The organism is Streptomyces sp. BBFR51 (genome assembly GCF_044591655.1).
Taxonomy (GTDB): Bacteria; Actinomycetota; Actinomycetes; order Streptomycetales; family Streptomycetaceae; genus Streptomyces.
Genome location: NZ_CP172448.1, coordinates 7,728,827 through 7,783,674 on the forward strand (window position 1 = coordinate 7,728,827; position 54,848 = coordinate 7,783,674).

55 protein-coding genes and 3 pseudogenes (2 of these 58 running past the window's edge) are annotated in these 54,848 nt (G+C 70.6%); 36 read left to right on the forward strand and 22 right to left on the reverse strand.

Annotation, left to right across the window (positions count from 1 at the left end):
• The 3 genes from ACGH7X_RS35030 to ACGH7X_RS35040 form a co-directional block, all read right to left on the reverse strand.
• Positions 1-1,292: the 5' portion of an MMPL family transporter gene (locus tag ACGH7X_RS35030; protein WP_399893247.1), read on the reverse strand. 847 nt of this gene lie to the left of the window's left edge; only the first 1,292 of its 2,139 coding nucleotides appear in the window; the start codon lies at positions 1,290-1,292; its stop codon lies off the left edge, out of view.
• 209 nt (positions 1,293-1,501) lie between these two features.
• On the reverse strand, positions 1,502-1,816 hold the full coding sequence (locus ACGH7X_RS35035; RefSeq protein ID WP_399893250.1) for a hypothetical protein: 315 nt from the start codon (positions 1,814-1,816) through the stop codon (positions 1,502-1,504).
• Positions 1,813-2,184: an ArsR/SmtB family transcription factor gene (locus tag ACGH7X_RS35040; RefSeq protein WP_399893253.1), complete on the reverse strand. Its 372-nt coding sequence runs from the start codon at positions 2,182-2,184 to the stop codon at positions 1,813-1,815. Before ACGH7X_RS35040 ends, ACGH7X_RS35035 begins: the two co-directional genes overlap by 4 nt.
• Before the next feature lie 217 nt (positions 2,185-2,401).
• Between ACGH7X_RS35040 and ACGH7X_RS35045 the strand changes: the two genes are divergently transcribed.
• Together ACGH7X_RS35045 and ACGH7X_RS35050 are read left to right on the forward strand one after the other, a co-directional pair.
• The gene (locus ACGH7X_RS35045; RefSeq protein ID WP_399893255.1) at positions 2,402-2,830 is read left to right on the forward strand and encodes a VOC family protein; all 429 of its coding nucleotides are present in this window, start codon (positions 2,402-2,404) and stop codon (positions 2,828-2,830) included.
• Positions 2,831-2,914: 84 nt separating this feature from the next.
• Complete coding sequence (locus ACGH7X_RS35050) at positions 2,915-3,997, forward strand: hypothetical protein (protein ID WP_399893258.1); 1,083 nt, start codon at positions 2,915-2,917, stop codon at positions 3,995-3,997.
• 10 nt (positions 3,998-4,007) lie between these two features.
• Here the strand turns inward: ACGH7X_RS35050 and ACGH7X_RS35055 are convergent, their stop codons facing one another.
• Entirely contained in the window at positions 4,008-5,306 is a 1,299-nt protein-coding gene (locus ACGH7X_RS35055) for an MFS transporter (protein ID WP_399893261.1), read from the reverse strand.
• A 103-nt stretch (positions 5,307-5,409) separates the two neighbouring features.
• On the reverse strand, positions 5,410-6,288 hold the full coding sequence (locus ACGH7X_RS35060) for an alpha/beta fold hydrolase (protein ID WP_399893264.1): 879 nt from the start codon (positions 6,286-6,288) through the stop codon (positions 5,410-5,412).
• Between the two features lie 146 nt (positions 6,289-6,434).
• Between ACGH7X_RS35060 and ACGH7X_RS35065 the strand changes: the two genes are divergently transcribed.
• The 6 genes from ACGH7X_RS35065 (at position 6,435) to ACGH7X_RS35090 (ending at position 12,392) form a co-directional block, all read left to right on the forward strand.
• Entirely contained in the window at positions 6,435-8,405 is a 1,971-nt protein-coding gene (locus ACGH7X_RS35065) for a BTAD domain-containing putative transcriptional regulator (protein WP_399893267.1), read from the forward strand.
• A gap of 394 nt (positions 8,406-8,799) precedes the next feature.
• The gene (locus ACGH7X_RS35070) at positions 8,800-9,234 is read left to right on the forward strand and encodes a PPC domain-containing DNA-binding protein (protein WP_399893270.1); all 435 of its coding nucleotides are present in this window, start codon (positions 8,800-8,802) and stop codon (positions 9,232-9,234) included.
• Between the two features lie 87 nt (positions 9,235-9,321).
• Positions 9,322-9,747 (forward strand): CBS domain-containing protein, encoded by a 426-nt coding sequence (locus tag ACGH7X_RS35075; protein WP_399893273.1) that lies wholly within the window; start codon positions 9,322-9,324, stop codon positions 9,745-9,747.
• A gap of 15 nt (positions 9,748-9,762) precedes the next feature.
• The gene (locus tag ACGH7X_RS35080) at positions 9,763-10,131 is read left to right on the forward strand and encodes a DUF6343 family protein (protein ID WP_399893276.1); all 369 of its coding nucleotides are present in this window, start codon (positions 9,763-9,765) and stop codon (positions 10,129-10,131) included.
• 64 nt (positions 10,132-10,195) lie between these two features.
• Positions 10,196-11,215 carry an RNA polymerase sigma factor RpoD/SigA gene (locus ACGH7X_RS35085; RefSeq protein WP_399893279.1) on the forward strand — a complete coding sequence of 340 codons (1,020 nt, stop codon included), beginning with the start codon at positions 10,196-10,198 and terminating at the stop codon, positions 11,213-11,215.
• Between the two features lie 226 nt (positions 11,216-11,441).
• Positions 11,442-12,392: a TerC/Alx family metal homeostasis membrane protein gene (locus tag ACGH7X_RS35090; RefSeq protein ID WP_399893282.1), complete on the forward strand. Its 951-nt coding sequence runs from the start codon at positions 11,442-11,444 to the stop codon at positions 12,390-12,392.
• A gap of 39 nt (positions 12,393-12,431) precedes the next feature.
• Here the strand turns inward: ACGH7X_RS35090 and ACGH7X_RS35095 are convergent, their stop codons facing one another.
• The gene (locus ACGH7X_RS35095) at positions 12,432-13,271 is read right to left on the reverse strand and encodes a helix-turn-helix transcriptional regulator (protein ID WP_399893285.1); all 840 of its coding nucleotides are present in this window, start codon (positions 13,269-13,271) and stop codon (positions 12,432-12,434) included.
• Positions 13,272-13,373: 102 nt separating this feature from the next.
• On the opposite strand from ACGH7X_RS35095, the gene ACGH7X_RS35100 reads away from it, so the two are divergent.
• Positions 13,374-14,081, forward strand: coding sequence for an SDR family NAD(P)-dependent oxidoreductase (locus tag ACGH7X_RS35100; RefSeq protein WP_399893288.1), 708 nt, complete (start codon positions 13,374-13,376; stop codon positions 14,079-14,081).
• Positions 14,082-14,104: 23 nt separating this feature from the next.
• Here ACGH7X_RS35100 and ACGH7X_RS35105 read toward each other — a convergent pair whose 3' ends face one another.
• Positions 14,105-14,308 (reverse strand): hypothetical protein, encoded by a 204-nt coding sequence (locus ACGH7X_RS35105; protein WP_016325524.1) that lies wholly within the window; start codon positions 14,306-14,308, stop codon positions 14,105-14,107.
• A 141-nt stretch (positions 14,309-14,449) separates the two neighbouring features.
• Here ACGH7X_RS35105 and ACGH7X_RS35110 point away from each other — a divergent pair, with 141 nt between their 5' ends.
• A complete protein-coding gene (locus ACGH7X_RS35110; RefSeq protein WP_399893292.1) occupies positions 14,450-15,355 on the forward strand; it encodes a LysR family transcriptional regulator in 906 nt (301 codons plus the stop codon).
• A gap of 60 nt (positions 15,356-15,415) precedes the next feature.
• Here the strand turns inward: ACGH7X_RS35110 and ACGH7X_RS35115 are convergent, their stop codons facing one another.
• Positions 15,416-15,979 carry an NAD(P)H-dependent oxidoreductase gene (locus ACGH7X_RS35115; protein ID WP_399893295.1) on the reverse strand — a complete coding sequence of 188 codons (564 nt, stop codon included), beginning with the start codon at positions 15,977-15,979 and terminating at the stop codon, positions 15,416-15,418.
• Positions 15,980-16,163: 184 nt separating this feature from the next.
• On the opposite strand from ACGH7X_RS35115, the gene ACGH7X_RS35120 reads away from it, so the two are divergent.
• Positions 16,164-16,853: a TetR/AcrR family transcriptional regulator gene (locus ACGH7X_RS35120; protein ID WP_399893298.1), complete on the forward strand. Its 690-nt coding sequence runs from the start codon at positions 16,164-16,166 to the stop codon at positions 16,851-16,853.
• A gap of 68 nt (positions 16,854-16,921) precedes the next feature.
• A complete protein-coding gene (locus tag ACGH7X_RS35125; RefSeq protein WP_399893301.1) occupies positions 16,922-17,956 on the forward strand; it encodes a LacI family DNA-binding transcriptional regulator in 1,035 nt (344 codons plus the stop codon).
• A 19-nt stretch (positions 17,957-17,975) separates the two neighbouring features.
• Here ACGH7X_RS35125 and trxA read toward each other — a convergent pair whose 3' ends face one another.
• Positions 17,976-18,371: a thioredoxin gene (gene trxA / locus ACGH7X_RS35130; protein ID WP_399893304.1), complete on the reverse strand. Its 396-nt coding sequence runs from the start codon at positions 18,369-18,371 to the stop codon at positions 17,976-17,978.
• A gap of 121 nt (positions 18,372-18,492) precedes the next feature.
• On the opposite strand from trxA, the gene ACGH7X_RS35135 reads away from it, so the two are divergent.
• The gene (locus tag ACGH7X_RS35135) at positions 18,493-19,926 is read left to right on the forward strand and encodes a dihydrolipoyl dehydrogenase family protein (protein WP_399893307.1); all 1,434 of its coding nucleotides are present in this window, start codon (positions 18,493-18,495) and stop codon (positions 19,924-19,926) included.
• A gap of 47 nt (positions 19,927-19,973) precedes the next feature.
• Here the strand turns inward: ACGH7X_RS35135 and ACGH7X_RS35140 are convergent, their stop codons facing one another.
• On the reverse strand, positions 19,974-20,630 hold the full coding sequence (locus ACGH7X_RS35140; RefSeq protein ID WP_399893310.1) for a peptide deformylase: 657 nt from the start codon (positions 20,628-20,630) through the stop codon (positions 19,974-19,976).
• Between the two features lie 139 nt (positions 20,631-20,769).
• Between ACGH7X_RS35140 and ACGH7X_RS35145 the strand changes: the two genes are divergently transcribed.
• Positions 20,770-22,203 carry a PepSY-associated TM helix domain-containing protein gene (locus ACGH7X_RS35145; protein WP_399893313.1) on the forward strand — a complete coding sequence of 478 codons (1,434 nt, stop codon included), beginning with the start codon at positions 20,770-20,772 and terminating at the stop codon, positions 22,201-22,203.
• 84 nt (positions 22,204-22,287) lie between these two features.
• Here the strand turns inward: ACGH7X_RS35145 and ACGH7X_RS35150 are convergent, their stop codons facing one another.
• Entirely contained in the window at positions 22,288-22,635 is a 348-nt protein-coding gene (locus ACGH7X_RS35150; protein WP_399893316.1) for a tetratricopeptide repeat protein, read from the reverse strand.
• 140 nt (positions 22,636-22,775) lie between these two features.
• Between ACGH7X_RS35150 and ACGH7X_RS35155 the strand changes: the two genes are divergently transcribed.
• The 3 genes and pseudogenes from ACGH7X_RS35155 to ACGH7X_RS35165 all read left to right on the forward strand — a co-directional run.
• Positions 22,776-23,741, forward strand: coding sequence for a pirin family protein (locus ACGH7X_RS35155; protein WP_399893319.1), 966 nt, complete (start codon positions 22,776-22,778; stop codon positions 23,739-23,741).
• Between the two features lie 427 nt (positions 23,742-24,168).
• Positions 24,169-24,879: pseudogene (locus ACGH7X_RS35160) on the forward strand (transposase); the annotation flags it as partial.
• 52 nt (positions 24,880-24,931) lie between these two features.
• Positions 24,932-26,569, forward strand: a pseudogene (locus ACGH7X_RS35165) (ISAzo13 family transposase); the annotation flags it as partial.
• 97 nt (positions 26,570-26,666) lie between these two features.
• Here the strand turns inward: ACGH7X_RS35165 and ACGH7X_RS35170 are convergent.
• A complete protein-coding gene (locus ACGH7X_RS35170) occupies positions 26,667-27,056 on the reverse strand; it encodes a hypothetical protein (RefSeq protein WP_399897785.1) in 390 nt (129 codons plus the stop codon).
• Between ACGH7X_RS35170 and ACGH7X_RS35175 the strand changes: the two are divergent.
• Positions 27,028-27,318, forward strand: a pseudogene (locus tag ACGH7X_RS35175) (transposase); the annotation flags it as partial. The gene ACGH7X_RS35170 and the pseudogene ACGH7X_RS35175 sit on opposite strands and share 29 nt — an antisense overlap.
• A 448-nt stretch (positions 27,319-27,766) precedes the next feature.
• On the opposite strand, the gene ACGH7X_RS35180 reads toward ACGH7X_RS35175, so the two are convergent.
• The gene (locus ACGH7X_RS35180) at positions 27,767-28,675 is read right to left on the reverse strand and encodes a LysR family transcriptional regulator (RefSeq protein ID WP_399893322.1); all 909 of its coding nucleotides are present in this window, start codon (positions 28,673-28,675) and stop codon (positions 27,767-27,769) included.
• Positions 28,676-28,973: 298 nt separating this feature from the next.
• Here ACGH7X_RS35180 and ACGH7X_RS35185 point away from each other — a divergent pair, with 298 nt between their 5' ends.
• From ACGH7X_RS35185 to pntB, 6 genes are all read left to right on the forward strand, one after another.
• Positions 28,974-29,603, forward strand: coding sequence for an NADPH-dependent F420 reductase (locus ACGH7X_RS35185; protein WP_399893325.1), 630 nt, complete (start codon positions 28,974-28,976; stop codon positions 29,601-29,603).
• An 88-nt stretch (positions 29,604-29,691) separates the two neighbouring features.
• Complete coding sequence (locus ACGH7X_RS35190; protein ID WP_399893328.1) at positions 29,692-30,630, forward strand: SDR family oxidoreductase; 939 nt, start codon at positions 29,692-29,694, stop codon at positions 30,628-30,630.
• 45 nt (positions 30,631-30,675) lie between these two features.
• On the forward strand, positions 30,676-31,101 hold the full coding sequence (locus tag ACGH7X_RS35195) for a nuclear transport factor 2 family protein (RefSeq protein WP_399893331.1): 426 nt from the start codon (positions 30,676-30,678) through the stop codon (positions 31,099-31,101).
• A 385-nt stretch (positions 31,102-31,486) separates the two neighbouring features.
• On the forward strand, positions 31,487-32,221 hold the full coding sequence (locus ACGH7X_RS35200; protein ID WP_399893334.1) for an SDR family NAD(P)-dependent oxidoreductase: 735 nt from the start codon (positions 31,487-31,489) through the stop codon (positions 32,219-32,221).
• A gap of 131 nt (positions 32,222-32,352) precedes the next feature.
• Complete coding sequence (locus ACGH7X_RS35205; protein ID WP_399893336.1) at positions 32,353-33,888, forward strand: Re/Si-specific NAD(P)(+) transhydrogenase subunit alpha; 1,536 nt, start codon at positions 32,353-32,355, stop codon at positions 33,886-33,888.
• Position 33,889: 1 nt separating this feature from the next.
• Entirely contained in the window at positions 33,890-35,377 is a 1,488-nt protein-coding gene (gene pntB / locus ACGH7X_RS35210; protein ID WP_399893339.1) for a Re/Si-specific NAD(P)(+) transhydrogenase subunit beta, read from the forward strand.
• A 194-nt stretch (positions 35,378-35,571) separates the two neighbouring features.
• Here the strand turns inward: pntB and ACGH7X_RS35215 are convergent, their stop codons facing one another.
• Positions 35,572-36,141, reverse strand: a complete 570-nt coding sequence (locus tag ACGH7X_RS35215) for a VOC family protein (RefSeq protein ID WP_399893342.1) — start codon at positions 36,139-36,141, stop codon at positions 35,572-35,574.
• Between the two features lie 380 nt (positions 36,142-36,521).
• On the opposite strand from ACGH7X_RS35215, the gene ACGH7X_RS35220 reads away from it, so the two are divergent.
• Positions 36,522-37,850 carry a hypothetical protein gene (locus ACGH7X_RS35220; protein WP_399893345.1) on the forward strand — a complete coding sequence of 443 codons (1,329 nt, stop codon included), beginning with the start codon at positions 36,522-36,524 and terminating at the stop codon, positions 37,848-37,850.
• Positions 37,851-37,904: 54 nt separating this feature from the next.
• Here the strand turns inward: ACGH7X_RS35220 and ACGH7X_RS35225 are convergent, their stop codons facing one another.
• Positions 37,905-38,540 carry a TetR/AcrR family transcriptional regulator gene (locus ACGH7X_RS35225; RefSeq protein ID WP_399893348.1) on the reverse strand — a complete coding sequence of 212 codons (636 nt, stop codon included), beginning with the start codon at positions 38,538-38,540 and terminating at the stop codon, positions 37,905-37,907.
• Between the two features lie 211 nt (positions 38,541-38,751).
• Here ACGH7X_RS35225 and ACGH7X_RS35230 point away from each other — a divergent pair, with 211 nt between their 5' ends.
• From ACGH7X_RS35230 to ACGH7X_RS35260, 7 genes are all read left to right on the forward strand, one after another.
• A complete protein-coding gene (locus ACGH7X_RS35230; RefSeq protein WP_399893351.1) occupies positions 38,752-39,486 on the forward strand; it encodes an SDR family NAD(P)-dependent oxidoreductase in 735 nt (244 codons plus the stop codon).
• Between the two features lie 93 nt (positions 39,487-39,579).
• Complete coding sequence (locus tag ACGH7X_RS35235; RefSeq protein ID WP_399893354.1) at positions 39,580-39,975, forward strand: nuclear transport factor 2 family protein; 396 nt, start codon at positions 39,580-39,582, stop codon at positions 39,973-39,975.
• A gap of 50 nt (positions 39,976-40,025) precedes the next feature.
• Positions 40,026-40,451 (forward strand): hypothetical protein, encoded by a 426-nt coding sequence (locus ACGH7X_RS35240; protein ID WP_399893357.1) that lies wholly within the window; start codon positions 40,026-40,028, stop codon positions 40,449-40,451.
• A gap of 71 nt (positions 40,452-40,522) precedes the next feature.
• Positions 40,523-41,422, forward strand: a complete 900-nt coding sequence (locus ACGH7X_RS35245) for an SMP-30/gluconolactonase/LRE family protein (protein WP_399893359.1) — start codon at positions 40,523-40,525, stop codon at positions 41,420-41,422.
• Between the two features lie 64 nt (positions 41,423-41,486).
• On the forward strand, positions 41,487-42,260 hold the full coding sequence (locus ACGH7X_RS35250) for an SDR family NAD(P)-dependent oxidoreductase (protein ID WP_399893362.1): 774 nt from the start codon (positions 41,487-41,489) through the stop codon (positions 42,258-42,260).
• 65 nt (positions 42,261-42,325) lie between these two features.
• Complete coding sequence (locus tag ACGH7X_RS35255; RefSeq protein WP_399893365.1) at positions 42,326-42,970, forward strand: NADPH-dependent F420 reductase; 645 nt, start codon at positions 42,326-42,328, stop codon at positions 42,968-42,970.
• A gap of 232 nt (positions 42,971-43,202) precedes the next feature.
• The gene (locus ACGH7X_RS35260; protein WP_399893368.1) at positions 43,203-44,336 is read left to right on the forward strand and encodes an epoxide hydrolase family protein; all 1,134 of its coding nucleotides are present in this window, start codon (positions 43,203-43,205) and stop codon (positions 44,334-44,336) included.
• A 114-nt stretch (positions 44,337-44,450) separates the two neighbouring features.
• Here the strand turns inward: ACGH7X_RS35260 and ACGH7X_RS35265 are convergent, their stop codons facing one another.
• A complete protein-coding gene (locus tag ACGH7X_RS35265; protein ID WP_399893371.1) occupies positions 44,451-46,214 on the reverse strand; it encodes a thiamine pyrophosphate-binding protein in 1,764 nt (587 codons plus the stop codon).
• 104 nt (positions 46,215-46,318) lie between these two features.
• On the opposite strand from ACGH7X_RS35265, the gene ACGH7X_RS35270 reads away from it, so the two are divergent.
• Positions 46,319-47,101, forward strand: coding sequence for an IclR family transcriptional regulator (locus ACGH7X_RS35270; RefSeq protein ID WP_399893374.1), 783 nt, complete (start codon positions 46,319-46,321; stop codon positions 47,099-47,101).
• Positions 47,102-47,127: 26 nt separating this feature from the next.
• Here ACGH7X_RS35270 and ACGH7X_RS35275 read toward each other — a convergent pair whose 3' ends face one another.
• A complete protein-coding gene (locus ACGH7X_RS35275; RefSeq protein WP_399893376.1) occupies positions 47,128-48,156 on the reverse strand; it encodes an alcohol dehydrogenase catalytic domain-containing protein in 1,029 nt (342 codons plus the stop codon).
• Between the two features lie 133 nt (positions 48,157-48,289).
• Between ACGH7X_RS35275 and ACGH7X_RS35280 the strand changes: the two genes are divergently transcribed.
• Entirely contained in the window at positions 48,290-48,841 is a 552-nt protein-coding gene (locus tag ACGH7X_RS35280) for a cupin domain-containing protein (protein ID WP_399893379.1), read from the forward strand.
• 10 nt (positions 48,842-48,851) lie between these two features.
• On the forward strand, positions 48,852-49,250 hold the full coding sequence (locus tag ACGH7X_RS35285) for a YciI family protein (protein ID WP_399893382.1): 399 nt from the start codon (positions 48,852-48,854) through the stop codon (positions 49,248-49,250).
• A 66-nt stretch (positions 49,251-49,316) separates the two neighbouring features.
• On the opposite strand, the gene ACGH7X_RS35290 is transcribed toward ACGH7X_RS35285, so the two are convergent.
• From ACGH7X_RS35290 to ACGH7X_RS35310, 5 genes are all read right to left on the reverse strand, one after another.
• A complete protein-coding gene (locus ACGH7X_RS35290) occupies positions 49,317-49,979 on the reverse strand; it encodes a TetR/AcrR family transcriptional regulator (RefSeq protein WP_399893384.1) in 663 nt (220 codons plus the stop codon).
• A gap of 71 nt (positions 49,980-50,050) precedes the next feature.
• Positions 50,051-50,638, reverse strand: coding sequence for a 3-isopropylmalate dehydratase small subunit (gene leuD / locus ACGH7X_RS35295; RefSeq protein ID WP_399893387.1), 588 nt, complete (start codon positions 50,636-50,638; stop codon positions 50,051-50,053).
• A 6-nt stretch (positions 50,639-50,644) separates the two neighbouring features.
• Positions 50,645-52,063, reverse strand: coding sequence for a 3-isopropylmalate dehydratase large subunit (gene leuC, locus ACGH7X_RS35300; RefSeq protein ID WP_399893389.1), 1,419 nt, complete (start codon positions 52,061-52,063; stop codon positions 50,645-50,647).
• Positions 52,064-52,317: 254 nt separating this feature from the next.
• Positions 52,318-53,358 carry a 3-isopropylmalate dehydrogenase gene (locus tag ACGH7X_RS35305; protein WP_399893392.1) on the reverse strand — a complete coding sequence of 347 codons (1,041 nt, stop codon included), beginning with the start codon at positions 53,356-53,358 and terminating at the stop codon, positions 52,318-52,320.
• Between the two features lie 143 nt (positions 53,359-53,501).
• A complete protein-coding gene (locus ACGH7X_RS35310) occupies positions 53,502-54,218 on the reverse strand; it encodes an IclR family transcriptional regulator (RefSeq protein ID WP_399893395.1) in 717 nt (238 codons plus the stop codon).
• 99 nt (positions 54,219-54,317) lie between these two features.
• Here ACGH7X_RS35310 and ACGH7X_RS35315 point away from each other — a divergent pair, with 99 nt between their 5' ends.
• Positions 54,318-54,848, forward strand: the 5' portion of a protein-coding gene (locus ACGH7X_RS35315) for an acetaldehyde dehydrogenase (acetylating) (protein ID WP_399893398.1). Its footprint extends 384 nt past the window's final position; only the first 531 of its 915 coding nucleotides appear in the window; it begins with the start codon at positions 54,318-54,320; the stop codon falls past the right edge of the window.

Sequence of the window (54,848 nt, forward strand, 5' to 3'; positions counted from 1 at the left end):
CGCCGCACCGCGCCGGCGTGGTCGGTGGTGGTGACGATCTTCGCCGGGTCGGAGGCGCCCGAGGGGTAGTGGGCCGAGATCCGCTCCTGGGCGACGACGGAGTCCGGCTTGTCCTGGAACAGCTCCGCCTGGGTCAGCCCCATGGAGATGCCTGCCGCGCTGAGCGCGAGAACACCGGTGACGCCCACCGACATCAGCCACGACCAGCGGGGCCGCCGGGCGACCGCGGCACCGATACGCGACCACACGGTGCGCGACTTGCGGGCGGGCGTACCGGCCCTCGGCACGAAGGGCCAGAACACCCAGCGGCCGGTGATGACGAGGAGCGCCGGGAGCACGGTGACCATCGCCAGGAAGGCGCAGACCACACCCACGGCACCCACCAGCCCCAGCGAGCGCGAGGAGTTGATGTCGGCGAAGCCCAGACAGGCCAGGCCCGCCGCGATGGTGCCGGCCGACGCCAGCACCGCCGGGCCCGAGCGGGCCAGCGCGATCCGCATCGCCTCGTGCCGGTCGGTGCGGCGGTGCAGTTCCTCGCGGTAGCGCGCGATGAGGAGCAGCGCGTAGTCGGTGCCGACACCGAAGACGAGCACCATCAGCACGCCCGAACTCTGCGGGTCCACCGGCAGCGCGGCGTACCTGGCCAGCAGGTAGGTGCCGACCTGGGTGAGCACGGCCGCGAAGCCGACCGAGAGCAGCGGCAGCAGCCACAGGACGGGACTGCGGTAGGTGATCAGCAGCAGGACCGCCACGACGAGACCGGTGGCGAGCATCAGGGTGGCGTCCAGGCTGTCGAAGACGGCGACCTGGTCGGTGAGCGAACCCGCCGGTCCGCCGACGACGACGTCCACGCCCGGCGGCGCGTTCGCGCCCACGGACTTCCGCAGCTCGTCGATCGTGCCGGTGATGTCGTCCTCGCTGTCCAGCGGCACCACCGTCATCAGCGCCGTGCCGTCCTCGGACGGAATCGGCGGCGACACCTCCTCGCCCGCGGCGGCGTACCGGGCGAGCACGGAGCGGTCGGCGACCGCCTGGGCCTTCGCCCCCGCACCCGTGTGGACGACGACGGCGGGCATCAGCGTGTCCGTACGGAACTTCTCCAGCTCCGTGTTGACCCGCGCGGACTCCGCGCCACGCGGCAGGAAGGCGTTGGCGCTCGAGTCCTCGACGTCGCCCAGCCGGCCGGCCAGCGGGCCCAGGGCGACGGCCACGATCAGCCAGGCCGCCAGGACGAACCACTTGCCGCGCCGCCCGCCGGGCGCACGGGCCACACGCCGCAACAGCGCACGCATGAGTAATCTCCTTCATGGGGAACGCGCCCGCCGGTCGCCGACCGGCGCGGGGGCGCACGGAACCCGCACCGCGGCGCTGAGGTGTGTCGACCTGCCGCGGCGTAGGGGACGGATGTGTGTCTCGGGTGTGACATCGGGCGATGTCAGGTGTGTTCCGCCGTGGTACGGCCGGGAGTTGCAGCTCCCGGCCGTACGTCTGCGGCGGGCGTCTACTCGATCTCGCGCATCATCTTCTCCATCGAACCGACCGAGAGCCGGGTCTGGGTCAGCTCGTCGAGGGTCTGCCGCTGTTCCTCCGCCGTGCGGCGCTGCAACTCCACGGTGTCCTCCAGGAGTCGCGCGTACCGCGTGGCGAGTTCCTTGTACTGCTCCTCGCGCGCCGCCAGCATCCGGGCCCGCCAGGTCGCGGCGACCTGCCAGACGATCACGATCATCAGACCGAAGAACCCGGCCGCGCCCACGGCGCCGACCAGGACCCCCAGTTCCTCGGCTCCTGCGGCGAGACTCACCACGTCCTCGTTCACTTGGCTTCCTCTTTCGCGGTCCGGCCGGTGGTCCGGCCGGTCTCGGTGGTGTCGGTGATCGTCGCGGCCGCCTGCGCGACGACCCGCGGGGTGAGTTCGTAGAAGAACGGCGTGACGTCGTAGTACTTCATCGACTTGCCGTCCTCCCCGACCTCGAGCGTGCCGACGACCAGGCCCGCGGCCTCCAGCCGCTGCAGGTGCATGTGCAGCAACGGGCGGCCCATGCCGATCAGGCGGGCCAGCGCGCTGACGTAGTTGCGGCTCTCCACGAGCGCCGCGACGATCCGCATGCGGTGCGGATTGCCGAGCGCGGAGAGCACCTTGAGCAGCTCGTCGCCGGTCGGTGCCGGAGGCCGGACCTCGGGCATCGCGGCCCCTTTCCGTCGTACCTGTCAGAGAAGGCTGACAGGAGCCGCGGTGACCTGTCAAAGATTCCTGACACATCTCAGGGGCGGGTGGGGGACGCATCGGGGACGGATCAGGGGCGGGTCGGGGGCGTATGATCTCCGGCGCGGCATCGCGTGTCGGTCACCGTCCGGGTGAGGCATGGAGGCGCCGCGAAGATGCCCGTGGAGGCATTGACCCGTGTCTGTCGAGTTCAACCACACCATCGTTCTCTCCCGCGACCGGGAGAAGTCCGCCCGTTTCCTCGCGGCGATCCTGGGGCTCGAGGTCGGAGAGCCGGCCGGAATGTTCCTGCCCGTGACGACCGCCAACCGCGTCACCCTCGATTTCGCCACCGTCGACATCGACTTCCCCATGCAGCACTACGCGTTCCTCGTCTCCGAGGACGAGTTCGACGGGATCCTCGCCCGTCTCGTCGAGGGCGGGATCCCCATCCAGGCCGACCCGCACGGTCGCCACCCGCGCCGGATCAACCGCAACGACGGCGGTCGGGGCGTGTACTTCACCGACCCGTCCGGGCACGGCATGGAGGCCTTCACCCGCCCCTACGGCAGTGACCCGTCCTCGCCGTTGAACGGCGTCACGGAGGACGTGCCCGGGGCCCGCTGACCGGCGCCGCGGGACCGTTGTCAGACCCCCTCCGCATACTGGTGGCCTCGAAGAGCCGGATGCAGCGGATACGAGGGGGATGCCGTGCGAACGGTGTACAGGGGTGAACTGCCGGTCGCCCACGGGCGGTTCCACGTGGACAGCCGCCGGGAACCGCGCCATCCGGGGCCGTCGGAGGCCTGCGCCGGGCAGACCAACGGCCTGTGCGGCGCGGCCGTCCCGGGCTGCCTCTTCCTGGTTACGGGCCTGAGCAGCGGCAGGGTCGGACTGACCGTCGAGGTGCACCGGGCCGCGCCGCCGCTCGACGACGGCTGGGAGGACGTGGTGGAGGCCTCCTTCCGGCCGGTCTCCACCACGACGGCCGTCCTGCCCTGCGGCCGCGGCGCGCTGTGCGAGGTGGCCCTGCCGCCCGCCGACCACCGGGTGCGCTACTGCGGACGCGGCCTGGACGGCGGTGCGGGGACCGAGTCCGCCACGGCCCGGGGTGCCGGGCCGGTCGGCCAGTATCTGCTGCAGTTCTGGCCGGCCCCGCCCGCCGTGGACCTGGTCGTCCGGCAGACCTCACGCAGCGCCGCCCGCAGGCACCGGTACGCGCGCGCCCTGCGGCCGCCCGTAACCGGGGAACGGACGGAGCGGGAGCGCGCCGAGATCCGCTCCTGGGGCGGCCGGCTGCCCAGCAGACGCGTCCGGGAGGCCGGCGCCGAGGCACGCGGGCTGGTGCCGCTGGACCGGGAGCTGCTCGACGCCGTCGACGCGGCGTGCCCGGCGACGCAGCGCGCCCTCGCCCGGTGGGCCGCCCGCCGCGCCTTCACCGCGACGGGACTGGACGGCATCGACTGGATCGCGCCCGCCCTGGCCGCGCTGGATCGCGGGGAGCCGCTGCCGGCCCCGTTCGACGACCCCCGGCGGGCCTGGGACAGCTTCTTCACCGACGACCGCATCGCCCTCACCGCGCCGGACGTGCCCGACGGATGCCACGGCGATCCGCTCCGCCGGGCGCTTGCCCTGCCCGCACTGCGTGCCGCGGCCGAAGCGGATCCGCTGCGCGCGGCGCTCGGCGCCCTCTTCGCCGCCGCGGTAGCGCACGGCACCGACTACCCGGACCTGTTCGCCGAGGCCCGCCGGCACTTCCCCGACCTGCGCCGGGGCACGTCGCCGTCGCCGTAGCCCTCACCGGTCACCGGCGGGCTCCGCCCGGCTCCCCGGCGGGCGCCGCCGGGGCGGGGGCGGACGCGTGGCCGTGTCGCGGCAGCAGCAGCGGGGTCGCCAGGATGAGCGCGCCCGCGAGCGCGACCGCCGTACGCGTCCCCGTCAGGCCCGCCAGCAGGCCCCACACCGCGGTCAGGCCCGCGGTGGTCAGCTTCCCGCTGATCGTCCACGCGGACAGGGTGCGCGCGACCCGGTCCGCCGGCGTCAGTTCCAGCCGGCGGGTGGCGTACACCGGGTTGAACACCCCCACGGAGGTGATCAGCCCGAACTCGACGACCATCACCAGGACCAGTCCCGGGACACCGGGACCGACGAACGTCAGCCCGACGGGCCAGCACACCCGAAGCACCCCGCTGGTGACCAGCACCCGGTGCTCCCCGAAGCGCGCCACGAGCGGGCGGGCCAGCCGCGAGCCGATCAGCCCGCCCACGCACGGCACCGCGAACGCGAGACCGTACTGCCAGGGTGCGAAGCCCAGATCACCCAGCATGAGCACGGCGAGCAGGGGTGCCGTCGCCATGATCAGACCGTTGACCAGGACCGTGTTGAGGAACAGCGGACGCAGATCCGGCGACGCGAGCACGTACCGCCAGCCGTCCAGCAGGTCGCCCGTCCGCAGCCCGGGCGCGTCCGCGCGCCGCGGGCGCGGCTCCTTACCGCCGATCGCACGGATCCCCAGCGCCGAAAGGAGATAGCTCACCGCGTCGACCGCCACTGTCACCACCGGCCCGAAGAGTCCGATCGCCGCCCCGCCGACCGGGGGCCCGAGCATGGTCGCGGTCCAGGTCGTCGCCTCGAAGCGGCCGTTCGCGGCCAGCAGGTCCTGCGACCGCACCAGCGACTTGAGACAGGAACCGGCGGCGGCCCTGAACGTGATGTCGGCCGCGGCGACCACGACCGACACGACCAGCAGTTGGACGAAGCCGAGCCGGCCGAACGCGTACGCGAGCGGCACACTCAGCAGCACTGCGCACCGGACCAGGTCCGTCGCGACCATGACCGGCCGCTTGCGCCGGAACTCCACCCACGGCCCCAGCGGCACCGCCACCACCGCGCCCACCGCGAGACCGGCCGCCGCGAGCGCCGACACCCGTGCCGGACCGGCGTCCAGCACCATGACCGCGATCAACGGAAAGGCGTCGAAGGCGAGTCGCGTGCCGAACGTGCTGACGGCGTACGCGCCCCACAGCCATCCGAACCGCCGCCCCAGCGACCCGCCGCCCACCACGCCCGACTCCACCGCACCCGTCTCCGTCACGCCCGCCATCCAAGCGAGCCGGGGCCCCGCGGATCAAACAACCGCCCGCGCCATACGAACAACCAGCCGTTGTACGCCGGTCCACCAGTGTGCCCGTACAGCCGCGCCCGGCCTAGCGCGTCAGCAGCTTCCGCAGCGCCCCGGCGACCTCGCCCGGCGCCTCCTCCGCCATGAAGTGCCCGCAGTCGACCGTCTCGTGCCGCAGGTCCGGGGCCCAGGCCCGCCACAGCGCGGCGGCGTCGTAACCGAGGGCGGTGCCCCAGTCCTGCTGCAGGACGGTCACCGGCATCCGCAGCCGGTTGCCGCCGTCCCGGTCCGCCCGGTCGTGGTCGACGTCGACGCCGGCCGAGGCCCGGTAGTCGGCCACGATGGACGGCACCGCCTCGCGGGACGCCTTCAGATAGGCGGCGCGGACGCCGGCGGGCAGGGCCTGCGGGTCCCGGGTCCAGATGTCGAGGAAGTGACCGAAGAAGGCGTCCGGCGCGGCGCCGATCAGCTGCTCCGGCAGCCCCGGCGGCTGCGCCATCAGATACAGGTGGAAGCCCACCGCCGCCGTCGTGCCGTGCAGGACGTCCCACATGTCCAGGGTCGGCAGCACGTCCAGCGCGGCCAGGTGCGTCACCGCCTCCGGGTGGTCGAGCCCGGCGCGCACCGCGACGAGCGCGCCCCGGTCGTGCCCGGCGAGCGCGAACCGCTCGTGTCCCAGCTCCCGGGCCAGGGCGACCACGTCGGCGGCCATGGCCCGCTTGGCGTACGCGGTGCCGTCCGGGTCGGCGGGCTTGTCGCTGGCGCCGTAGCCGCGCAGGTCGGGGCAGATGACCGTGTGCTCGGCCGCGAGGTCGGCGGCGACGTGCCGCCACATCAGATGGGTCTGCGGGAAGCCGTGCAACAGCACGAGGGGGCTGCCGGTGCCGCCGACGGCCACGTGCAGGGCGATGCCGTCGGCGACCGTGACGCGGTCGTGGGTGAAGCCCGGGATGGTCGGTTCCATGGCTGTTCAGTGCCTTTCTGCTCACATCGGGTGCTCACGCGGGGACGTCTTCGAGCCTGCCGCGCGCGAATCAGCAACCGATCAGTGGACGGCCGGCCCGCGTACCGTTGGGCGCACGAGCGGTGGCGGATCGGAGCGGACGGAACATGGAAGCGGTCACGTTCGGTGTGCTCGGCGCGGTCACCGCCGCGCGCGACGCCCACGTGCTCGCCCTCAAGGGCCCCCGGCACCGCGCCGTGCTCGCCCGGCTCGTCCTGGCCCGGCGCCGGGTCGTCCCCCTCACCCGCATGGTCGAGGACCTGTGGGACACCCCGCCGCCGCGTGCCGTGGGAGCGGTGCGCACCTTCGTCGGGGACCTGCGCCGCGCCCTGGAACCCGACCGTCCGCCGCGCGCCCCGGCCCGGCTGCTGGTCACCGAGGGCCCGGGATACGCCCTGCGCGCGGCCCCGGACGCCGTGGACGCCTGGCGCTTCGAGGCGGCGGTCGCCGAGGCCGACCGGCTGCCGGCCGCACAGGCACCGGACCGGCTCCGGGCGGCCCTGGGGGAGTGGCGGGGCCCCGCCTACGCCGAGTTCGGCGGGGCGGACTGGGCCCGGGGCGAGCGCTCCCGGCTCACCGAACTGCGGCTGCGCGCCGTCGAACGCCGGGCGGAACTGCTCGTGGACCTCGGCCGCGCCGCCGAGGCGGTCCCCGACCTGGACGCACACCTCACCGAGCACCCCTGGCGCGAGGAGTCCTGGCGCCTGCTCGCCCTCGCCCTGTACCGGACCGGACGGCAGGCGGACGCCCTCGCCGTGCTGCGCCGGGCCCGCGCCCTGCTGGCCGGACACCTGGGCATCGACCCGGGGCCACGGCTGCGGCGCCTGGAGGCCGGCATCCTCGCCCAGGACCCGGACCTGGACCCGTCCGGCGAGCCCGCGGAAGCGGCGGCCCGGCTGTGGGCCCGGGCGACCGAGGCGTACGACCGCACGGTCGCCGCCGGTGCCCACGCCCGCCTGGAATCCACCGTCGGCCTGCTGCGGAGCCTCGCGGTCACCGGCGGCGGCGGTCTGGAGGCGGCCAGGGAGCACCGGATGACGGCGGTCGCGGCGGCGGAGGAGACGGGCGACGCGGAACTGACGGCGCGGGTCATCGGCGCCTACGACGTCCCCGCCAACTGGACCCGCAGCGACGATCCCGAACTGGCCCGGCGGATCGTCGCGGCGGCCGAACGCACCCTCGCCGCCCTGCCCGAGGACCCCACCACCGCCGCGGCCCGCTGCCGCCTGCTGGCCACCGTCGCCCTGGAGTCCCGGGGCGTGCGGTCCCCGCGCGGGCCGCGCGCGGCGGCCGAGGCCGAGCGGACCGCCCGCCGCCTGGACGACCCCGCGCTGCTCGCGTTCGCCCTCAACGGTGTCTTCATGCAGTCCTGCACCAGTGCCGGGCTGGCCCCGCGCCGGGACGCGATCGGCGCCGAACTCGTCGCGCTCGGCACCCGGCACGGCCTGGTCAACTACGCGGTGCTCGGCCATCTGATCCGGCTCCAGGCCCGCTCGGCCCTCGCCGACCTCACCGCAGCCGACGAGCACGCCACGGCCGTGGACCGCCTCGCCGAACGGCACGAACGGCCGCTCGTGGCCGTCTTCACCCAGTGGTACCGGGCGCTGCGCCAGGCCGCCGCGGGCAGCCCCCACGACAGCGTCGAGGCCGCCTACCGGTCGGCGGCCGCACGGCTCGACGGCGCGGGCATGCCCGGCTTGGAACGCGGACTCCTGCCCCTCGCCCTGCTCGGCCTGCGCCTGGCCCACGGCCGGCCGGCCGACGTGGACCCGGACGAGGAGTGGGGCCCGTACCGGCCCTGGGCCGAGCCGTTCGCCCTGCTGGCCGAGGGCCGTGACACCGAGGCCAGGGCCGCCCTGCGCGCCCTGCCCGAACCGCCGCCCGACCTCCTCTACGAGGCCCTGTGCTGCGCCGAGGCCGCGCTCGCCCTCGAACTCGGCGACACCCAGGCCCTTGAGCGCACGTACACACGGCTGCTGCCCGCCTCCGGTGAACTCGCGGGCGCGGGCAGCGGGTTGCTCACCTTCGGCCCGGTCGACGGCTGGCTCGCCGCGATCCGCGGGACGCTGGAGGCGTGAGCGGGGGCTCCTCGTCGGGGGCCGGCGCGGTGGGGCCGTACACCCAGTCGGTGATGCCGTAGTCGTAGTGCTGCCGGGACCGAGCCGGAGCGCGTGGGCCGCAGTGGCTTCGCCGTGAACCAGGAGCGGCTCCGAGCGGGGGCTGGTGGCGGTGGGCGTTGCCCTGCCCCTGCGCGACGAGTACGGCCGGGCGGTGGCCGGCCCTGTCGGTGTCGATGCCGCGCGTGCGCTGCGACCCGCACCGCCTGCCCTCCCTGGCCGCGACGCTCGACGCGGCGGCACGAGCAGTGGAGGCGGGACCTGGAGGCGGGACCTGGAGGCGGACCTCGCGGCGGGTTCCGCGGCGGCACGCCGACCGGGGTTGCCGCGGCCCGCGCCGGGTACCCGCCGGCCCATGAAGTGGCAGCAGGTTCAGGAGGGTCCGTCCGCGGTGTACGTGGTGGTGCTCGACCGTGGCGAGGACCCGGTCGCCGAACTCACGGCCTTCGCCCGTGACCGGTCGCTCGGAGCCTCCCAGGTGACCGCCGTGGGCGCCTTCTCCGAGGCGGTCGTCGGCTGGTTCGACCGGCAGGCCGGGGACTACCGGCACATCCCGGTTCAGGAGCAGTGCGAGGTGCTGTCCCTCATCGGGGACATCGCCGTCGCCGACGACGGACCGACCCCGCACCTGCACGCCGTACTGGGCCTGTCCGACGGCTCCACCCGCGGCGGCCACCTGCTGTCCGGCCGGGTCTGGCCGACGCTGGAGGTCGTCGTGCGGGACAGCCCGGCCGAGCTGGCCAAGACCCACCGTCCCGACATCGGCCTGGCGCTGATCGACCTGGGCTGAGCCGCTCGTCGCGGAACGGTTTACCGACCCGGGTGCGGGCTACGCGGCCCGCACGCGACCCGTACCGACAATCCGGGAGGCGCGACCATGACACGGTCTGTCCGAGACGTGATGTCACCGGCCGCGGTGGCCGTCGAGCCCATGACGACGGTGACGCGGGCGGCCCGGCTGATGCGCGAGGAGAACGTCGGCGACGTCCTGGTGACCTACGACTGCGACCTGTTCGGTGTCCTCACCGACCGCGACATCGTGCTCCGCGGCGTCGCCGACGGCCGGGACCCCGACGCCACCACGGTCGGCGCGGTGTGCACGCCCCCGCCCGTCGTCACCCTGCAACCCGACGACACCACCGAGCGCGCCGCCGAGCTGATGCGACGCCACGCCGTGCGCCGGCTCCCGGTCGTCGAGCACGGCGGCGTCCCGGTCGGCGTGGTCACCCTCGGCGACCTCGCCACCACCGACGACCCGCACTCCGCGCTCGCGGACATCAGCCGGGCCTCACCCGACCACTGAGCGGGGAGGAACCGCATGAGCGATCGACACCGCCCGCACTGGGCCACGCAACCCGCCCCGCGTGCGCGATCCGGCGCGGTCGGCCGCCGCTCCCCGCGCACCGGCACCGAACCGGTCCGCGCGCAGAGCGCGCTGCGGATGCGGCTGCTGCTCTCGGCCGTCTTCCTGCCGGTGTTCGTCGCGGGGGCCGTGTTCTTCGGCTTCTGGGCCGCCGGCACCGGCTCCGGCGAAAGCCCGGGCCGCGGCATGCTCGTGGTCGTGGCCGTCGTGTGCGCGGCGCTCGCCCTGCTGGCCGCGGCCGACCTGCTGGTGGTCGTCCGAAGGCTGCGCGCCGAACGCGGCAGCGCCGACCCGCACCCCCGCGAGCACCCCGGAACCCGATGACGCAACGACGCCCAGGAGGGGGACCGGAACCCGATCACCCGAAGAAGGGGACGGAGGAAGCGACATGGCTCCCCCGGCACGAACGCCCGCGGCGGACTCCCGGGAGGACCGCCGCGCCACCACCCGCACCGCGCGTCTGCGCAGCCGGATCCCCGAACCCGACGAGGAACCCGACCTGCTCGGCCAGTACCTGACCCAGATCGGGGCCACGCCCCTGCTGACCGCCGAGGACGAGGTGCGGCTGGCCACCCGCATCGAGGCCGGGGTCCGGGCCAGGGAGGAACTGGAGACGGCAGACACCGGTGAACCCGCCCCGGCACCCGGCCGGCGTCGCGCGCTGGAGGAGACCGTCCACGACGGCCGGGAGGCCAAGGACCACATGGTGCGGGCCAACCTGCGGCTCGTGGTGTCGATGGCGAAACGCCACGCCCACCGCGGGCTGCCTCTCCTCGACGTCATCCAGGAAGGCAACCTCGGGCTGATCCGGGCCGTGGAGAAGTTCGACCACACCAAGGGCTTCAAGTTCTCCACGTACGCCACCTGGTGGATCCGCCAGGCCATCGAACGCGGCCTGGCCACCCACGCGCGTACGGTACGGCTGCCGATCCACGTCGTCGAACAGCTCCAGAAGCTTGCCAAGGTCGAACGAAAACTCCGCGCGAGCCTCGACCGCGAGCCGACCACCGAGGAGGTCGCCGCCGAGAGCGGCATCGACGGGGACAAGGTCGTCTGGCTGCGGAGGGTCGGACGGGACGCGGTCAGCCTGGACACCCCGGTGGACGAGACCGGCGAGACCGTCGTCGGCGACCTCATCCCCGACACCGAGGTGCTGCGTGCTCCGGAGGTCGCCGAGTTCCAGGCGCTCGCGGCGGAACTGCGCGAGGCCGTCGGCACCCTCGCACCCCGCGAGGCCCTGATCCTCAGCCTGCGCTACGGCCTGCACGACGGCCGCCCGCGCACCCTGCACCAGGTCGCCCAGCACGTGGGCCTCACCCGCGAACGCGTCCGCCAGCTGGAGAAGGCCTCCCTCGCCCATCTGCGCGCCCCCGAGAACCGGGAACGCCTGCTGGACTGGGCGAGCTGAGCCCGGCCCGGGAGCTCGGCCCGATTCCGTGCGCAGCCGGGCCCCTGCCGCAGCAGTTCACTGGACCAGCCGCCAGGGCAGACCGCGCGGTCCGCGCCCGTGCCGGACGGTCAGCGCGCGCACCCCGGCGGCCCCGGGCCGGGTTGCCGTCGCCGTTCCCCGCAAACACCCTGACCGAGAACCCGTACGTGGTCCCGTTCCCCACGCCCGCACCCGAGGAGCACCGGTGGACGTCTCTCTCAGCACCTGGCTGCTGACCGTCGCGGGCCTGTGCGTCCTCGTCGCCGCCGACTTCTTCATCGGGCGCAAGCCGCACGACGTGTCCGTCAGGGAGGCCGGGATCTGGACGGCCGTCTGGGTGGTCCTGGCCTGCCTGTTCGGCGTCGGACTGCTCGTGGTCGGCGGCGGCGGGCCCGGCGGCGAGTTCTTCGCCGGCTACATCACCGAGAAGTCGCTCAGCGTCGACAACCTGTTCGTCTTCGTGCTGATCATGGCGAAGTTCGCGGTGCCCTCGCAGTACCAGCAGCGGGTGCTGATGGTGGGCGTCCTGATCGCCCTGGTGCTGCGCGCCGCGTTCATCGCGGCAGGCGCGGCGATCATCTCCGCCTTCTCCTGGGTGTTCTACATCTTCGGCGCCTTCCTGATCTGGACCGCCTGGAAACTGATCCAGGACGCCCGCAAGGACGAGCACGACAAGGAGTTCGAGGAGAACAAGCTGCTGAAGTCGATCGAGCGCCGCTTCGGCGTCGCCGACCGGTACCACGGCACCAAGCTGTGGGTCGAGCAGAACGGCAAGCGCGTCATGACCCCGATGCTGGTCGTGATGCTCGCCATCGGGTTCACCGACATCCTGTTCGCCCTGGACTCCATCCCCGCCATCTACGGGCTGACCCAGGACCCGTACATCGTGTTCACGGCCAACGCGTTCGCCCTGATGGGCCTGCGGCAGCTGTACTTCCTCATCGGCGGCCTGCTGAGGAAGCTGGTCCACCTCTCGTACGGCCTGTCGGTCATCCTGGGCTTCATCGGCGTCAAGCTGGTGCTGCACGCCCTGCACGAGTCCGGCGTGCACGTGCCGGAGATCGGCATCCCGTTCTCGCTCGGCTTCATCGTGCTGGTCCTCGCCGTCACCACGGCGACGAGCCTGTGGGCCGCGAGGCGGCAGGAGAGGGCGTGAGGCCGTTCGGCGCTGCGGCGGTGCGGTCCACTCCGCCAGCTACTCCACCAGCTCCTGGGTGCCCAGCACCGTCAGCAGGGCGAGCCGTTCGGCGTCGGCGGTGTCCGGTTCGGCCGTGTAGACCATGATCCGCAGATCGCTGCCGGCCACGCCGAGCACGTCGCAGTCCAGGGTGACGGGCCCGACCCGGGGATGGTCGATGGTCTTGCGGGCCGCCTCGTGCCGGGCGACCGCGTCGGTCTCCCACAGCTCGGCGAACCGCTCGCTGCGGGCGCGCAGCTCCGCGACCAGCCGGCCGAGCCGGCGGTCGGCGGGATAGCGGGCGGCACTCGTGCGCAGGTCCGAGACGAGCGCCGCCTCGAAGGCGCGGCGCTCCTGCGGCGTGTACCGGGCCCGGCTGCCCGGGCCGACGAAGTTGCGCCACACGCCGTTGCGTTCCGGTCCGTGCCACTCGGAGGGGTCGCCCATCAGCGCCGCGTAGGGCGGGTTGGCGAGCAGCAGCGTCCAGGTCGCGTCGTACACGGCCACCGGAGTGCCGGCCAGCCGGTCGAGCAGCCGGTGGACGCTCGGCGGTATGTACGCGGGAACCGCCTCGGGACCCGGCGGCACCAGTGCGGCCAGCCGGAACAGATGCGCGCGCTCCTCGGCCGGCAGTCGCAGCGCCCGTACGAGAGCCTCGACGACCTGCGCCGACGGATTGGCCGCCCGGCCCTGTTCGAGCCGGGTGACGTAGTCGACGGAGATGCCGGCCAGCTGCGCCAGCTCCTCGCGCCGCAGCCCGGCCGCCCGCCGGTGACCGCCCGCGGGCAGCCCGGCCGCCTCGGGGGAGACCCGGTCCCTGCGCAGCCGCAACGCCCGCCCGAACTCCGTAGCCGTCATACCCCCAGTGAACACCGCGGGCGTCCGGGCTTCCTGGTACCCGTGGTCCCAGGAAGCCGGGACGCCTGGCTGCCCCGGCGGCCACGCCGCAGGCTGGGCTCCATGACGAACACACTGATCACCGGAGCCAACAAGGGCCTCGGCTTCGAGACGGCCCGCCGCCTCGTCGCCGCCGGCCACACCGTCTACGCCGCCGCCCGCGACCCCGAGCGCGGCCGCCGCGCCGCCGAGGAACTGGGCGCACGGCCCCTCGTCCTGGACGTCACCGACGACGCGTCGGTGGCCGCCGCCGTGAAGACCGTGGCGGCCGACGGCGGCCTCGACGTGCTGGTCAACAACGCCGGCATCGAGCAGCGCGGCGAGCACAACACCGTGACCGGCGCGGACGACACCACCGCCGACCTGCTGCGCACCGTCTTCGAGACAAACGTCTTCGGTCTGGTGCGGGTGACCCACGCGTTCCTGCCGCTGCTGCACGGCTCCGCCGCGCCGGTCGTGGTCAACGTGAGCAGCGGCCTGGCCTCGCTGACCGGACTCACCTCGCCGCAGAGCCCGGGCTACGGCTACCCGGGCCTGGCCTACCCGGCGTCGAAGACCGCGGTCAACGCGCTGACCGTGCAGTACGCGAAGGCGTTCCCCGGGATGCGGATCAACGCCGTCGAGCCGGGCTTCACCGCGACCGACCTGAACGGCAACACCGGTACGCAGACCGTGGCCCAGGGCGCCGAGGTCATCGTCCGGATGGCCCGGCTGGGCCCGGACGGACCCACCGGGGGCTACTTCGACGCGGCGGGCCCGCTGCCCTGGTAGTCGCCGTAGTCGGCGGTAGTCGCTCAGCAGCCGGCCGGTGTGGGCCTGCCGCGCGAGACCACGCGGGTGCCGTGGCCGTCGACGACACGGGCCTGCAGCGAACCGCAGGCGCACCGGGTCCACAGGGTGCCGCCCGCCCCGGTGGGGTGTGCGGACAGCACCTGGAAGGGCTCGGCACCGTCGGGCCACCCGCAGTGCGGGCAGACGAGACCGGTCGTGCTGGGCATGGCGACTCCTCGTGCGTCAGTGGTACGTCGGGATGCTGGTGTGGGCTTTCGGTCCCACCGTGGCGCCACTGACAGGGTGCGGCCACGGATCCGTTCACGTCCAGGTTGACTTTACGGACTCCACCGTGAACCGTGCACTTCATGATTGATCTGCGCAGGCTGCACGTACTTCGGGCCGTCTCCCACTACGGCACGGTCACCGCGGCGGCCCGCGCCCTGCATTTCACCACCTCGGCCGCCTCCCAGCAGATCCGGCAGCTCGCCCGGGACCTGGGCGTCGACCTGCTGGAGCCGCAGGGGCGCGGGGTGCGGCTCACGCCGGCCGCGGAGAGCCTGCTCGAACACGCCGACGCGATCGAGGCCCGCTGGGACGAGGCCGAACAGGATCTGCGGGCGGGGGAGGGGGTCCCGGCCGGACCGCTGCGGGTGACGGGGTTCCCGGTGGCCGTCTCCGTCCTGCTGGCCCCGATGGCGGCGCGGCTGCGCGAGCGGCACCCCCGGCTGTCGGTGCGGATCCGGGAGGTCGAGGTGGCGGAGAGCTTCGACCTGCTCTTCGAGGGGCAGAGCGATCTGGCGGTGGTGGAGGCGACTCCGGTCAGCCCGCCTTCGGCCGACACGCGCTTCGAACAGCGGCCGCTCCTGGACGAGCCGTTCGACCTGGTCGTTCCCGTGGATCATCCGCTGGCCGGACGGGAGGAGGCCGACCTCGCCGACGTGGCCCACGAGGCCTGGATCGCGCCGCTGCCGCAGAGTCCCTGCCGGACGCACATGGTGGCGGCCTGCGGTGCCGCCGGGTTCACCCCGGACGTGGTCCATCTCGCGGTGGAGTGGAACGTCACCGCCCATCTGGTCGCCCACGGGCTCGGTGTCGCGCTGGTGCCCCGGCTCGCCCGGCTCACCCCCGAGCTGCCGATCGTCCGCGTGCCGTGCGTCGGCCGGCCGCACCGCAAACTGCTGACCTGCACGCGCAGCGGTGGACACGGTCGCGCGGCGGTCGCGGCCGCGCTGGAGGAGCTGCGCACGCTGGCCGCGGCGGCGGTGGCCTGACACACCGCGGGACCGGAGCTCGGCCGAGCTCCGGTCCCGTACGACGTGCTCTCGCGCCGGTCAGGCGGCGACGGACTCGTCCGCGTGACCGTGCAGCCGCGCGACGACCTCGGTCAGCTGCGCGGCGACCTCGGCGTCGTCCGCCGGGTGGGTCTCGGCGAAGCGGGTCACCGAACCGGGGATGGACAGCTTGAGGTCCTCGATCACCTTGCCGCCGGCGATGCCCACGGCCTTGCGGGCCTCGTCCTGCGCCCACACGCCGCCGTACTGGCCGAAGGCGGTGCCGACCACGGCCACCGGCTTGCCGGTGAAGGCGCCCTGGCCGTAGGGGCGGGACAGCCAGTCGATGGCGTTCTTCAGGACGGCCGGGATGGTGCCGTTGTACTCGGGCGAGAAGAGCAGGAAGGCCTGGGCGCCCTGGGCGGCCTCGCGCAGCTTCGCGGCGGCGGCCGGGACGTTGCCCTCGACGTCGATGTCCTCGTTGTAGAAGGGGATCTCGGCGAGCCCCTCGAACAGCTGCACATCCGCGCCCTCCGGCGCGAACTTGACGGCCGCCTCGGCGAGCTGGCGGTTGTGCGAACCGGCGCGAAGGCTGCCGACGAGCGCGAGGATGCGGACAGACATGAGTACTCCCACTGCTGAAACAGATAGTGAAGATGCTGAGCGTGCTGGGCGTGCTGAGGGTGTTGCAGGTGTCGCGGGCCGGTGCGAAACACCGCCGCAACAATCCGGACCGGGGTCCGTTTAATTTCTAACATCCCAAACGGACCGCGGTCCAGTTTTCTTCCCGATGCTTTACGCTGGCTTCATGTCCGCCGCCCCGCCGTCCTTCCCGACGCCCCCGGATGCCGTCGGTCCGTCCGAGTTGCTGCAACTCGGCACGGGGGCCGAGGAGGACGAGCCCTGCCTGCGGGCCGACGCCGCGCGCAACCGGGCCCGGCTCCTCGACGCCGCCGAGCGGCTGGTCGCCGAGCACGGCGCGGCCGCACTCACCATGGAGGGGGTCGCGGTCGCGGCCTCGGTGGGCAAGGGCACGGTCTTCCGCCGCTTCGGCGACCGCACCGGGCTGCTCGCGGCGCTCCTCGACCACTCCGAGCGCAAGTTCCAGGCCGCGCTCCTGAGCGGCCCGCCACCCCTGGGCCCCGGCGCGCCCCCCGTCGAACGGCTGCGGGCCTTCGGCTGCGCGATGCTGCGCCGCTCCATCGACGAACTCGACCTGCAACTGGCCGCGGAGCCGAGCGCGGAACGCCGCCACACCGCCGCGCCGCGCCGTTTCCTGCGCGGCCACATCGCGCTGCTGCTGCGGCAGGCGGTGCCGGACGGCGACAGCGAGCTCCTGTCCCACACCCTGCTCGCGTACCTCGACGCCGCCCTGATCCACCACCTCACCGAACAGTGCGGGGTGCCCGCGGAGCGGCTGCGGGAGGGCTGGATGGACCTGGTCGCCCGGGTGACCCGCACCGACCCCTCGGCCGGCACTCCCGAACCCCCGGCCTGACCCCGGGATCCCGGCGCGTTCCCCCGCCCGCCGCCCCGCATCCGGCTTCTGCCAAGATGCCGTACGTCATGGTGCAGATACCGAAACCGCCGGCCCCCGAGTCCCCCGCACCGCGCTCCGTGCCCACGAGCGCCGATGTGGCCCGCCTGGCCGGCGTCTCGCGCGCGACCGTCTCCTACGTCCTCAACAACACCGGCGCCGTCCGGATCAGCGAGCCCACCCGCCGCCGCGTCCACGAGGCCGCCCGAGAACTCGGATACGTCCCGCACGCCGCGGCCCGCTCACTGCGCGCCGGACACAGCCGTATGGTCCTGATGCCCGCGCCGTCCTTCCCCGCGGGCCCGCTCTACAGCCGGTTCCAGAGCGAACTCCAGTGGGCCCTCGGCCGCCTCGACTACACCGTCGTGCAGTACGGCACCGTCGGCCTGCACGGTGACGAGGCCGCCCGCGCCTGGGCCGAACTGCGCCCGGTCGCCGTCCTCGCACCCGTTTCCGACCTCGGCCCGCAGGGCGTGGAGGTCCTCAAACGCTCCGGCGCCCGGGCGGTCGTCACCCTCGGTCCCGAGGCCGTGGACGGAGCGCACGCCCTGCTCACCGACCAGGAGGGCGTCGGCCGCGGCGCGACCCGCCACCTCTACGACCGCGGACGCCGCAGAATCGGCGTCGTCGTGCCCACGGAGCACGGCCTCGACGTCTTCTCGGCACCGCGCCTGGACGGAGCACGGCGCGCGGTCGAGGGCACCGACGCCACCGTCACCGAGCTGCCCCTCGCCTACGAGGAACGGGACGCCGCCCGTCTCGCGGCCCGCTGGCGCTCCCTGGGGCTCGACGCGGTGTTCGCGTACAACGACGAGTACGCGATGCTGCTGATGCGCGCCCTTCAGGACGAGGGCCTCGCCGTCCCCGCCGACGCGGCCGTGATCGGCGCCGACGACCTGATGCTGGGCCGCCTGCTGCGGCCCCGGCTGAGCACCGTCCACCTGGAACTGCCCGCCGGCCGCGACCTGGCCGCACTCGTCGACCGCGCGGTGCACGACCCCGGCGCCGCGCCCGAGCGCCACAAGGTGCTGGGCGCGACGCTGGTGCACCGGGAGTCGAGCTGACCGGCGGCCGATCCGCCCGCTACTGGCCGGCCTGGCCGTCCTGACCGGCCTGGGCCTGCTGCTCGGCGACCGACTTGCGGACCTCGTCCATGTCCAGCTTCCGGGCCTGGCCGATGACGTCGGTGAGGGCCTCCTCGGGCAGCGCGCCCGGCTGCGCGAACACGGCCACCTGGTCCCGGACGATCATCAGCGTGGGAATCGACTGGATGCCGAAGGCCTGCGCCAGCTCGGGCTGCGCCTCCGTGTCCACCTTGCCGAACACGAGGTCGGGGTTGGCCTCGGCCGCCTTCTCGTAGACCGGGGCGAACTGCTTGCACGGACCGCACCACGACGCCCAGAAGTCGATCAGGACGAACTCGTTGTCCGTCACCGTCTGGTCGAAGTTCTCCTTGGTGAGCTCCACGGTGGTGGTCATGGCTTGATCCCTCTTCCTGGGTTTCGGGGCGTAGGCCGTCGGCACAACACTGCCGACCTGGTGGGTATTCCGCGCACGTACCCATGTGGCCACGTCGCACACCACCCACCAGACTGACCTCATGACGCAATCGGATTCCATCACGTACGACGTCGTGGTGATCGGCGCGGGCCCCGTGGGGGAGAACGTCGCCGACCGCACCCGGGCGGCCGGGCTGTCCACCGCGATCGTGGAGAGCGAACTGGTCGGCGGCGAATGCTCCTACTGGGCCTGCATGCCCAGCAAGGCCCTGCTGCGCCCGGTCCTCGCCCGCGCGGACGCCCGCCGCCTGCCCGGACTCGCCCGGGCCGTCCAGGAACCCCTCGACGCCGGCGCCGTCCTCGCCCGCCGCGACGAGTTCACCTCGCACTGGAAGGACGACGGCCAGGTCCAGTGGGTCGAGGGCATCGGGGCCGACCTCTACCGCGGACAGGGACGGCTCGCCGGACCGCGCACGGTGGAGGTCGCCGGTCCCGACGGCACCCGCCGCACCCTGACCGCCCGGCACGCCGTCGCCGTCTGCACCGGCAGCGCGGCCGCCCTGCCCCCGCTGCCCGGGCTCGCCGAGGTACGCCCCTGGACCAGCCGCGAGGCCACCAGCGCCAAAAGTGCACCCGGTCGGCTGATCGTGGTCGGCGGCGGAGTCGTCGCCGTCGAGATGGCCACCGCCTGGCAGGCCCTCGGCTCCCGGGTGACGATGCTGGTGCGCGGCGCCGGCGGCCTGCTCGCCCGCATGGAGCCCTTCGCCGGGGAACTGGTCGCCGAGGGTCTCACCGAGGCCGGGGTGGACATCCGCACCGGCGTCTCCGTCGAGTCCGTCACCCGCGAGGACGGCACCGTCGTCGCCGTCACCGACACCGGAGACCGCCTCGAGGCCGACGAGATCCTCTTCGCCACCGGCCGGGTGCCCCGCACCGGCGACATCGGCCTGGACACCGTCGGACTGAAGCCGGGCTCCTGGCTGCCGGTCGACGACAGCCTCCGGGTGGAGGGCCACGACTGGCTCTACGCCGTCGGCGACGTCAACCACCGCGCGCTCCTCACCCACCAGGGCAAGTACCAGGCCCGCATCGCGGGAGCCGCCATCGCCGCCCGCGCCTCCGGGGTGCCGATCCTGGAGTCCGACCCCTGGGGCGCGCATTCCGCGACCGCCGACCACGACGCCGTCCCCCAGGTGGTGTTCACCGACCCCGAGGCGGCGTCCGTCGGCCTGAGCCTGGCCGAGGCCGAGCGGGCGGGACACCGGGTCCGCGCCGTCGACGTGGACATCGCGGTGGCGGGTTCGAGCCTGTACGGCGACGGCTACAAGGGCCGCGCCCGCATGGTGGTCGACCTGGAGGACGAGATCGTCCGCGGCGTCACCTTCGTCGGCCCCGGCGTCGGCGAGCTGGTCCACTCCGCGACCGTCGTGGTCGCCGGCCAGGTGCCGATCAGCCGGCTGTGGCACGTGGTCCCGCCCTACCCGACGATCAGCGAAGTGTGGCTGAGGCTCCTGGAGACGTACCGGGACAACTGATCCGGACGGCCGAGGTCGGTCGCCCCTCCCCGGAGCCCGGCGGCCGATCAGGCCGTCGGGCCCGGCAGCTCGAACCCCAGCGCCGACGCCGCCCGCTCCGGCGTCGGCTGGGACCAGTGCTCCGCCATCGCCCCGTTCGACGCCAGCGAACGCAGCTCCGCCCGGTCCAGGTACAGCGTGCCGTCGAGATGGTCCGTCTCGTGCTGCACGATCCGGGCCGGCCACCCCGCGAACACCTCGTCCACCGCCCGCCCGTGCGCGTCCCGCGCCAGCAGCCGCACCTCGGTGTGGCGCGCCACCACCGCCTGCCAGCCCGGCACGCTCAGACAGCCCTCGAAGAACGCGGCCCGCCCCGCGCCGACGGGCTCGTACGACGGGTTGACCAGTACCCGGAACGGCTGCGGCACCCGCCTCCGCGCCACCCGCACCTCGTCCGGCACCGGCGCCGGATCCTCGATCACCGCGATCCTGAGCCCCACCCCGACCTGCGGCGCGGCCAGGCCGACACCCGGCGCCGCGTGCATGGTCAGGCGCAGCGCCTCGACGAACCGTGCCAGGAGCGCGGGCGCCAACTGCCCGTCGAACGGCTCGGCCGCGCGCCGCAGCACCGGATCTCCGGCCGCGACGACGGGCAACGGGCCGTCGACGGCCAGCAGTTCCTCGACCCGCTCGGCAAGAGGGGCACGACCACTCGGAGTTCCCATCGCGCCAGGATGCCATGGCCCGCCGGCCCACAGCCGACGCTGATGTGACGCACGCCACTGCGAGCTCCGGGAACCCGGCGCGCCCGCGCCCCGACCACTGGGACCGTCCCCTCCCCACGACGTCCCGGAGCGCCCACCGATGACGACCACCTCCCCGACCAGTACGGACAAGGCACCGGAGCCGGCCGCCCCGCCGCCCGCACCCGGCAGATGGTCCGCGCTGCGCCCCCTGGTCCTGCGCCTGCACTTCTACGCGGGGCTCTTCGTGGCCCCCTTCCTGCTGGTCGCGGCGGCCACCGGCTTCCTCTACGCCGCCTCGTTCCAGGCCGAGAAGCTGGTCTACGCCCATGAGCTGACCGTCCCCGAGGCCGGCGACCGCAAGCTCCCGATCTCCGAACAGGTCGCCGCCGCCCGGCGGGCCCACCCCGAGGGCGGTGTGTCGGCCGTACGCCCCTCGCCCGAGGACGACGCCACCACCAGGGTGCTGCTGTCCGGGGTCGAGGGCGTCGACCCGGACCACACGCTCGCGGTCTTCGTCGACCCGTACACCGCCGAGGTGCGCGGTGCCCTCGAACAGTACGGCTCCAGCGGCGCCTTGCCGCTGCGCACCTGGATCGACGAGTTCCACCGCGACCTGCACCTGGGCGACCCGGGGCGGCTGTACAGCGAGTTCGCCGCCAGCTGGCTGTGGGTGATCGCGAGCGGCGGCCTTGTGCTGTGGTTCTCCCGCCGCCGCTCCCGGCGCAAGGTGCGCGGCACCAGCGGCCGCCGCCGCACCCTCGGTCTGCACGGCACGGTCGGCGCCTGGGTCGCGGCCGGGTTCGTCTTCCTCTCGGCGACCGGCCTCACCTGGTCGACGTACGCCGGAGCGAACATCGAGGACCTGCGTGCCGCGCTCGGCCAGACCACGCCGTCCGTGTCGGCGTCCGTGTCGGCACCCGCGTCCGGGGGCGGTGAGCACGCGGGGCACGGCGCGGCGGCGGGTGCCGGCGGGGACGCCGCGCACGGGGTCGGCCTCGACCGCGTGCTGGCCGCCGCCCGCGCCGAGGGCCTCGGCGACCCGGTGGAGATCACGCCACCGGCCGACGCGTCCTCCGCCTATGTCGTGGCTCAGGTGCAGCGCAGCTGGCCGGAGAAGCAGGACTCCGTGGCCGTGGACCCGTCGACGGGCGAGGTCACCGACGTACTCCGCTTCGCCGACTACCCGGTGCTCGCCAAGCTCAGCCGCTGGGGCATCGACCTGCACACCGGCAGCCTGTTCGGCCTGGTCAACCAGATCGCCCTGATGCTCCTCGCCGCGTCCCTGATCCTGCTCGTCGCCTGGGGCTACCGCATGTGGTGGCAGCGCGGCCGGGGCTCCGCCTTCGGCCGCCCGATCCCGCGCGGCGCCTGGCAGCAGGTGTCACCACTGCTCCTCGTACCGTTGCTGGCGGCGGTCGCCGTCCTCGGCTACTTCGTGCCGCTGCTGGGCATCCCGCTGGCCGCGTTCGTCGCGCTGGACGTCGCGCTCGGCGAGATCGCCCACCGGCGCGGACGGCGTACGTACGCGGGCGCCGGGGCGGCGCGACGCTGAAACGCGACGCCACGGCGGCGCGGCGCTGAAACGCGACGACGCGGCGGCGCCTTCGCACCGCCGCGTCGCCGTGGCCGCCGTCGCTCAGAGTCCGGCGAAGTCGCCGGCCAGGGCGGAGGCGATCCGCAGCTGGGCGTCGGCCTCTTCCTGCCGCCCCTGCCGTTCGAGGGTGCGGCCCAGCATCAGCCGGGCGTACTGCTCGACGGGATCGCGCTCGACCAGGACCCGCAGCTCGGCCTCCGCCCGCCGCAGTTGGGCCGAGTGGTAGTAGGCGCGCGCCAGCAGCAGGCGCGGTCCGGTCTGCTCGGGCACCTCCCCGACCAGTCCGTCCAGGACGCGTGCCGCGGCGGCGTAGTCCTTGGCGTCGAAGAACATCCGCGCGCGCTCCCAGCGCTCCGAGGACGTTCCGTGGTCGTAGTACGTCGTGTCCACTCGTGACCTCCTTCGCCCTCTGTAACCACCCCATGTGGTTGAACATTCCACTACCGCCCGGTGGTCGTCCTTTCGCCCGCCACGGTGACGGCCCGAGGACCGTCTGACGCCGAGGGCCGACCGGGGCTAAGTTGGGCGGCATGAGCAATCTTGATCGCGAGGCGGTTCCCAGCCTGTGCGGCGGCCGCGGCTTCGTGGTGGCGGAGCCCGTGAGGGAACTCCTCAGCCCTCGCAACGTCAAGCTCGGCGAGTCCACCGAGGTCCGCCGGCTGCTGCCCAACCTGGGCCGGCGCATGGTGGGCGCATGGTGTTTCGTCGACCACTACGGCCCCGACGACATCTCCGACGAGCCCGGCATGCAGGTGCCGCCACATCCGCACATGGGCCTGCAGACGGTGAGCTGGCTGCACGCGGGCGAGGTGCTGCACCGCGACTCCACCGGCAGCCTGCAGACCATCCGCCCGCGCCAGCTGGGCCTGATGACCTCCGGCCGCGCGATCAGCCACTCGGAGGAGAGCCCCCGCTCCCACGCCCGCTACCTCCACGGCGCCCAACTGTGGGTCGCCCTCCCGGACGCCGACCGCCACACCGACCCGCACTTCGAGTTCCACGCCGAGCTGCCGCACGTCACGGCACCCGGCCTGGCGGCCACCGTGCTCCTCGGCACCCTCGACGGCACCACCTCGCCCGGCTCCACGTACACACCCCTCGTCGGCGCCGACCTGACCCTGACCGGCGGCACGGACGTACGCCTCCCGCTGGAACGGGACTTCGAGTACGCCGTGCTGTCCATGAGCGGCGAGGCCCACGTCGACGGCGTGCCCCTGGTGCCGGGCTCCATGCTCTACCTCGGCTGCGGCCGCGACGAACTGCCCCTGCGGGCCGACTCGGACGCGGGCCTGATGCTCCTGGGCGGCGAGCCGTTCGAGGAGGAGCTGATCATGTTCTGGAACTGGATCGGACGCTCCCAGGAGGAGATCGAGCAGGCCCGCCGCGACTGGACGGAAGGGACCCGGTTCGGCGAGGTGAAGGGGTACGACGGTGTGCCGTTGCCTGCGCCGGAACTGCCGCCCGTGCCGTTGAAACCGCGGGGGAGGGTGCGCTGACCTGTGGAAACGCCTCAGAGTTGGTCACCGTCGAAGGGAAGGCGGCCGGATGTTCTCACCGTCTTCCACCTGCTTGCCGGTAGGCGCCCGAACAACTGGCTGGCTCGCAGGCCGGTGAAGTCGGCGATTCCACGGTGTGGCTGTCCGCGGGCGCCTGTGGCAGGACGCTTGCTGACCCAATGCTGACTTTGCTGACGCAGTATCAGGTTGGGATGTGAAGCCTTTCCCCAGTTTGAGCGCCGTGTAGGCGTCTGCAGGTTCGGTGGTGTGTCCGGACCGATGCTGATCCGGCTGGTGGCGGGGTCAGGTGTTGCACGCCTGCTCCGCCTTCGACGCCGGTCAGCTCAGTGATCTCGCGTACTGGGCCACCGTCCTCGGCCACCGCCCCGGCGCCCGAGGGCGTGAACTCCGCCGTGCCGACACCGACATGTGGACGTCCGCCGACGACCGTGTCGTCCTACTTCGCCTGCTTGAGTCTCTACGTTCGGCCGATGGTCTTGAACTCGTCTGTGAGGTCGCCGAACGGCTGCTGCAGGAGCGGATCGAAGGCGAGGTCGCCACAAAGATCGGCGCCGAGTGGGGCGAACACACCGACGCGCGCACCACCTGGCGCAACGGGCACCGCCAGAAGACGATGATCACGCAGGCCGGCAACCTGGAACTCGCCAGCCCGAAACTGCGGGCCGGGAGCTTCTTCCCCAGCCTGCTGGAGCGCCGGCGGCGCATCGACCAGCCCCTCTACGCGGTCGTCATGGAGGCATACGTCCACGGCGTCTCGACCCGCTCGGTCGACGACCTGGTCAAGGCCCTGGGCTCGGACACCGGGATATCCAAGAGCGAGGTGTCCCGGAACCTGTTCCTCGACGCCACCTATGTCAAGGCTCGCGTCGACCACCGCATCGTCTCCCAAGGGATTGTGATCGCCACCGGCGTCACCCAGGACGGCGGCCGGGAAGTCGTCGGTGTCATGGTCGGTGACAGCGAGACCGAGGTGTTCTGGACCCAGTTCCTGCGTCACTTGCGTGAACGCGGCCTCAGTGGCGTCCGTCTGGTCATTTCCGACAGCCACAGAGGCCTGGTCAAAGCGATCCGCAAGGTCATGCTCGGCGCCGCCTGGCAGCGTTGCCGGGTCCACTGGAACTGTACGGAAACAAGGTGTCGCTTTCGGCGATGTAGATCGTTGATCTGGCATGGGGATCAAGGAGGGGGTACGGCAGCAACTTGCCGTGTGTTTCGGCGTGTTGTGTACGCATCTGAACGAGCGGCAGCGGCGGCTGACGCTGGCGACGGAGGCGGGCCTGCTCGGCCATGGTGGCGTCCGCGCCGTCGCGCGGGTTGCCGGAGCGAGCGAGACCACCGTCCGCAGGGGCCTGCTCGAGCTGGAGGCGGACTGTGTGCCTCTGGGCGGGGACGTGTCCGCAGGCGGGGAGGTGGCCGCAAGCGCCTGACGGAGCGTGACCCGCGCCTGCTGCCGGCGGTCATGGCTCTGGTCGAGCCGGATGCGCGAGGTTATCCCACGTCGCCGCTGCGCTGGACCACGAAGTCGCTGCGCAAGCTGGCCGCCGAACTGACCCGTCAAGGCCATCCGATATCTCCAGGTTCCGTGGGCAAGCTGCTGAGGGCGAGTGGAATCAGCCTGCAGGGGACCGCCCAGACTCTGGAAGGCAAGCAACATCCCGACCGGGACGCCCAGTTCCGCTATATCAACGAGCAGGCCAAACAGTTCCAGGCGGCCGACGAACCGGTGATCAGCGTCGACTCGAAGAAGAAGGAGATGCTTGGCCAGCTGCCGAGTGCCGGGCGGGAGCGGCGTCCCAAAGGTGAGTCGATCGAGGTTGAGGACCACAGCTTCTTCACCGGTTCCAAGGGCGAGACCGCCATCCCCTACGGGGTCTACGACCTGACCGCCGACGCCGGCTGGGTGAGCGTCGGCGTCGATCACGACACCTCTGCCTTCGCGGTGGCCACGATCCGCCGCTGGTGGCTGGCACGCGGCCGACTCGACTATCCGGCTGCGACCCGACTGCTGGTCACTGCGGACGCGGGCGGCTCGAACAGCTACCGCTACCGGGCTTGGATTCCAAGCTCGCCGCCCTGGCCGCCCAGACGGGTCTGGCCATCACGGTTTGCCACTTTCCTCCGGGGACGTAGAAGTGGAACAAGATCGAGCACCGGCTGTTCTCCCAGATCACGATGAACTGGCGAGGCAGGCCGCTGACCAGACATGAAGTCGTCGTCAACACGATCGCGGCGACCACAACCCGCGCCGGATTGCGTGTTCACGCCGAACTCGACCCAGGCGCCTATCCGCTCGGCGTGGCGATCAGCAAGGCACGGATGCAGTCCCTGCCCATCGAAGCCCACCCCGTGCGCGGCACCTGGAACTACACGCTCCGCCCGGCACCTGCCGACCCGACACCAGCACCGTCTCCTTACACGACCACGGAACGGGCAGCGGTGCTGGAAATGCTGGACGACCCGCGTCTGACTGGCATGACCAGCGGTGATCTCGACGCCTTGGCCGAGAAGCTGGCCACAGCCCAGCGGGCTCGGTGGGAACAGCAGCGATACGAAGCCCGCGGCGGACCACGTCGTCAGCGCCCCGGAACACACGGCAAGAAGCCCCTGCTCAACGGCCGCGACCGCATCCTCGTCACCCTGCTCTACCTGCGGCGCGCGTGTGCTCGTAACGGGTTCTGCGCGAGATGCTGGAGATCAACGACCGCACCATGAGCCAGGTCGTCACCGACACCCGCCTGCTCCTGCGAGAGCACAAGGTCAGCATCGAGCCGACCACCCTGCTCTTCAGCACCCCCGACGAGCTACTGGCCTTCCTGCGCACCGGACCGCTGGCATCCCGCAACCGCGAACCGCTGCCCGAGATCTTGTCCGACCCTGCCCTGACCGGCATGAGCCGGATCGATCTCACCGACGCTCGTAGACCGCCTCGCGCTCCGGCAGGCTGCCCGAGTGGAACGGCGCCGTCACCAACAGCGAGGCGGCCCCCGCCAGCCGGGCATACGCGGCGGCGTCTTCCCTCAGAAGATCGGCGACGCGGAGCGCGTGCTGGCGGCCGTGCTCTTCCACTGCCGGGTCTGCACCGGTGAGGTCTTGGCCGAGCTGTTCCAGGTGAGCCGCCGCACCATCGGCAACGCCCTTCTCGACGTGCGCCCGCTCCTGGAGGAAGACGGAGTCAGACCAGCCCCGAAGAAGTACCGAACTGTCGGCGTCCTCTTGGCCTCCGTTCCCCAGCAGGGGCATCCACCAGGTCAATTCCGCACAGTTCCACTTCGTCCGCAACGTCTTCGCCGTCATCCCGAAAGGGTCCGCGGAGATGGTCGCAGCCACGATCCGCACCGTCTTCGCCCAGCCCACCGCGGACGCCGTCCGCACCCAGCTCGACACGGTCGCCAGCATGCTCGGCCGACAGTTCCCCATGGTCAGAGAGATGCTGCTGGAGGCCAAGGAAGACCTGACCGCGTTCGCGGACTTCCCCTGCCGCTACCTCTCCAACGAGAGCATGGACACCCTCTACCCCGACACCCCGACTGTTCTGCCAGCCGCGTCAGACGACTGATCGCCTGCACCACGACAAGGGACATGACCACGGGAGCAGTCTCGTTGCGGGCCGAGCACATGCCCGCAGCGGTGGTTGCTGCCCACAATCACGTGCTACGCGGATGGCTCCTCCGCGAGTCCTGCGAACCCGTGCGCGAGATGGGAGGGGCCATGTGCGAGGTTCTCGCCCCTTTCGCGTCACCGGCACCGGCGCCGGGACCCGGAGTGGGAACCACCGTCGTCGCGTTCAGGACCAACCAAGACCTCGAAGTTGTGCTGCGTCGCTGCGCCGACCCATTGAGGATGCTGCCCGTGAGTGGGAGGTCAGCCCTGCGCGGTGACGTCCGGTGTCGGCGGGCCGACGCCGCCAGGTCGTAAGCCTCGTTTCCCGCTGGACAGGACACCCCGAAGCCGTCCGACCCTGCCACTCGTCGCACGGCCGCGTGACGACACCACGAAAGCCACCCCTACTCCTTGGCAACGGCCCCGCTGCCAAGCAGCCCCATTTCGTAGTTCCCACACTCTGCCGTGATCTCGGCCGTCTCCTGAGCCGCGGCGAGGAAGTCGTCGACCACGGGCGAGGTGCGCGACGCCGGCACCGCGAGGGACACCTGGTCGGGCGCCAGATCGGGGATGGGCACGTAGGCGATGTCCGGATGTGAGTGGAACACGGTCGCCGAACGGGCCAGGAACGAGATGCCCCGACCGGCCGCGACATGCTCGAGTGTCTCGTCCACCCCGCGCACCAGGTACCCGGCGTTGGGATGTGGACGCCTGGTGGGCTGTGTGCTCGGGTCGGCATGCCAGACCAGCGGCTCATCGGTCAGGTCCGCCTGGGTGACCGCGCCCTTACCGGCCAACCGGTGGCCGACGGGCAGCACCGCCACCCTTGGCTCGGTGTACAGCGGGGTGACGCGCAGGCCGGTCTCGTCGATCGGTAGCCGCACATAGCCGACGTCGATCCGGCCGTCGAGCAGCATCGAGGTCTGGTCGTCCCCTTCGATCCGTTGCATGTCCACGACCACCTCCGGGTGCCGGGCGTTGAAGAGCTGTACCGCCGAGGTGACCGAAATGCCGGCCCGGAAGCCGACGATGAGCCGTTGGCCGCCGCGCGCGGCCCTGGCCACCCGGCGTCGGATTGCCTGCACGGAGGCCAGCAGCGGGCCGGCGTCGGTCAGCAACTGCCTGCCGGCGTCGGTCAGCGCCACGCCGTGGCGATCCCTTGTCAGCAGCGGAGTGCCGAGATCCTGCTCCAGTGCGCGGATCTGCCGACTGAGTGCCGGCTGCGCGATGTGCAGTTCATCGGCGGCACGGCCGAAATGCAACTGGTCGGCCACGGTGACGAAGTAGCGCAGTTTGCGTAGGTCCAGATCCATGGCGCCTCCGGCCTGTTGATGCCTTCAGGGTATCACCACCACTGAAAGAGGTATTGGACACCGACTCAGGGCAATGGCACCGTTAATAGGTAACTGATGGGCTGGAACGAATTCGGCGCAAGAATTCGAAATCGGGACTTGATAGTAGGCACAGGCCAAGGCCCAGAACCAGACTCAGAATAAGGGCATCAGAAATTGAGCGCGGTACATCACGCCGTTCGGCGACGTCGACGAACCGAAAGTCGACAACGCCGGAGTGGGCATGGCGTCCCGTCCGCCTCCAGAAAGCAGGAGATCCATGAGCAGCATCAGCATTGTCGGCCTGGGGAACGTGGCCCGCACCCTGGCCGGCCGGGCGCTGGCCGGCGGCAACGCCGTCGAGATCATCGGGCGCGACCCGGGCAGGACCAAGGACGTGGCCGCCGCGCTCGGTGGCGCCACCGCCGGGACGGCCGGCGCCGCCCCGACCGGGGACATCGTCATCCTCGCGGTGCCGTACGCCAGTGCCGCGGCAGTGGTCCGTGAGTACGGGGACGCACTGCGCGGCAAGATCATCATTGACGTCACCAACCCCGTCACTCCCGATCTCAAGGGCTTCGTCACCCCCGACGGCAGTTCCGGCGCACAGGAGATTGCCAAGGCGGCCCCGGCCGGCGCACATGTCGTCAAGGCGTTCAACACCGTGTTCTCCCACGTTCTGGCAGCCGACGCTGCCGGGACCCGTCCGCTGGACGTCTTCATCGCCGGCGACGACGCGCAGGCAAAGGAACAGGTATCGGCTTTCGTCACGAGCCTGGGGCTCCGGCCGCTGGACACCGGGGACCTCCCCATGGCGCGGGCACTGGAGAACGTCGGCCTGCTTGAGCTGGGCCTCATGACCCAGCTCAAGCACGCCGACTTCTCCCTCGGCATCACCATTCTCGGCTGAGCGCACCCACACCGCTTTATTCGATTTTCGGCACGCGAAGAAGAGCTCCTCCACAGCCCCCTCCATCTACCCTTATAAGGACAGTGAAATGCACGTTTTGGTCGTTGGCGGGACCGGCCACACCGGTTCGTACGTCATCCAGGATCTCGTCGCCGCCGGGCACGAGGTCACCGGCCTGGCCCGGTCGGACTCTGCTGCGGCGGCCTTGTCCGAGCTCGGCGCGAAGGTGCGTCGCGGCGATCTCGAGGACCTCGACGGGCTCAAGGAGGCGGCCGCGGACTCCGACGGTGTCATCCACGTCGCGTACCGCCGCGATGTGCTCATTGCCGGCGGGCTCGACGCCCTGGCCGCCTCGGAGCTCTCGTCCGTACTCGCGTACGGCGACGCACTGGCGGGATCCGGAAAGCCACTGGTCTGGGCCGGGACCATGGCCTCGCCCGGCTACAACCTGGGCCGGCCCGCCACCGAGGAAGACCCGGCTCTGCCGAGCGGCGACGAGCACAAGGGCACTCTGCGGTTCCGCAACATCGTGGAGACCACCGTCATCGGCCTCGCCGAACAAGGAGTGCGGTCTTCGGTCGTGCGCCTTCCCAACATCGCACACGGCACGACCGACCGTGAGGGCTTCCTCCCGCTGCTGATCGCGCTCTCGAAGGAGAAGGGCGTCGTCGGATACCCCGGTGACGGAGAGAACCTGTGGGGCGCCGTGCACATCCGCGACGCCGCCGCCGTGTTCCGCCTGGCGCTGGAGAAGGGCCCCGCCGGCAAGTACTGGCACGCCGTCGAGGACGGAGTCATCCCCTTCCGCAAGCTCGCCGAGGCCATTGGCAGCCGCCTGGGCCTGCCCGCCGTGAGCATTCCCGCCGACGTACTGATGCTCCCGGGGTTCTTCGGATTCCTCGCCAACCTGGTCCCGCACAACTTCCCGGCGACCAACTTCGTCACGCGCCGGACCCTCGGCTGGGAACCGACTCAGCCCAACCTGCTCGCCGATCTGGACAACGGCCACTACTTCCCCGCGGGCTGACGCCCAGGCGCACCGCCCCAGTCCCACGCAGAACGAGGAGTCATCATGACCACACTCGCCTCACACCGCGACACCCTGGAGTCCTTCGTCGACTGCATCCACGGCGGCGCAGACAGAGACACCCTCACGAGTCTGTTCGCCGAGGAGGTGGTGCTGTACAGCCCGCTCGGCGACGAGCCGTTCACCGGCCGCGAGGCCGTCGTGGAAGTCACGCAGATGGTCAACCGCATGGCGGTCGACGACAGTTACAAAGAGGTCCTCAGCGGCCCGACCCACCACGCCGCGCGCTTCCGGCTGCAAGTCGAAGACGCCGCGATCGACGGGATTTACCAGGTCCTGCTCGACGCGGACGGCAAGATCGCCGAAGTGACCATCTTCTGGCGTCCGCTGCCGGCCGGCGTAGAGCTGCAGCGGGTCCTGGCGCATGTCCTGGGCATGCAGGCCTGGGAACTGCGTACGGACGGGGAGTAGCGGCGAAGGCCGCGCCCCACGTGGACGAGATCAAGAGCGCACGGTAGCAAGGCTCCCGTACCGATGAGAGGGGCGTTCGACGCCTCGACTCGCTTGTGCGGGAGCCTTGTTGACTTCCAGCCCAGCCGCCGCTCCCACACGGTACGGCCCCGATGGGTACCGGGCGGTGTACATAGCTTGCGCCCTCCTTGGCCGTCCGGTACGTTAAGTACGCAGATCGGTTTACATAACGCCTCCTCGGAGTGGGCGCTGCCGCAGTCCTCGGACTGGTGCCGCCGGCGTCACGGGAGGTGCCGATCGCTTGGTCGAGGTGCGCGGCCCGGCGCAGACGGCTGTGCCGAATACCTCCCGACTCGGAATATCGATCCATTCAAATGGAGTAATCGTGGGAAAGCTTGATGGCAAGGTTGCGGTGATCACTGGTGGTTCCAGTGGTATGGCGCTGGCGGGTGCGAAGCTGTTCGTGGAGGAGGGCGCGTATGTCTTCATCACGGGGCGGAAGCAGGAGGCGCTGGACGAGGCGGTCGAGCTGATCGGCCGGAATGTGACGGGGGTGCGGGCCGACTCGGGTGATCTGGCCGATCTGGACCGGCTGTACGAGACGGTCGAGCGGGAGAAGGGCTCGATCGACGTGCTGTGGGCCAGTGCCGGGATCGGTGAGCAGCGCAAGCTCAGTGAGATCACGGAGCAGCACTTCCACGACGCGTTCTGGCTGAACGCGCGGGGCACGTTGTTCACGGTGCAGAAGGCGCTGCCGCTGTTCAACGACGGGGGTTCGATCTTCATGACGGGGTCGAACGCGTCGCTCAAGGGCTATCCGGAGTGGAGTGTCTACGCGGCGAGCAAGGCGGTGCAGCAGGCGTATGCCCGGGTGTGGGCCTCGGAGCTGAAGGACCGTGACATCCGGGTCAACGTGCTCACGCCCGGTCAGGTCGCGACGCCCATCCTGGAGAAGGTCCTGACTCCGGAGACGAAGAAGCAGTTCGAGTCGCTGATTCCCCGGGGGAGGATGGGCCGCCCCGAGGAGATCGCGTCCGTCGCGCTGTTCCTCGCGTCCAGCGACTCCGCCTACGTCAACGCCCTTGAACTCGTCGCCGACGGCGGCAGCTCAGCAGTCTGACGGAACCTCGCTTCCCGGACTGAGGCCCAAGGCCGTGTAGTCGGCCCATGAGTGCGGGCCTACCCCGCCGCGCCGGGGTAGGCCCGCACATCGAATTCTGGAACAGACATGAGATCGGTAAGGGACCACGCATGTTGATCGGAGTGACAAGTGAGACCCGGCCCGGGGAGACCCGTGTGGCTGCGACGCCGGTGACGGTGCGGCAGCTGACCGGCCTGGGGCATGACGTAGTGGTGGAATCCGGCGCGGGATCGCTGTCGGGTTTCGCGGACCAGGCGTACGTCGAGGCGGGGGCGGAAATCGGGGCGGCGGCGGAGGCGTGGGGCGCCGAGGTGGTGCTCCGGGTGAACGGCCCCACGGTCGGTGAGACTGCGTGGCTGCGTCCGGGCACGTACATCGCGGGGCTGATGGCGCCCGCGCAGAGCCCGGAACTGCTGGAGGCGCTCGCCGAGCGGGACGTGACGGCGCTGGCGATGGACGCGGTGCCGCGGATCTCGCGCGCCCAGTCGCTGGACGTGCTGTCCTCGATGGCGAACATCGCGGGCTACCGCGCGGTGATCGAGGCGGCGCACCGCTTCGGGCGGTTCTTCACCGGCCAGGTGACCGCGGCCGGGAAGGTGCCACCGGCCAAGGTGCTGGTGGCGGGCGCCGGCGTCGCGGGCCTGGCCGCGATCGGCGCGGCCTCGTCCCTGGGTGCGGTCGTGCGTGCGACCGACCCCCGGCCCGAGGTGGCCGACCAGGTGGCCTCGCTCGGCGGCACCTACCTCGCCGTCGAGGCCCGGACAGAGCAGTCGACCGACGGTTACGCCAAGGCCACCTCGGAGGCCTACGACACGGCAGCGGCCAGGCTCTACTCCGACCAGGCCGTCGACGTCGACATCATCATCACCACGGCGCTGATCCCCGGCCGCCCCGCGCCCCGGCTGATCACCGCAGCCGACGTGGCGGCCATGAAGCCGGGTTCGGTCATCGTGGACATGGCGGCCTCCAACGGCGGCAATGTCGAGGGGTCGGTCGCCGGCGAGGTCGTCACCACGGTCAACGGCGTCACCATCATCGGCTACACGGACCTGGCGGGCCGGCTGCCCGCCCAGGCCAGCCAGCTGTACGGCACCAACCTGGTCAACCTGCTCAAGCTCCTCACCCCCGGCAAGGACGGCAAGGTCGTCCTGGACCTGGAGGACGTGGTACAGCGGGGCCTGACCGTCACCAACGCCGGCGAGGTGCTGTGGCCGCCGCCCCCGGTCAAGGTGAGTGCGGCCCCCGCCGCGCAGGCCGCGGCACCCCCGACGGAGGCCAAGGCGGAACGCGAGCCCATGTCGGCGGCCAGGAAGGCCGGCCTGGTCGTGGCCGGTCTGGTCGCCTTCTACTTCGTCAACGCCTATGCCCCGGCCCCGATCCCGGATCACTTCAGCGTTCTGTCGCTGGCGATAGTGATCGGCTACTACGTGATCGGCAAGGTGGCACACGCCCTGCACACCCCGCTGATGTCCATGACCAACGCGATCTCCGGGGTCATCGTGGCGGGCGCTCTGATCCAGGTCGGCCTGGACAACACCGTGATCGAGATTCTGGCCGGGGTGGCGATCCTGCTCGCCTCGATCAACATCTTCGGCGGCTTCGCCGTTACCCGCCGCATGTTGTCGATGTTCAGCAAGGGAGCCTGACATGACCGCCACCGACAGCGCCAACGCTGCCTACATCGTCGGCGCGCTGTTGTTCATCTTCAGCCTGGCCGGCCTGTCCAGACACAAGACCGCCCGCCTGGGCTGGTCCTACGGCCTCATCGGCATGACCGTCGCGCTGGCCGCGACCATCGGCCTGTCGCTGTCCGACTCCACCGATCGTGGCACCGCGGTCGTCATCCTGGTCGTCGCCATGGTCATCGGCGCCGTGGTCGGCCTGTGGCGCGCCCGGATCGTGCAGATGACCGGGATGCCCGAGCTGATCGCTCTGCTGCACAGCTTCGTCGGTCTCGCGGCCGTTCTCGTCGGCTGGGCCTCCTACATCGAGGTCGAGGTCGACCACATGGGCGGCTACCACGGTGCCCTGCTGAACATCCACCACGTCGAGGTCTTCGTCGGCATCTTCGTCGGCGCGGTCACCTTCTCGGGCTCGATCGTGGCCAACCTCAAGCTGTCGGCCAGGATCAAGTCCGCACCGCTGATGCTGCCGGGCAAGAACCTCCTCAACCTGGGTGCGCTGGCCGCGTTCGTCGGCCTGACCGCCTGGTTCACCAACAGCCCGAGCTTGGGCCTGGTAATCGCGGTCACCGTGCTCGCGCTCGTCTTCGGCTGGCACCTGGTCGCCTCGATCGGCGGCGGCGACATGCCGGTCGTCGTCTCGATGCTGAACTCCTACTCCGGCTGGGCCGCCGCCGCCTCGGGGTTCCTGCTCAACAACAACCTGCTGATCGTCACCGGTGCGCTGGTCGGCTCCTCCGGCGCGTACCTGAGCTACATCATGTGCAAGGCGATGAACCGCTCCTTCCTCTCCGTCATCGCGGGCGGCTTCGGCATCGAGGCACCGTCCGGCGACGACGCTGACTACGGCGAGCATCGCGAAGTCCAGGTCGAGGCCGCGGCCGAGCTGCTGGCCGAGGCCCGCTCCGTGGTCATCACCCCGGGCTACGGCATGGCGGTCGCCCAGGCCCAGTACCCGGTCGCCGAACTGGTCCGGGCGTTGCAGGCCAACGGCACCGAGGTACGTTTCGGCGTCCACCCGGTCGCCGGCCGCCTGCCGGGCCACATGAACGTGCTGCTCGCCGAGGCGAAGGTGCCCTACGACATCGTCCTGGAGATGGACGAGATCAACGACGACCTGGCCGCCACCGACGTCGTACTGGTGATCGGGGCCAACGACACGGTCAACCCGGCCGCCGCGGAGGACCCCGGTTCCCCGATCGCGGGCATGCCCGTTCTGCGGGTCTGGGAGGCCGGGGACGTCATCGTGTTCAAGCGCTCGATGGCCACCGGGTACGCCGGAGTCCAGAACCCCTTGTTCTTCCGCGACAACACCCAGATGCTCTTCGGCGACGCCAAGAACAAGGTTGAGGAGATCGTCGGCGCGCTGACCCGGGCGAGTGCGGCCGGAGCCTCGGCCTCGCCGAAGATGCCGAAGCAGGCGGGACGACGCCACGCCGCGGCGAAGAGCTGAGGTGTGGGGAGATTCCTCGAAGGGGCAGAGCGAGAGGTGGTGTCCGGACCGGATGTCCGGGCACCACCTCTCGATGCGCGGGACACAACCGAGCAGGCTGCTTGGCGCGGTACCGGATCGGTACCGCGCCAAGCAGCCTGCTCGGTTGCGCGCGGGAGAGTCGACGCACTTCCCCTCCGTACGCGCCGCGTGGGTCAGAGCTTCTCGGGCAACGTGGGTGTGCGGTCGCCGGCGAGGAACCTGCGCATCATCTCGTGGGCGCGCTCGGCCTCCATCTGGTACATCTCCTTGTGGCCGTCCGGATCGACGGCGAACTCCACCAGGAGACGGTTGGGGTCGAAGACGTACAGCGACCGCAGGATCCCGTGGTCGATGAAGAAGTGCTCGTACCCCTCCGCCTCGACCTGCTTGCGGATGTCCCGCTGCTGCTCGTCGTCGACCTTGAGCGCGATGTGGACGCTCGTCGGCTGCTCGCCGCTCACCATCGTGGCCTGGACGGCCGACTCGGTGTACTGCATGAACGCCATGAACCCGCCGTCGGCCAGGCCGAAGAAGGCGTGGCCGATCTGCTCCGTACCCTGGCCCTCGGGCACCGGCTCGATCCAGAACACCTTCAGGGGCAGGCCCGCGATGTCCTCGTAGAAGTGCCTGGTCGCTTCCAGGTCTCCGGTGTAGAAGTTGTTGTGATGCAGACGCGCGGGCGGACGGCGAACCCCCGACCGCGTCTCCGTGACTGTGCCTGGTTCGGTGAGCGCAGATGACATTGTCGATCTTCCCTTCCAAAAACCCGGCTGCGCCCTGACTGCCCGGACGGTGCAGGGACCGCAGCGCTGCGGGATAGCCGCAAGCGGCTCTGTGTTTCGAGCGTAAGGAGGGTCTGACTTGAAGTCAACAGGTCTTTGACCTCAGGTCAGACTCGCAGTTGGATTTCTCTGTCAAGGAAGGGCTTGACTTCAAGTCAGACTGGTTCGTAACGTCAGGCAGTGTGCTGTCCACCGCATCTATCGCGGTCGGTGTCGCCCTCCCCGGACGATCGAACCGGGCTCCCGGCGATGCGCCACACTCCCCGGCCAGGCAAGCCGCGCACCACACGACTCACCGGCCAGGTATCCCCACCCCTCCACCAACGACGACGGAGACTCAGATGGCCGACAACGTGCCGCAGTGGTCCGGCAGCAGCGCCTTCCTTCACGGGTTTGCCCGTGGCGACATCGAGGGCCCTCCCGGCGGCAACCCGACGACCTGGTGGGGGTCGGCGAAGCTGGCGCTCCCCGAGGGCATCACTCAGACGATGGTGCGGCTCCAGGCCGAGGACGGTGCGCATTCGCGGGGCATTCTCTACCGCAGGGGCGACGAGACGACCGTCCTCGTCTTCGCGCACCCGCGCGGTGACTTCAGTTCGCACTACCTCACACCGGTCCTGCTGGACGCGGGCGTGGCGGTGTTCGGCGGCCAGGTGCGGTCGTTCGCCAATGACTCGGACTGCATTCACGAATCCCTGCTGGCCGACGTCGCGGCCGAGATCCGGTACCTGCGGTCCCTGGGGTTCGAGAAGGTGGTGCTGGTCGGCAACAGCGGCGGCGGCAGCCTCTTCAGCTTCTACCAGGCCCAGGCCGGCATCGAGCCGCCCGGGCGGCTGACCGACACCCCGGCGGGCGACCCGTACGACCTGAACGCGCTGGACCTGCCGCAGGCCGACGCCCTCATTCTGCTGGCCGCGCACCTGGGCGAGGGCCTCTACGCGCTGAACAGCCTCGATCCGTCGATGGTCGACGAGAACGACCCGCTGTCCTGGGACCCCGGTCTGGACATGTACAACCCGGACAACGGCTACCGGGAGCCGCCCGAGTCGAGCCGGTACACCGCCGACTTCCTGGCGCGGTACCGGGAGGCACAGCGGGCTCGCTGCGAGCGCCTGGACGCAATGGCGCGAGAGGACATTCGGCGGCGCCGCGAGGCGCGCGAGGCCATGAGGGCGCCCGGCTTCGCCGATCTGCCGCTGCGAACCCGGCTCGCCACCATTCGCAGGTCCGAGGTGTCGCGCTATCTGACGGTGGCCCGCATGGACGCCAACCCCGCTTTCACCGACATGTCGATCCACCCTTCGCCCCGGGAGGTCGGATCCCTGTTCGGCGGCCGCGATCCGCACGCGTACAACTACCGGCTGGGTGGTCCCGCGTCGGTGGTGACGCCCGAGGCATGGCTGTCCACCTGGTCGGGACTCGCCTCGCGCGCCAGTGTCCCGGCGAACATCCCGCACGTGCACGTGCCGATGCTCGTCATCAACTACACCAGGGACATCGTGATATTCCCCGACCAGCTCCAGGACATCGTCGACCGTGCGGGGACCGCGGACGTATCCGTCGTGGAGATCGACTCCGACCACTACGGCATGCCCGTGTCCGGCACCGGCGAAGACGTCATCGAGCAGGTCGGCGAGGCCATCTCGTCGTGGCTGGCCAAGCACGACTGACTGAAGGCCAGTACCGGGGACGGACCGGTGACGGCCGGGTGACGGCCCGGTCGGTCATGGCGCCGCTGTGGCGGCTGCGGCCGGAGCGCCGCCTCGCCCCGTGCCCGGCCGGGCCCGTGGCGATGTCTTCGGGAGGGCGAGTTCGACCAAGGTGGTGGCGATGGCCGCGGCGGTGGGAAGTGTCTCGGAGTTCAGGGTCCGGGTCCGGGCCGACGCGCCGTCGAGCAGCAGCGCCAGTTGTTCACCGAGCTGCTCGGGGTCGGTGGCGCCGGCTTCCCGGGCGGTTTCGGTCAGCTGGTCGGCGACGGACTGCTTGTATTCGCGGGCGCGTACGCGTGCCGGGTGGTCGGGGTCCGCGATCTCGACGGCCGCCCCGATGAACGGGCACAGGGGCGCATGGATGTCGAAGACGGCGAGGAGCCGCTCGCGGGGTGTGAGATCGGTGCGGTCGAGCACCCCGAGCGTCGCGTCCGGGTCGAAGCGGCGCAGGTATTCGGCGATCAGTTCGTCCTTGCTGGCGAAGTGCTGATACATGGTGCGCTTGGACACGTGCGCAACCGCGCAGAGCTGGTCCATGCCGGTGTTGTTGATGCCTTGATCGCGGAACAGTTGGTAGGACGCGCTGAGGATGCGCTCTCGGGCGCCCCTGCCCCGGCGCAGGCCTCGCGGGCCCTTCTCTGGCTCACTCACGTGTCGAGCGTAGCTCGGAGACTCGCCCAGAAGATGGCCGGCCAGTAAACAAGACTGATCTGTGTACATAGCTTGAACTCCCGGCCGAACGTGGCGTAGGCTCGTTAAGTAGATGGATCAGTGTACATAGTGATCCCCCGTCGGGCCGTTGCAGCCCGACGACCAGTTCCGCGGCACGGACATGTGCCGAACATCAAGGAATGGAGCAGTCGTGGGAAAGCTTGATGGCAAGGTTGCGGTGATCACTGGTGGTTCCAGTGGTATGGCGCTGGCGGGTGCGAAGCGGTTCGTGGAGGAGGGCGCGTATGTCTTCATCACGGGGCGGAAGCAGGAGGCGCTGGACGAGGCGGTCGAGCTGATCGGCCGGAATGTGACGGGGGTGCGGGCCGACTCGGGTGATCTGGCCGATCTGGACCGGCTGTACGAGACGGTCGAGCGGGAGAAGGGCTCGATCGACGTGCTGTGGGCCAGTGCCGGGATCGGTGAGCAGCGCAAGCTCAGTGAGATCACGGAGCAGCACTTCCACGACGCGTTCTGGCTGAACGCGCGGGGCACGTTGTTCACGGTGCAGAAGGCGCTGCCGCTGTTCAACGACGGGGGTTCGATCTTCATGACGGGGTCGAACGCGTCGCTCAAGGGCTATCCGGAGTGGAGTGTCTACGCGGCGAGCAAGGCGGTGCAGCAGGCGTATGCCCGGGTGTGGGCCTCGGAGCTGAAGGACCGTGACATCCGGGTCAACGTGCTCACTCCCGGTCAGGTCGCGACGCCGATCCTGGAGAAGGTTCTGACTCCGGAGGCGAAGGAGCAGTTCGAGTCGCTGATTCCCCGGGGGAGGATGGGCCGCCCCGAGGAGATCGCGTCCGTCGCGCTGTTCCTCGCGTCCAGCGACTCCGCCTACGTCAACGCCCTCGAACTCGTCGCCGACGGCGGCAGCTCAGCAGTCTGACACGCAGGACGAACGGTTTCGCGTCGGACCGTGGCGACCAGTGCGACAGGGCGCCGGAGAACGCGTGTACATCTCGGATAGAAGGGCGACTCAATGGCCGAGCTCCCGACCCAGGTAGTGCTGGGGTTCCTAGGGGATTTGAACGACAGCAATCTGGCGGAGGCTTTCGACCGCGTCGATCCGGACGCGACCTTCTGGCTCGCGGGAAAGGAATGGTCGGTCGGCGGTACCCATGACCGGGACGGCCTCCAGAAGCTGCTCGGAGAAAAGGTCGGGCCGCTTCTCACCGAACCGCTGGAAGTCAAAGTCGTCGGGATCACCGCGCAGGGTGAACGGGTCGCGGTGGAAGTGGAGGTCAGTGGCCCGACGAAGGACGGAAGCCGGTACGAGAACCAGATGCACATCCTGTACGTCGTGCGCGACGGAAAGATCGTCACGGTCAAGGAATACCACGACACGCTGCACGCGAGCCTGGTCATCGGACCCTGATCCCGCCAATCCCAGGACCGTCAAGAGATCCCATACAACGAGGAGTACCCATGACCACGTTCGCCCCGCACCGCAGCACGGTGGAGTCCTTCGTGGACATCGTGCACGGCAGTGCAGACAAGGACGCCCTCGCCGGCGTGCTCGCCGACGACGTAGTGCTGTACAGCCCGCTCGACAACGAGCCGCTCACCGGCTTCGACGCCGTCGTGTTCGCCATCCAGACCGTCCACGGGACGTCGGCCAAGCTCGTCTACTCGGAGGTGTTCAGCGGCGAAACCCACCACGCCATAGCCTTCCGGCTGGATATCGGAGACACCGGGGTCGACGGAATGGACTACCTTCTGCTCGACGCGGACGGAAAGATTTCCGAGATCACCATATTCTGGCGCCCGCTGCCGTCCGGTGTCGAACTGCAGGCGAAGCTCGCCCCGGGCCTCGGCATGCAGCCCTGGGAGCTGCGCACGAACGGGGAGTAACCCGTGAATCCCGTGCCGTGCGTCGCACGGGCGCACGGCACGATCCCGCTGATCCAAGGTGAGGACCGTCGATGAACCTGCCCAACGACTCGCGCTCCCTGGAACTGATCGCGGACGACTGCTCCTTCCTGGAAGGTCCGCGCTGGCACCAGGGTGCTCTGTTCGTGTCCGACTTCTATACACATGAAGTGCTGCGTTTCGACGGCGAGGGCCGTCATGTGGTCTGCGAGGTGGAGGGACAGCCGTCGGGCCTGGGCTTCACCCCGGACGGCCGGTTGTTGGTCGTCTCCATGCTCGACCGTCGCCTGCTGCGCCTGGACGGCAGCCGGCTGACCGAGGTGGCCTCGTTCGCGGAACTGGCCGCCGGACCCGCCAACGACATGGTGGTCGATGCCGCAGGGCGTGCCTACATCGGGAACTTCGGCTCGCCGGCGGGGAGCGACCTGGCGTACGCGTCCCTGGTCCGCGTCGACCCCGACGGCACGGCGAGCATCGCCGCATCGCAACTGGGCTTCCCCAACGGCGCAGCGCTGACTCCCGACGGACGGCACCTGCTGATCGCCGAGACCTTCGTGGGCCGGATCTCGGCGTTCGAGGTCGACACGGACGGCGGGCTCAGTGGTCGCACGACGTGGGCGCAGTTCGGGGCGGCACCGGACTATCTCGACGAGCCACGGGCCACCAAGGAACTCGAGCTGCTCCCCGACGGGATGGCCCTCGACGCGGAAGGAATGCTCTGGGTGGCCGACGCCAAGGGCCACGGAGCCTCGCGCGTCCGCCGGGGCGGCGAGGTCGTGGACTTCGTCGACACCGGGGACCTGAGCGTCTACGCCTTGGCGCTCGGCGGGCCCGACCTCCGCACCCTGTACCTGTGCTGCGCGCCACCGCACCGCACCTTCGACCCGAGCACGTCACGACAGTCGGTCCTGCTGGCCACGCAGGTGGCGGTGCCCGGCACCGGTGCGCCGTGAGCGCGGTTCAGCCGCGCGGCCGGGGCCGTGCCGGAGACGCGCCGTGACCGACGAGGAGCGAGGAATGCACGGACGGTTCGAGGACAGTGTCGCCTTCGTCACGGGAGCCGCTTCCGGCATCGGGGCCGCGGTCACCGATGCCCTGTTGCGGGCGGGTGCGCGCGTGGTCGGCGCGGACCTCTACCAGGAGGGGCTGGCCCAATTCGCCGAGCACGGCGACGCCTTCAGGGGACATGTGGCGGACGTGACCCGGGAGGCGGACATCGTCGCGGGCGTCCAGGCGGCGCTCGACGCCTTCGGCACACTGGACATGGCGTTCAACGTCGCCGGCGTGTCCCGTGGCGCACCGATCGTCGACCTCGAGGAAGACCTCTGGGACTTCACCGTCGACCGCGTCCTCAAGGGTGTGTACCTGAGCACCAGACACGAAGCACGTGCGATGCGGGCCACCGGCCGCGGCGGTGCCATCGTGAACATGTCCTCGCTCAACGCCCACGTGCCGATGCACACCGGTGCCGCGTACTCCTCCGCGAAGGCGGGTGTCGAGATGTTCACCAAGAACGCCGCACTCGAACTGGCCCGGGACGGCATCCGGGTCAACGCCGTTCTCCCCGGGCTCATCGACACCCCACTGACCCAACGACGACTGGTCAACAAGCCCTTGATGGACACCTGGCTCGAACGCATCCCGCAGGGACGCCCGGGCCGACCCGAGGAGGTCGCCGCGGCGTGTCTCTTCCTCGCAGGCCCCGAAGCCACCTACATCACCGGCACGAGCCTCGTCGTCGACGGCGGCTGGGAAATCACCGGCTACCCCGACCTGCGACGGTTCGCGTGAAACGTGATCGCGGGCTCAACCGTGTGCCGACATCGCGACCATCGCCGACGAAGGAGTACTGAGAAATGCGTATCGGATTCATCGGAGCCGGCCGGGTGACCCAGGTCATGGGCCGGCACCTGCTCAACGCCGGTCACACGATCGCCGTCTGCAACTCGAGGGGACCCGAGACGCTCACCGGGCTGGTCAAGGAACTCGGGCCGGGCGCGACCGCGGAAACCAAGGCCCAGGTCGTCGAGAGCGACGTCGTGATCATCTCGGTCCGTTGGGTGCACGCCGAAGAAGCACTTCAGGGTGTCGACTGGACCGGACGGATCCTGGTCGACGCGATGAACGCGCACGCCGAGCACCAGGGCGACATCAGCTTGGCCGGAGTGACCAGGTCGCGTGCCGTGCTGGCCGAGACCGGCTCGACATCGAGCGAGTTGGTGGCCGGATGGGCTCCCGGCGCACGCCTGGTGAAGTCGATCAGCAACATACCGATGGAGTGGATCGAGGACTTCGGCGCCGACCGGCCGCGTACGGTCCTGTTCGCGTCCGGCGACGACGCGGAGGCGAAGCACCTGGTGATGAAGTTGCTCGACGGTGCGGGATTCGCCACGGTCAATCTGGGGTCGCTCGCGGTCGGCGGCGCGATGCACGAGGTCGGGGCTCCGCTGTCCGGACTCGAACTGCACCTTGTCAGGAGGATGCGCCCTGACACCGACTGACGAGGAGCGGCAGCACAGTGGTTGGCCGGCCGAGCGGGAGCGGTTCTTCTTCGCCCCGCCCGGCCTCGGCACGGCTGCCGTTCTCATGGCCCTGTCCGCCGGAACAGCGGGCAGGGCCCGACGGTTGCCGGACACAAGCGGGCAGCGCGAGCCCGACACCAAGGCCCGCTACCCAGGCCCGACACCCAGGCACGCACCGCCGTCGTGCGAGCACGAGACCCCGGAGATTCCGATGACCCGCCACGCACCCGTGATCGCTGTCTCCGACTCCGAGCTGAACGAGCTGCGCTCACGGCTGGTCCACACACGCTGGCCGACCACCTGGCCCGCCTCCGGACGGGACACCGGTACCGACCCCGGAGAACTGCGACGCCTCGTCAGGTACTGGGTCTCCGGCTACGACTGGCGTGCCCACGAAGCCGCCATCAACGCCCTGCCGTCACACTTCGCGGACATCGACGGCACCCCGGTCCACTACCTGCGCTTCGACGGCGAACACCCTGGCTCCCTGCCGATCGTCCTCACCAACGGGTGGCCCAGTTCCTTCCTCGAACTGACCACCCTCGCCCGCCGGCTGGCGACGCCGTCGCGGTACGGGGGCGACGCCTCCGACGCGTTCACCGTCATCGTCCCCTCGCTGCCCGGATTCGCCTTCTCCCCCCAGCGGCCCTCGCTCGCCGGGGCGATGCAGACCCATGAGATCTGGCACCGGCTCATGCACGACGAGCTGGGCTTCGAGCGCTACACCGCGCACGGGGGAGACCTGGGCGCCGGCATCACCTCCCGGCTCGGCGAGGCCCACCCCGAGGCCGTGGTCGGCATCCACCTGATGGCCGTCCCCGGCCCGGTCGCCCACGACCCCGCCAGTGTCACCCCGGAGGAGCGGGAGTACCTCGACTCCGTCGCGGCGTGGTCCGCGGACGAGGGCGGCTACCTGCACCAACAGAGCACCCGCCCGCTGACGTTGAGCTATGGCCTGGCCGATTCACCGACCGGCCTGCTTGCCTGGATCGTCGAGAAATACCGCGCGTGGAGCGACGGGGAGGGCACCTTCTCGTCCCGCTTCAGCGACGACTTCCTCCTGACGCAGGCATCCCTCTACTGGTTCACCCTCACCATCTCGACCTCCTTCCGGCCCTACTACGAATACGCTCAGGGGCTGACAAGGAGGGTCGAGCGCGTCGACGTACCCACCGCCCTCGCGCTGTTCCCGGCCGACCTCACCCAGCCGCCCCGCAGCTGGGCCGAGCGCACACACCACATCACCAGGTACACGCGCATGCCCCGTGGCGGACACTTCGCCGCCCACGAAGAACCCGAACTTCTCGCCCACGACCTCACCGAGTTCTTCCGCGCCCACCGGTGAACGCCGGGCTCTCGGCGTGCCTCGGCGTGCCTCGGCGTGCCTCGGCGTGCCTCGGGGCGCCGGCCGCACCCGCTCGACCGGCGCCCGCACGGCCGAGGCCGGGGGAGGTGCCGATCAGTCTTCCGGCACGGCGTACACGTCGTGCGGGTTCAGCGCGGACATGATGTCCTGATAGCGGTCGTCCTTCGTCGTCCTCGCCACCACGACCGAGACACCGGACCTTCCCCGAGCGTCCCGGATCTCCTTCCGCGCCGCGTCGAGGGTGTCCACCGACCGTGCGAAGGCGCCGATGGCAGACGCCACCGCCGTGTAGTCGAGACTCTCCAGCTCGGACGCGATCACCCGCCCGCGCTGACCGTTGTAGACCCAGCCCAGGACGTTGTTGTCCAACACCACCACCGTGAGGCTCACCCCGAGCTCCACCGCGGACACCAGCGAATGCAGGGACATCGAGAATCCCCCGTCACCGCACACGGCCACGGTGGGCCGGCCGGGGAAGTCGACCGCTGCCGCGATCGCGGCGGGAATCGCGTAGGCCATGCCGCCGCCGCCGTTCGGCTGAAGGACGGTGCCGCCGGGCTTGGCCTGGAAGTCGCGCAGCACGAACAGCCGGTTCTCACCGGCGTCACAGGTCACGACGGCCTCGTCGGCGAGTTCCTCGGACAGTACGCGTACGACGTCGCGCGCGCTGAGACTGCCCGGCTTCGAGGAGAAGGGCCGGTCGAAGTAGCCGTGCTCGGCGCGAGCGGCCGCGACCCGGCGGGCGCCGTCGGTGGTCCGCCGCGCCGCGCTGTGCCGCAGGCGGATCAGGGTGTCCGCGGCGTCACCGAGGACCATCACGTCGGCCGGGTAGGTCCAGGAGAGGTTGAGGGGCTCGACGTCGAGATGCATGATCTTCTGCCGACGGGCGTTGATGAGTGCGGGATGGGCGTTCGCCGTGTCCGTCGCGCCCAGTTTCGTTCCGACGGCGATCACCAGGTCCGCGTCCCCGACGACGGTGTTGGCCGTGTCGTGTCCGAACGAGCCGATGACGCCGACCGCGAGTGCGTCGGCCTCCGGGAAGGTGCCCTTGCCCGCGGGCGTCGTGGCGACCGGCGCGCCGATGGCACGCGCGAACGCGAGCAGCTGCTCCTCCGCCCTGGCGAGCCGGACGCCGTTGCCGGACACGATCACCGGTCGCGACGAGGCGCGAAGCAGGTCGACCGCGGAGTCGATCTGCGCGTCCGGGGCCACCGGTGCGGCGGGGCTTGCGTAGGAGCGGTCGGGATACGTGGGCGGCTGCACGGCCGGGTCCAGGCGCTCGAACAGCGAGCGCCCGTGGAAGATCACGGCGACCGGACCGGGCTCACCGCTCGTCGCGTGCTTGATGGCGAGCTGTGTCATCTGCAGCGCCTGGGTCGGATCCCCGGCGACGAATGTGCGCTTGGTGATGGCGGACATCGCGGCCGGCAGGTCGTAGGCACCGTAGCCGCCGAAACCGGCCTGGTAGGGACCGAGATGGGAGTAGGCGCCGCCGTCGGTCGCGTCGATGAGCAGCACCACGGGGGACGCCCCCAGATGCGCCTCCATGACGCCGATCCCGGCATTGCCGAGGACCCAGGCACCCTGAGCGATGACGAAGGCGGGCCGACCGGTCAGCCTGCCGTGCGCCTCGGCCATCACGGTGGCGATGGACTCCTGGCGGACGAGGTGCGTGTCGACGCGGTCCCGCAGCGGAAACAGCGCGTCGTAGATGCGCATGGTGTAGCCGCCCGGTATTCCGAGCACGATGGGGCGTTCCTGCCCGGCGATCACCTGGGCGACCGCTTGGGCTCCGGTCGGCGGGCGTGAAGCCCGCTGATCGGAGCCCGACGGGATCGGCTCACTGACAGTGTTCATCTTCTCTCCTTCAAGTGATTTCAGATAATGAAGCGGATTTCATACTCTCATATAGAGAGGGTCTCGGGAACCTCGCCCCGTCCCGGGACTAAGGTGAGCGAGTGATGGCATCGGGTTCCGAGAAGAAAACGGCAGCGACCACGCTGCAGACCGTCGAGCGGGCGCTGGCCTTCCTCGAGCTGGTGGCCGTGTCCAGCAGCGAACTGACCGTCCGCGACGTCGCCGGGCGCCTGGGCGTCAACCTCACCACCTGCTACCACCTGTACAACACGCTCGTCGCGCACGGGTACGTGGAGCGCAACCCCGATCTCACGCTGCGGGTCGGCCGGAAGGCCGCGGTCCTCTACGACGGCTACCGCAGGGGCTTCTCCGGGCAGCGGCGGATGCAGGACTTCGTCGCCGAACTGGCCGCCGAGACGACCGAGACGGCCTGGCTCTCGACCCTCACCGGCGATTCGGTGGTCCTCACCGCCTACGCCGAAGGCCCCCAACCCGTGCGGGCCACGGGCCTGTACGTCGGCCTCACCGGGCTGGAACACGTCCGTTCGTCGGGGAAGGCGGTGCTCGCCCATCTCGACGAGGACCGGCGTGAACGCATACTGCAGAAGTCGCTGTCCGGCATCGCCCCGGCCCAGCACACCGAGATCCGGGAAGCGCTCGAGCGCGATTTCGCCGTGACCCGTGAGCGTGGCTGGGCCCTGGACGACGAGGACTACAACGCCGGAATCGTGGGCGTGGCCGCGCCGTTCTTCTCGCCGGACGGTGCGGTCCTCGGTGCGGTCGGCGTCTGGTCGCCGACGGCCCGTGCGCACTTGTCGCTCGACGTGCTGGCCGAGTCGCTGGTGGCCGCCGCGCGGGAGGCCGGCGCTCTGTTCGGCCGGGACTGACCCGGCGGGCCCGTTGGACCGGCGGGTCAGGGCTCCACGACGACGCGCACGGGGGAGTTGTGCCGGTCCGCGAACATCCGGATGCCCTCGTTGACCTCGTCCAGCGGCACGACGGCGCTGATCGAGGCGCGGAGGTCGAGCGAGCCGTCGGCCAGCTTGGCCGCCACTTCGGAGATGTCGGCCGCGGTGTATCCGTAGATGCCGGACACACGCAGCGCCCGGCGCATGAAGTGCGCGGGAGCGGTGAGCGCGAGCGGTTCGCCGCCGATGCCGACGACGGCGCAGTGGCCGTTGACCCGCAACATCCGCAGCGCCGTGGTGAAGGTGATCCCGATGCCGACGCAGTCGACGACGCCGTCGAGTCCGTCCGGCCGCCGCGCCGCGTCGAGGACCTGCTCGACCGTGTCGGGTGAGGCGGGGTCGATCGTGGCGAGCGCACCGGCGTCCAGGCAGCGCTGACGTGCGACCGGATCGGTGTCGACCGCGACGACCTGCGCGCCGCGGGCGACCGCGAGGTGCACTGCCTGCATGCCGAGGCCGCCGGCGCCGATGACCGCGACCACGTCGCCCGGAGCGGCCCGCAGGGCCCGAACGGCATGGTTGGCCGTGCCGGCGGACTCGATCAGCGCCGTTTCGGGGAACCCTACGTACTTGGGCATGACGGTCAGGTTGGCCACGGGCGCGAGCACGTACTCCGCCAGGGCCCCGTCGAGTTGAATGCCGAGGATCCTGCGCCGCGGGCAGAAGTTGACCTCCCCCGCCCGGCAGAAGCGGCAGACCAGGCAGCCGACCATCGGGTTGACGAAGACGTGGTCGCCCGCGGAGACGTGGTGCCCGGCACGGTCGCCGACCGCCTCGACGACGCCCGCGATCTCGTGGCCGAGGGTGATGGGTGTGAACGCGGTCGGCGTGTGCCCCGCGGTGATGTGGACGTCCGAACCGCACAGGCCGACGGCCCGCACACGGACGAGCGCCTGACCGGGGCCGGGCCGGGGTTGGGGGATCGAGGTGATCTCAAGGGGTGTACCGGGGGCTGTGAATCTGGCCGCCTTCATGGCGTCACTCCCATATTCGAAGTGTATTTCAAATACTGTAACACCGTGATAGGTTGGCGAGACAGTCCGGCGAGTGGCCGAGAAGACGAGACGCGGATTCGGGTCACCCCGCGGGCACGAAGGAGTCGCCAGCATGCCCATTCGCCCCCGTCTCGTCGTCACCGGCCGGGAGGCCGACGGCGCCTCGGTGTTCGTCACCGACAAGCCCGCCGACCCGATCGAGGTCGCCGCCATGCCCGGTTCGGAGATCTACCTTCTCTGGGGGACCGAGGACGGCACCCCGACCGTCGGCACCGGGCCGCGGCAGCCGAAGCACCTGCCCTACTTCCCCGGCACCGGCGGCACCCGGATCCTGTTCCACCGTTTCGCCCCCGACTCCTCGGCGCTCGAGCCGGTCGGTGACGAGGCCGCCCGGTCCGCCGAGGTGGCCGAGAAGCTCCCCGGGCTGCTCGATGTGTTCGAGCCGGACCACCCGGGCATGCACACCACCGATTCGGTGGACTACGGCATCTGCCTGGAAGGCGAGATGTATCTGGAGCTGGACAATGGCGAGGAGGTCCGGCTGACTCCCGGCGCCTGCGTCGTGCAGCAGGGCACGCGCCACGCATGGCACAACCGCAGCGACAAGCCCGCCCTGATGTGCTACGTGCTCATCGGTGCCGAACGCGACTCGTTCACAGCATGAGGAGCCTGACGTGACTGAAGTTGAACCGACCGACGAGTCGGTACCGACCGGCGACGGACTGGTGGCACTGAGCCGGCAGCATCGGTTGCTGGCCCTGCCTATGTTCGTTCTGTCCAGCTTCCCCACCGACGCGGGCATCGCCGCGGTGATGGAGGCGATCCCGGCACACGGGGACTACTGGGCCGAGCTGGAGGAGGAGGGCGTTCTCTTCGCCGGCGGCCCGGTGCTGTCCGGAGAGGGCTCCGATCCGTGGTCGGGCCGCGCCATGTTCATCTTCAAGGCGCGGTCACTGGCCGCGGCCCGTGCCGTCGCCGAGGCGGATCCGATGCACACCGGCGGCGCCAGGCAGTACGAGCTGCGTCCATGGCTGCTCAATCACCTGGTCGTCCCTGACGGAGCGAAGTCCTGACGGACCCTTCCCTCGAACGGCGAGTGCCCGCCGCTGTCCTCCCGGCGGGCACCGCACCGGATCGGGTCAGCTCGAGGAGCTGGAGAAGTCCGGCACTGTCGCAATGATCGTGGATATCGTCATGTTGGTGCACAGGTCGACGACAAGATCAATCGGCACGTCTTCGTCATGAGTGAGCCAGTCGATGATGACCCGGTCGGTGAAGCCGAGGCATCCGGACAGGGCGGAGCGCAGAAAGGGCGAAGCCTCGCCCGGCGGAAGGTCCAGCAGCTGCATGAAGGTCGTGACCCCGCCGTGATGGACGGATTCCCGGATAGTGGCTTCCGCGGTGTCTCCGGGGCTTGCCCGAAGCAGCCCGAGCAGCACCTGCGGATGGCCGCGGAAGTACTCGAAGTGACGACGTATGATGCCGCGAATCTGCGCTGCCGCATCTCCGTCCTCGGGCTGTGGTTTCGTGAATGCCTGAAGATCCGCGAATACCTGCTCCAGCACGGCCACGTAAAGGTTTCGTTTGCTGCCGAAGTAATACGAAACCAGGCCGTGAGCAACCTCGGCCTCATCGCAGATGTCGTCAATAAAGACCGAATCATAAGCCCGTACGGAAAACAGCTTCAACGCCGCGGCCACCAGGCGGGACCGTCGGTCTCCGCTCCGGCTCTTGTCGGCGGACGCCTCGTTCCGAGTTTTGCGCTGTGGCTTCGAAGGGCGGCGGTCAGGCATCTGGAGCATGTCTCCAAGCGTAAGCACTGCGGCGTGGCGGTAGTGGTCGATTGTAGGTGACGCCGGTGCGTCCTCGGAGGTCAGAGCGTGGCGGGCTTGAAGGCCGGGCGGCCCTGCTCGAAGGCGTCGATGGCCTCGACGTTGCGGAGCGTGAGCCCGATGTCGTCGAGGCCCTCCATCAGGCGCCGACGAGTGTAGTCGTCGATCTCGAAGCCGGTGGTCAGGTCCCCGCACCGTACCTCGCGTGCGTCGAGGTCGACGTTCACCTCGGTGGCCGGATCGGTTTCGACGGCCGTCCAGATCCGTTCCACGGTCTCTTCCGGCAGCACAACGGTCAGCAGCCCGCCCTTGAGCGAGTTGCCGCGGAAGATGTCGGCGAAGTGGGCGGAAATGACGGCCTTGAATCCGTAGTCCTGCAGTGCCCACACCGCGTGCTCGCGGGAGGACCCCGTGCCGAAGCCCGGCCCCGCCACCAGGATCGTGGCTCCCTTGTGCTCCGGCCGGTTGAGCACGAACCGGGGATCGGCGCGCCAGGCGGCGAACAGCGCGTCCTCGAAGCCGGTGCGGGTGACCCGCTTGAGGTACTCGGCCGGGATGATCTGGTCGGTGTCCACGTGGGAACGGCGCAGCGGAACGGCCGTGCCGGTGTGGCTGACGAACTTGTCCATGACGCCTCAGACCTCCGATGACTCGGGCAGATCGGAGGGTGCGGACAGGTGCCCAGTCACGGCAGTCGCCGCGGCCACGAGCGGCGACACCAGGTGGGTACGCCCTCCCTTGCCCTGCCGGCCCTCGAAGTTCCGGTTCGACGTGGAAGCCGCACGCTCGCCCGGGGCGAGCTGGTCCGGGTTCATGCCCAGGCACATCGAGCAGCCGGCGAAGCGCCATTCCGCGCCCGCGGCCTCGAACACCTCGTGCAGTCCCTCCGCCTCCGCCTCGATGCGCACGCGCGCGGAGCCGGGGACGACCAGCATGCGTATGCCCTCGGCGACCCTGCGCCCCTTCAGAACCCCGGCCGCCGCGCGCAGGTCCTCGAGCCTGCCATTCGTGCACGACCCCAGGAAGACCGTGTCCACCGAGATCTCCCGCAGCGGCATTCCGGGCGTCAGACCCATGTACGCGAGCGCGCGCTCGACGCCGTCGCGCGCGTTCGGGTCGGCGATCGCGGCCGGGTCCGGCACGAATCCGCTCAGCGGGGCGCCCTGTCCCGGGTTGGTACCCCAGGTGACGAAGGGGGTCAGCGCGTCGGCATCGACGGTGATCTCGGCGTCGAACCGCGCGCCCTCGTCGGTGTGCAGCGTCGACCAGTGGGCCAGCGCCGCGTCCCAGTCCTTGCCCCGCGGGGCGTGGGGACGTCCTTCGAGGTAGGCGTACGTGGTGTCGTCAGGGGCGATGAGTCCGGCGCGGGCCCCGGCTTCGATCGACATGTTGCACACCGTCATCCGGGCCTCCATGGAGAGGTTCCGGATGGCCTCGCCCCGGTATTCGAAGACGTAGCCCTGTCCGCCGCCGATGCCGATCTTCGCGATCACCGCGAGTATGAGGTCCTTCGCGGTCACGCCGGGCTTCAGGGAGCCCGTGACGTTGATCGCCATCGTCCTGAACGGCTTGAGCGGCAGTGTCTGGGTGGCCAGGACATGCTCGACGTCGCTGGTGCCGATGCCGAAGGCGATGGCGCCGAACGCGCCGTGGGTGGACGTGTGCGAGTCGCCGCAGACGATCGTCATGCCGGGCTGGGTGAGGCCGAGCTGCGGACCGATGACGTGTACGACACCCTGGTCGGCGTCGCCGAGGGGGTGCAGCCGGACACCGAACTCGGCGCAGTTGCGGCGCAGCGTCTCGATCTGGGTGCGCGAGACGGGGTCGGCAATCGGTTTGTCGATCTCCAGGGTGGGGGTGTTGTGGTCCTCGGTGGAGATGGTCAGATCCGGCCGGCGGACCTTGCGTCCGGCGAGCCTGAGCCCGTCGAAGGCCTGAGGGCTGCTGACCTCGTGGACGAAATGCATGTCGACGTAGAGGAGATCGGGTTCGCCGTCGGCGCGGCGCACCACATGCGCCTCCCAGATCTTCTCGGCCAGCGTCAGCGGCTGCACTGGCGCAGCGTGTGCGGCTGTCATCGGGATTTCTCCAGTGTGTGCGGTCTCGCCTGCTCGCCCCGGACGCGCCTGCCGACGGCCCGGCGCGTCCGGGCTACTGCGAGATTCGATGGTGGCCGGAAGGCACCCACCACCTGTCCGGTGCCTGCCCGGCCGGACCCCGGCGCTCGCGGGCCCAGCCCGTATTCAGCGGCTGCACCCCGGACCGGGGAGGGTGGGCGTCGTGCCGGTCCCGATGCCGGGACCGGCACTCACGCCGATGCTCGCTCGGCGATGTCCGACCCGACCTGCGTGGTCGACCGTTCGCCCTGTGGGTTGAGCAGGTCTTCGGCGACGGCGGCCTCGATCCGGGCTGCCGCCTCGGCATGTCCGAGGTGCGACAGGAGCATCGCCGCGGACAGGATCGCCGCGGTCGGATTGGCCTTGGACTTCCCCGCGATGTCCGGAGCCGAGCCGTGCACCGGCTCGAACATCGAGGGCGCCGCCTTGGACGGGTTGAGGTTGCCACTCGCGGCGAGTCCGATGCCGCCGACGATGGCTGCGCCGAGGTCGGTCAGGATGTCGCCGAACATGTTGTCGGTGAGGACGACGTCGAACCTCTCCGGCTGCGTCACGAAGAACATCGTCGCCGCGTCCACGTGCTGGTAGTCCACCGTGACGTCCGGGAACTCCGCGCCGAGAGCCTCGACGATCCGCTGCCAGAGTTCACCGGCGTAGGTGAGCACGTTGGTCTTGTGCACGAGCGTGAGCTTGCGGCGCGGCCGGGACGCGGCCACGGAGAACGCGTACCGCGCGACCCGCTCCACGCCGAACGCCGTGTTGTAGCTCTCCTGGGTCGCGATCTCCTGCGGCGTCCCGCCGCGTATCACGCCGCCGGCGCCGGTGTAGACCCCTTCCGTGTTTTCCCGGATGACGACCATGTCGATGGTCTCCGGGGTGCCCTTCGCGAGCGGCGAGGTGACTCCGGGGAGAAGCTTCACGGGGCGCAGGTTCACGTAGTGGTCGAGTTCGAACCGCAGTTGCAGCAGCACTCCCCGGTCGATGATCCCGGGGGGCACCGACGGGTCCCCGATCGCGCCGAGCAGGATGGCGTCGTGCTCGTGGAGCTCCTCAACGACCCTCTTCGGCAGCGTCTCACCGGTGCGGTGCCACAGCCGTGCGCCGAGGTCGTACTCAGTGGTGTCGAGGCTGATGTCGGGCGCCGCCGCGCGAAGTACCTTGAGGGCCTCGGCAGTGACCTCGGGGCCGATACCATCGCCGCCGATCACGGCGAGCTTGATCGATGAAGGCATGTGTGAGTCCTTACTAGGGACGCCTGGCGTCCGATGATGTTGGCGCGCTGGTCGAGTGCGGCCGCGCCAAGACGCTGCAGACGGCTTTCCACATCGATGCTAGGAGCCGGGTTGACCTCAAGTCAAGCATTTTTGACTTCAGGTCAAGCGGGCTCGCGCCGGCGCAGCGTGCGCGAGATACCGAGGGCCGCGGTGCGTACGGCGGGGGCGTACCGTTCCGGATCGAGCCGGTTGGTCCAGCCCGTGATCGAGATCGCCGCCACCGCGGTGCCCTGGGGATCCTGAACCGGTGCCGCTACGCAGGTGATACCGACCGTGGACTCCTCACGTTCGAGCGCGACCCCCGACTCGCGGATCCTGTCGAGTTCGGCCCTGAGCAGGCCGGGGGCGACAACCGTGCGCGGTGTGCGACGACGCAGGCCGGCCGCGAGCACCTCCGTGAACCGCTCGGGCGGTCCGAACGCCAGCAGCGCCTTCCCCACCCCGGTGCAGTAGGCGGGCATCCGGCCGCCCACACGGGAGGACACCAGGGGTCCGCGACGGCCGTCGAGCTTCTGCACGTAGATCACCTCGGTGCCGTCGGGCACCGCGAGGTGGACGGTCTCGTGCGTCGCCTCGAACAGGTCGGTCAGGAACGGGGCGGCGGCCTCGCGCAGACCGCGCTGACGCGGCACCAACTGACCGAGTTCGAACAAGCGCATGCCCAGTCGATAACCATGGGCACTGCGCTCCACGACCGCCCATTCGGCCAACTCGGCCAACAGGCGAAGAATCGTGGGCTTGGCGATCCCGGTGCGTCGATGCAGTTCAGCGAGGCTGAGTTGCTCGTCCCCGGCCCGGAACGCGCTGACCAGAGTCAACGCACGCCCCAGTACCGAATTCGGCGCCAATGGGTCGGCGTTCCGCTGAGTGGAGCGCATTGCTTCATCTTCGGCAGGGGCGCTTGGCACTGTCAAGCAATGACCGCGACAAAACTGACCGCAGCGATCGTGGGGCCGGGTAACATTGGCACCGATCTGCTCGAAAAACTGCTGCCGAATCCACTTCTCGATGTGCGCTACATGGTCGGCATCGCCGAATCGGACGGCCTGGCCCGCGCCCGCGCCAAGGGCCTCGACGCCAGCGCCGAGGGAGTCGACTGGCTGCTGCGCCGGGACACGCTCCCGGACATCGTGTTCGAGGCGACCTCGGCCAAGGCCCACGAGGCCAACGCGCCCCGGTACGCCGAGGCCGGGATCAAGGCCATCGACCTGACCCCGGCCCACCTCGGACCGATGGTGTGCCCGCCGGTCAACCTGAAGGCGCATCTGGACGCCCCGAACATCTCGATGATCACTTGCGGGGGCCAGGCGACGATCCCGATCGTCCACGCGGTCTCCCGGATCACGCCGGTCCCCTACGCGGAGATCGTCGCCTCGGTGTCCTCCCGGTCGGCCGGCCCCGGCACACGGGCCAACATCGACGAGTTCACCCTCACCACGAGCCACGCG

Coding starts and splice junctions, on each gene's coding strand:
- ACGH7X_RS35115 (WP_399893295.1), bottom strand. CDS start 15,979: ATGTCTGTCCGCATCCTCGCGCTCGTCGGCAGCCTTCGCGCCGGTTCG.
- ACGH7X_RS35060 (WP_399893264.1), bottom strand. CDS start 6,288: ATGGAACCGACCATCCCGGGCTTCACCCACGACCGCGTCACGGTCGCC.
- ACGH7X_RS35275 (WP_399893376.1), bottom strand. CDS start 48,156: ATGAAGGCGGCCAGATTCACAGCCCCCGGTACACCCCTTGAGATCACC.
- ACGH7X_RS35125 (WP_399893301.1), top strand. CDS start 16,922: ATGGTGCAGATACCGAAACCGCCGGCCCCCGAGTCCCCCGCACCGCGC.
- leuD (WP_399893387.1), bottom strand. CDS start 50,638: ATGGACAAGTTCGTCAGCCACACCGGCACGGCCGTTCCGCTGCGCCGT.
- ACGH7X_RS35215 (WP_399893342.1), bottom strand. CDS start 36,141: ATGTCATCTGCGCTCACCGAACCAGGCACAGTCACGGAGACGCGGTCG.
- ACGH7X_RS35055 (WP_399893261.1), bottom strand. CDS start 5,306: ATGGCGGGCGTGACGGAGACGGGTGCGGTGGAGTCGGGCGTGGTGGGC.
- ACGH7X_RS35180 (WP_399893322.1), bottom strand. CDS start 28,675: ATGGATCTGGACCTACGCAAACTGCGCTACTTCGTCACCGTGGCCGAC.
- ACGH7X_RS35250 (WP_399893362.1), top strand. CDS start 41,487: ATGCACGGACGGTTCGAGGACAGTGTCGCCTTCGTCACGGGAGCCGCT.
- ACGH7X_RS35100 (WP_399893288.1), top strand. CDS start 13,374: ATGACGAACACACTGATCACCGGAGCCAACAAGGGCCTCGGCTTCGAG.
- ACGH7X_RS35185 (WP_399893325.1), top strand. CDS start 28,974: ATGAGCAGCATCAGCATTGTCGGCCTGGGGAACGTGGCCCGCACCCTG.
- ACGH7X_RS35195 (WP_399893331.1), top strand. CDS start 30,676: ATGACCACACTCGCCTCACACCGCGACACCCTGGAGTCCTTCGTCGAC.
- ACGH7X_RS35040 (WP_399893253.1), bottom strand. CDS start 2,184: ATGCCCGAGGTCCGGCCTCCGGCACCGACCGGCGACGAGCTGCTCAAG.
- ACGH7X_RS35070 (WP_399893270.1), top strand. CDS start 8,800: ATGAAGTGGCAGCAGGTTCAGGAGGGTCCGTCCGCGGTGTACGTGGTG.
- ACGH7X_RS35135 (WP_399893307.1), top strand. CDS start 18,493: ATGACGCAATCGGATTCCATCACGTACGACGTCGTGGTGATCGGCGCG.
- ACGH7X_RS35145 (WP_399893313.1), top strand. CDS start 20,770: ATGACGACCACCTCCCCGACCAGTACGGACAAGGCACCGGAGCCGGCC.
- ACGH7X_RS35290 (WP_399893384.1), bottom strand. CDS start 49,979: ATGCTCCAGATGCCTGACCGCCGCCCTTCGAAGCCACAGCGCAAAACT.
- ACGH7X_RS35085 (WP_399893279.1), top strand. CDS start 10,196: ATGGCTCCCCCGGCACGAACGCCCGCGGCGGACTCCCGGGAGGACCGC.
- ACGH7X_RS35170 (WP_399897785.1), bottom strand. CDS start 27,056: ATGACGGCGAAGACGTTGCGGACGAAGTGGAACTGTGCGGAATTGACC.
- ACGH7X_RS35245 (WP_399893359.1), top strand. CDS start 40,523: ATGAACCTGCCCAACGACTCGCGCTCCCTGGAACTGATCGCGGACGAC.
- ACGH7X_RS35095 (WP_399893285.1), bottom strand. CDS start 13,271: ATGACGGCTACGGAGTTCGGGCGGGCGTTGCGGCTGCGCAGGGACCGG.
- trxA (WP_399893304.1), bottom strand. CDS start 18,371: ATGACCACCACCGTGGAGCTCACCAAGGAGAACTTCGACCAGACGGTG.
- ACGH7X_RS35065 (WP_399893267.1), top strand. CDS start 6,435: ATGGAAGCGGTCACGTTCGGTGTGCTCGGCGCGGTCACCGCCGCGCGC.
- ACGH7X_RS35240 (WP_399893357.1), top strand. CDS start 40,026: ATGACCACGTTCGCCCCGCACCGCAGCACGGTGGAGTCCTTCGTGGAC.
- ACGH7X_RS35220 (WP_399893345.1), top strand. CDS start 36,522: ATGGCCGACAACGTGCCGCAGTGGTCCGGCAGCAGCGCCTTCCTTCAC.
- ACGH7X_RS35110 (WP_399893292.1), top strand. CDS start 14,450: ATGATTGATCTGCGCAGGCTGCACGTACTTCGGGCCGTCTCCCACTAC.
- ACGH7X_RS35190 (WP_399893328.1), top strand. CDS start 29,692: ATGCACGTTTTGGTCGTTGGCGGGACCGGCCACACCGGTTCGTACGTC.
- ACGH7X_RS35105 (WP_016325524.1), bottom strand. CDS start 14,308: ATGCCCAGCACGACCGGTCTCGTCTGCCCGCACTGCGGGTGGCCCGAC.
- ACGH7X_RS35265 (WP_399893371.1), bottom strand. CDS start 46,214: ATGAACACTGTCAGTGAGCCGATCCCGTCGGGCTCCGATCAGCGGGCT.
- ACGH7X_RS35235 (WP_399893354.1), top strand. CDS start 39,580: ATGGCCGAGCTCCCGACCCAGGTAGTGCTGGGGTTCCTAGGGGATTTG.
- ACGH7X_RS35280 (WP_399893379.1), top strand. CDS start 48,290: ATGCCCATTCGCCCCCGTCTCGTCGTCACCGGCCGGGAGGCCGACGGC.
- ACGH7X_RS35080 (WP_399893276.1), top strand. CDS start 9,763: ATGAGCGATCGACACCGCCCGCACTGGGCCACGCAACCCGCCCCGCGT.
- ACGH7X_RS35270 (WP_399893374.1), top strand. CDS start 46,319: ATGGCATCGGGTTCCGAGAAGAAAACGGCAGCGACCACGCTGCAGACC.
- ACGH7X_RS35120 (WP_399893298.1), top strand. CDS start 16,164: ATGTCCGCCGCCCCGCCGTCCTTCCCGACGCCCCCGGATGCCGTCGGT.
- ACGH7X_RS35155 (WP_399893319.1), top strand. CDS start 22,776: ATGAGCAATCTTGATCGCGAGGCGGTTCCCAGCCTGTGCGGCGGCCGC.
- ACGH7X_RS35260 (WP_399893368.1), top strand. CDS start 43,203: ATGACCCGCCACGCACCCGTGATCGCTGTCTCCGACTCCGAGCTGAAC.
- ACGH7X_RS35140 (WP_399893310.1), bottom strand. CDS start 20,630: ATGGGAACTCCGAGTGGTCGTGCCCCTCTTGCCGAGCGGGTCGAGGAA.
- ACGH7X_RS35305 (WP_399893392.1), bottom strand. CDS start 53,358: ATGCCTTCATCGATCAAGCTCGCCGTGATCGGCGGCGATGGTATCGGC.
- ACGH7X_RS35075 (WP_399893273.1), top strand. CDS start 9,322: ATGACACGGTCTGTCCGAGACGTGATGTCACCGGCCGCGGTGGCCGTC.
- ACGH7X_RS35205 (WP_399893336.1), top strand. CDS start 32,353: ATGTTGATCGGAGTGACAAGTGAGACCCGGCCCGGGGAGACCCGTGTG.
- ACGH7X_RS35255 (WP_399893365.1), top strand. CDS start 42,326: ATGCGTATCGGATTCATCGGAGCCGGCCGGGTGACCCAGGTCATGGGC.
- pntB (WP_399893339.1), top strand. CDS start 33,890: ATGACCGCCACCGACAGCGCCAACGCTGCCTACATCGTCGGCGCGCTG.